Below are 57,671 nucleotides of genomic sequence, written 5' to 3' on the forward strand. Positions count from 1 at the left end.
GCTTAGAAGCTTTCGCGACCAATCTAAATAATGTTGCGAAAAACGGCGACATAGATCCGTTGATTGGTCGAGATAAGGAACTGGAGCGAACTATCCAAGTTCTTTGTCGTAGACGCAAGAATAACCCATTGTTAGTTGGTGAAGCTGGTGTCGGAAAAACGGCTATCGCAGAAGGCCTAGCTTGGCGTATTGTTGAAGGTTTAGTACCAGAAGTTATTCAGGACAGCATAATCTATTCTCTTGATATCGGGTCTTTACTGGCGGGCACCAAATATCGTGGTGATTTTGAGAAACGATTTAAAGGGATACTTAAGCAGCTAGAAAACGAAAAAGATGCCATTCTATTTATAGACGAGATCCACACCATTATTGGTGCTGGTGCGGCGTCAGGTGGTCAAGTGGATGCGGCGAACCTAATTAAGCCACTATTGAGTAGCGGTAAACTGCGTTGTATTGGTTCAACGACCTATCAAGAGTACAGCAGTATTTTCGAAAAAGAACGTGCGCTTTCTCGACGGTTCCAAAAGATAGATGTTATCGAACCATCGTTAGACGATACCACTAAAATTCTGATTGGTCTTAAATCAAAATACGAGGCCCATCATGAAGTGCGCTATACGAATAAAGCGCTTAGAGCCGCGGTTGAGTTGTCAGCAAAGTACATCAATGAACGCCATCTACCAGATAAAGCGATTGATGTGATTGACGAAGCCGGTGCTCGCAGTCGACTGATGCCAGCGAGTCGTCGTAAAAAAACGGTGAGCGTCGCGGATATTGAGTCGATGGTCGCGAAAATGGCTCGCATACCTGAAAAATCTGTCTCATCTTCAGACAAAGACACGTTACAGGAACTCGAGAAACGAATGAAGATGCTCGTGTTTGGTCAAGATCCTGCTATCGGAGTACTTAGTGAAGCGATAAAGCTAACGAGGGCTGGATTAGGTGCAGACAATAAACCTGTCGGTTCGTTCTTATTTGCCGGTCCTACCGGTGTCGGTAAAACAGAAGTTACCTTGCAGCTAGCAAAACTGCTTGGTATAGAACTGCTTCGTTTTGATATGTCTGAGTATGGTGAACGGCATTCTGTCAGCCGATTAATTGGTGCGCCTCCAGGTTATGTAGGTTATGACCAAGGTGGCTTATTAACGGACGCTGTTATAAAGAACCCACATGCCGTAGTGCTGTTGGATGAGATTGAAAAAGCGCATCCAGATATCTTCAACCTGTTATTACAAGTAATGGATAACGGTACCCTGACGGACAATAATGGTCGGAAAGCTGATTTTCGAAATGTCATTCTAGTAATGACCACGAATGCTGGGGTTTCGGAAACAGAGAAGAAATCGATGGGTCTGATTCAACAAGACAATACCACCGATGCAATGGCTGAGATAAAGAAAGTCTTTACGCCAGAGTTTAGAAACCGTTTAGACAGTATTATTTGGTTTAACAGCTTGAGCGAAGACGTTATTCATCAAGTAGTGGATAAGTTTATTGTTGAACTACAGGCGCTCTTAGACGCACGTGGTGTCTCTTTAGAAGTTTCTGAAGATGCAAGGTGCTGGTTAGCAACGAAAGGCTATGATAAGACAATGGGCGCTCGCCCGATGGGACGTGTCATTCAGGATAGACTAAAGAAACCGCTCGCGAATGAACTGTTGTTTGGTTCGTTAGTGAATGGTGGCACAGTAAAAGTCAATCTGACGGATGGTGAGCTGGAGTTTCATTATTTCAACGCACAAGAAGAGCCAGTTCATTAGTTAACGTATGACAGTATGGGTGTGGTGACGCAGTTTGCGTAATTACATCCATCTTGTTCATCGTCAAGGCGGACATATTGATTTAATTTTATGTAATAAAAAACGGAGCATTATGCTCCGTTTTTTTATAGGTACGTAATCGTTGAGCGATTAACGAGCACGGAAAACAATACGTCCTTTCGAAAGGTCGTATGGTGTCATCTCAACAGTTACCTTATCGCCAGTAAGAATACGAATGTAGTTTTTACGCATTTTACCAGAGATATGAGCTGTCACAACGTGACCATTTTCAAGCTCAACACGGAACATAGTGTTAGGCAAAGTATCAAGAACAGTGCCTTGCAATTCAATTACGTCTTCTTTAGCCATTTAATCCTCTTTAGAAATCAGGCGATTATTAACGACGCGATGGTCATTAATTGTATATATAGTAAAGTTGGGCAGTATTCTACCCTTGCCATCGTTGATTTACTAGCTTTTGATGGCGATGAAAACGTACTTTATAATTCATCGCTGGGCATTCGTCTATTTGGTAGCCTAAATATAGCCACTGTTTATTGGTTTGAATGCAATGTTCTATTTGCATCAATACGCCAACAGTACCAAGGGATAGCGGGTAGTCAGGGTCGAAGAAAGTGTAGAAGGCACTAGCACTAAGATGCATGTCATCGGTGACAGCAATAGCGATCAGATTCTTTCCGTCATAAATGTGTAGATACTGGGTATTTAACCAATCACATTGAGAAAACTGAGCGAAAACATCTTTTTGAGGAGGGAACATACTGCCGTTTGTATGCCTTTTGTTGATGTATCGGCTGTATAGCTCGAACCAATTCTCGTCCATCTCGTTCTTCATCTGCCAATTCAGCGTCTGTGCTTTATTTTTCAGTCTTTTTTGGCTTTTAGTGAGCGCTATGTCCGGGATGGATATCCTGATTGCCTGACAAGCATTACAGTTGTCACAATAAGGGGTGTATATTGTATTGCCGCTACGCCTAAAACCATTTGCCAGAAGCATTTCATAATTGTTTTCAGTATGCAGTTCTTCATCCATAGCAACCGCGACTCTTTCCATCCGATCTTCTAGGTAATTGCAGTGATTTTGACTAGACAAGCCAATCTTAATCTGTCGAGCTTCAGCTGGCATTACACTTCTCCATTTACAGCTTATTCGAAGGTGGAATATTGAGCCACTGTGGTTGATAACAAGCGCTATCGAGTCTTTCTGATTTTAAAAGCTCTAGCTTTTCTAAGAACTTGGTACGAGATAACTCAATCGCCCCTAAAGAATGAGTGTGTGGGTTAAGCACTTGGCAGTCGATTAATTCACCGCCATATGAATGGAAGTGTTCGCAGAAGGCCCATAATGCAATTTTTGATGCGTTTGTTTTGGTGCTAAACATTGACTCGCCACAAAACAGTTTGCCAACCTGAATACCATATAATCCACCAATTAGTTCGCGATCTTGCCAAACCTCAACCGAATGGCAGTACCCTGTTGAAGCGAGTTGACTATATGCAACCTGCATTTCTGGGTTCAACCACATTTCGTTTTCATCCCTTAATGAGCCGCATAACTCTATGACTTTCTTCGTGTTTACGTTGATGCTGATGGTGTAGTCCGATTGACGATAAAACTTCCTCAAGCTACGAGAGGGCTTAAAATCACTAGGGACAATAACGGCTCTAGGTGAGGGGCTCCACCAAAGTATAGGCTCATTAGGGCTATACCATGGAAATATGCCATGGTTATAGGCCTCAACTAGTCGTTCGACTTTTAGGTCTCCTCCTAAAGCAAGCAATCCATTGGGCTCCTTCAACGCTTCTTCAGGTGAAGGGAATAAGAGCAAATCTGAGTCTAGTTCTGGCAAATAAATGGTCATGGAGGGGGGTCTATTATCCAACTAGTAATGTGAGTTAATCAATTTCGGCCATTTGTATATCATAAATGAATGATTCGTCATTTTCACTAGCCAACCTAAACAAATTTCGCTAGTCTGCTAACACGAAGAATTTATCGACAATCTATTCAATGGAATCCCTTACGCTACAACCTATTCATCAAGTAAATGGTGAAGTCAACCTCCCTGGTTCAAAAAGTGTCTCAAACCGAGCGTTGCTACTTGCTGCTCTTGCCAAAGGCACGACTTGTCTTACTAATCTGCTGGATAGTGATGATATCCGTCATATGCTCAATGCATTATCACTTTTGGGTGTGCAATATACACTTTCAGATGATAAAACGGTTTGTGAAGTAGAAGGCCTAGGACGGTCATTTCAAAGTAGCAGTGCATTAGAACTCTTTCTCGGTAATGCAGGAACCGCTATGCGTCCACTAGCCGCCGCTTTATGCTTAGGTGAAGGCGACTACGTATTAACTGGCGAACCTCGCATGAAAGAGCGTCCTATAGGACATTTAGTTAATGCATTACGTAGCGCTGGTGCTCAAATTGAGTATCTAGAAAATGAAAACTATCCCCCATTAAAAATCCAAGGAACTGGCTTAAAAGAAGGGAGCGTTTCAATTGATGGCTCAATATCAAGTCAATTCTTAACGGCTTTTTTGATGTCGGCTCCCCTTGCTGAAGGTGAAGTAACCATAAATATTGATGGTGAACTAGTTTCCAAGCCATATATCGATATTACGTTGCACATAATGAAGCAGTTTGGTGTTGATGTTATCAATAAAAATTACGCCCAATTTGTTATTCCTGCGGGGCAAAATTACATCTCACCCGACGAGTTTCTCGTTGAAGGGGATGCTTCCTCTGCTTCGTATTTCTTAGCCGCAGCGGCTATAAAAGGTGGTGAGATTAAGGTCACAGGTATAGGGAAGAACAGCATTCAAGGCGATATTAAATTTGCGGATGCGCTAGAGAAAATGGGTGCGGAAATAGAGTGGGGCGACGATTATGTTATCTCACGTGTTGGTGAGTTAAAAGCGATCGATATGGACTTTAACCACATTCCGGATGCGGCAATGACTATCGCGACAACCGCTCTATTTGCAAAAGGTACCACGGTTATTCGTAATGTTTATAACTGGCGAGTCAAGGAGACCGATCGCTTAGCCGCGATGGCGACAGAACTACGTAAAGTTGGTGCGGAAGTAGAGGAAGGTGAAGATTATATTACCATCACGCCGACCAATAAGCTCAACCATGCTGTAATCGATACCTACGATGATCATAGAATGGCAATGTGCTTTTCTCTCGTTGCATTAAGTGATACGCCAGTTACGATCAATGATCCTGCATGTACATCCAAAACGTTTCCGGACTATTTTAACAAGCTGAAAGGCCTTAGTAGGACACAGTAGATTGATGTATTGTTGCTGAACACTTGAGATTCCCATGAAAGCGGGAATCTCATACCATTTAAAGTGAGTAATGCGAGTTGTATACGCCAACGCGGTGGATATTTTCTCTCAAGTATATAGGTTATTGAAGCGTAAATTCTTTAGATAAGTTAATCGCGAGATATTTGAACATGTTGAAAACAGCAGTAGTATCCGCTGTTGGTAAGCCGTTTTCGTCTAGGAAATATTGGCCTTTAAAGACTAAAACGTCATCCTTTTCTATCACAGAATCTGCGTGCATTCCCTCTATATAGCCATCGCTATCTTGGATTATCTGGTTTGCAATCAATAGAAGATCAAATTCGGAAACAATTTTTTTATCGCTCATAATTATTTTGCCTAGGTAAAAATTGATTTTTTGACAGTTTATGCATTCAAAGATCAAAATCAACGCTTAAATTACCTTTAATCTTAGTTAAACCATAAAGAAACTGTGAGCTGCGACATAAATCCTTCGTTTTATAAGGGAAATAAATTTGTAGCTGATTACTATGTGCGTCGTCTAGTTTGGAGCGTCGAATTATTGTCTATAAGTCGACCAGATAGAATTAAAATGAAAAATATTTGTTGATCTTCTGGCGCTCTCGCTCAATAGTAAAAATAGAAACTTAAATTTTGGTATAGGTTTTGATAGTGAATATTAACGCTATCAATCGAATTATAGCCATCGCAATGATTGAGGATGTCAGAGTCTATTATGGGTAAATCACTTGTTATAGTGGAGTCACCTGCCAAGGCAAAAACCATCAACAAATATCTTGGTAAAGACTTTATTGTTAAGTCGAGTGTCGGTCATGTAAGAGACCTTCCTACGGCAGGCCAGAGTAGTGGCCAAAAAGCGGCGGCGATTTCGACGAAAGGTATGAGCCCGGAAGATAAAGCTCGTATTAAGAATGAGAAAGAGCGTAAATCACTAATTAAAAAAATGGGCATTGACCCATTTAATGACTGGGAAGCCAACTATCAAGTGCTACCTGGTAAAGAAAAAGTGGTAGCCGAATTACAGAAATTAGCGAAAGACGCAGATACCGTCTATCTCGCAACCGATTTAGACCGCGAAGGGGAAGCCATCGCTTGGCACCTTCGTGAGATCATCGGTGGCGATGAAAAGCGATATAAGCGAGTTGTTTTTAACGAAATCACTAAAAATGCAATCCAACAAGCTTTTGAAACTCCTGGCGAGTTAAGCATGGATGGCGTTAACGCACAGCAAGCGCGTCGCTTTATGGACCGTGTCGTTGGCTTTATGGTTTCTCCGCTACTTTGGAAAAAAGTGGCGAGAGGACTATCTGCTGGCCGTGTCCAATCCGTTGCTGTTAAGCTACTGGTAGAACGTGAACGCGAAATCAATGCGTTTATACCTGAAGAGTTTTGGGATATCCACGCGAATACCAAAACGGCAGATAAAACCGATTTCCGTTTGATGGTTGCACAAAGAAGCGGTTCAAATTTTAGGCCAAGTGCAGAAGCGGAAGCGATGTCTGCCGTTGCTACCCTTGATAACGCAAGTTATGAAGTGTGTAAACGTGAAGATAGACCCACTCAAAGCAAGCCATCGGCACCTTATATTACTTCAACGCTGCAACAAGCCGCGAGTACCCGTATGGGGTATGGAGTTAAGAAGACCATGATGTTAGCTCAGCGACTTTATGAAGCGGGCTATATCACCTATATGCGTACGGACTCTACCAATCTAAGCGCGGAAGCGGTAGAGACACTTCGTGGCTATATCTCGTCTGAGTTTGGTGATAAATATCTGCCAGATGCCGCCATTCGTTATGGGAGTAAAGCGGGTGCGCAAGAAGCGCACGAAGCTATTCGACCATCAAGCGTAGAAGTTAAGGCGGATGATCTGCAAGGTATGGAAGCAGATGCGGTCAAGCTTTACTCACTTATCTGGAATCAGTTTGTTTCTTGCCAGATGACACCAGCGAAATACGATTCTACTACCGTAAGTGTTAAGGCTGCTGAATTCACCCTAAAAGCGAAAGGTCGTATCCTTAAGTTTGATGGTTGGACTCGCGTTCAAAGACCAATGGGAAAAAATGAAGACCAAATATTACCGGCAGTTCAAGTCGGGGATAAATTGGATCTGCAAGACCTAGAACCTAAACAACACTTTACTAAACCGCCTGCGCGATTCACTGAAGCGGCGTTGGTTAAAGAGTTAGAAAAGCGTGGCATAGGCCGCCCATCTACTTACGCGTCGATTATATCTACGATTCAAGATCGTGGTTATGTGAAAGTGGCTCAGCGTCGTTTCTATGCTGAGAAGATGGGAGAGATTGTTACTGACCGTCTTGATGGCAGTTTTGATGACCTTATGAACTACGACTTTACCGCTCGTATGGAACAGAAACTTGATCAAGTTGCTGAGGGTGAGACGAATTGGAAAGGCGTATTAGATAACTTCTTTAGCGATTTTTCAAGCCATCTTAAGAAAGCGGAACTGGATGAAGACGATGGCGGTATGAAGCCCAACCACATCGTAGAGACAGATATTGAATGTCCGACCTGTAGCCGTACTATGGGAATTCGTACTGCGTCAACAGGTGTGTTCCTAGGTTGTTCTGGTTATGCACTGCCACCAAAAGAACGTTGTAAGACAACGATTAATTTGGGTGATGAAGAAGGCATTATTAATGTCTTGGAAGAAGACGTTGAAACGGCGGCTTTGCGAGCGAAGAAACGTTGCCCAATTTGTGAAACGGCAATGGACGCTTATTTGATCGATGATACGCGTAAGCTTCATGTTTGTGGTAATAATCCGAACTGCGAAGGCTATGTAATCGAAAAAGGGGAGTTTAAGCTGAAAGGCTATGATGGCCCTATTGTTGAGTGTGATAAATGTAGCTCTGATATGGTCCTCAAAAATGGTCGATTTGGTAAGTATATGGGTTGTACTAGCGAGGAGTGTAAGAATACTCGTAAGATCCTTAGGAATGGTGATGTCGCGCCCCCTAAAGAAGACCCAGTACATCTTCCAGAATTACCGTGTGAAAACTCAGATGCTTACTTTGTATTGCGTGATGGCGCTTCTGGCCTATTTATGGCAGCAAGTAATTTCCCTAAATCTCGTGAAACCCGTGCGCCACTGGTAGAGGAATTGGTTCTTTATAAAGATAGAATTTCGCCAAAATTCCAATATCTTACCACCGCACCTGTTGCTGACCCAGACGGACGTCCGACTGTTGTTCGATTCAGCCGTAAGGCGAAAGAAAACTATGTTCGTACCGAAGTGGATGGTAAACCTTCTGGATGGACGGGTTTATACATTGATGGTAAATGGGAAATCACAGATAAGCGGAAAAAATCGAAGGCATAAACTGTCTATTTGATACTAAGAGGCGGCCGAAAGGGCGCCTTTTTTATTGCCGATAAAATAGCAAATACTTGATATTAAGCGAGGTAAGTTTGTGATCAATATGGATGTCGGCCCCAATATGAGTATTGGCAAAATACCACCCCTTGTTTCTCGATCTTAGATTGTCCTATCGAACGTCCTATTATCAAGCCCAAATTGGATTTAAACGAGACTTCAATTCAGGGTTGTAGTATATCTAACGCGTAGAAATGCGATTTTCACGTGTGCGAATAAATCAATGTCATCGTAATTATTTATCTAAAGTGGTTTTAGAATGAAACAATTGAACATTTGGTATGTAGTCTCTGAAGCAGAAGGTTTGGTTAAGAGTGGTGGTTTAGCCGATGTGGCAAAAGCGTTGCCCAAGGCCCTCAAAACGCTTGGACATGATGTAGCTATAGTCATTCCTTGTTACAGCCTCCTGCCTGATTATGATAGCGCCGAGGTTGTTTTATCGACAGAATTAGAATGTTGGCCACGGATTGCCTACAAGGTAAAAAGAATGGACCTTGATGGAGTCCCTGTTTACGCCATTGATTGTCCACATTATTTTGACAGATCACAGCTCTATGCCGAAAATAATCAAGCCTATAGTGACAATGCGGAAAGATTTGCTTTTTTCTCTTCTGCTTCTTTGGACTGCTTACCCAAGTTGGGCATTCAACCCAATATAATACATTGCAATGATTGGCATACCGGTTTGGTGCCACTCTTGATTAAAACTCGATACGGACATGATCGCTATTTTAATAATGTGCGCAGCGTACTGACCGTACATAACGCGCTATTTCAAGGGGTCTACTCCTACAACGAACTGAACATTATTCCCGAGCTTAAACTTGATGGTATGGAGCACATTAGGTACAACCATCACCATGTGGGGTTACTTAGGGCGGGCCTAGCATTTGCAGACAAGATTAACGCAGTGAGTCCAAATTACGCCAAGGAGTTGTTAACGCCACTAGGTTCTCATGGGCTGCATATGGACTTTAATCAGCGGTCACAAGACTTGATTGGTATACTCAATGGTTGCGATTATGATACATGGAACCCAAGCACAGACCAATGTATTCCACTCCAGTACTGTTCGACCCTAGCAAGTTTAAAAAAAGGTAAGGCTGCAGCAAAAGAGTGTTTGCAACATGAAAACGGCCTTGAACATAGAAACGTAGCTATGTTTGGTATGGTGTGCCGTCTATCGCATCAAAAAGGATTTGATTATCTTCTTCCTATCTTAGAGTGTTTTTTGCGCAACGATGTTCAACTTGTATTTATGGGGACGGGCGATGCCAACATCGCCGCTCGATTAAGAGGGATATCAGACAAGTATCCAGATAAATTTGTTTTTATTCAACAATACAGTGAAAGGCTGGCTCATTTGATTGAGGCTGGATCCGATTTTTTTCTTATGCCGTCTGAATTTGAGGCATGTGGTTTGAACCAAATTTATAGCATGGCTTACGGTACATTACCTATTGTGCGTGAAGTTGGTGGATTGAAAGATACGGTAATTGATTGTGATGAAAACCCAGATAGTGCGACGGGGTTTGTATTTAAGCAACCAGATGCACAGACATTATTGGTAACAATGCAACGCGCATTGATTTTTTATCTCCAGTCTCCTAAACAGATGAAGCAGGTGCAGATTAGAGGCATGAAAAGCGACTTCAACTGGCGACATTCAGCTAAAGAGTACCTCAAGATGTATGCTTCCGCGTTTTGAGGATAATGCAAGATAGAGTGAATTCGGTGAACAGATATTCAACTTTAGTAGCAAATTAAATAAATTTATACAATTCCATGCAAATAACCGCTAATCTTATATTTAGCAGATGTGATAAGCTGAATAGCTTGTTAAAGTTTCCATAAACTAAACGGACTGTAAGTTACGCCCTATGTCAGAAGCACTTTTATTCCATAAGACCTACACACACCCCACCAGTTCGGAGTGGGTTGTTTTTGTGCATGGTGCTGGCGGCAGCTCTTCTATCTGGTTTAAGCAGATCAAGGCATATAAAGCGCATTTCAATTTGTTGCTTGTCGATTTAAGAGGACACGGTCGATCCAATAATTTATTGAAAGGCTTCATCACCAATCAGTATACATTTAAAGACGTCACGCTCGATATTTTGACAGTATTGGATCATCTTAAGATACAATCAGCTCACTTTGTTGGCATGTCTTTGGGTACTATCATTGTTCGAAATATTGCAGAGTTGGCCTCTGATAGAGTGAGGTCAATGGTGTTAGGTGGAGCGGTAACTCGTTTGAATATTCGTTCCCAAATATTGGTGAAGCTTGGCGACATAAGTAAACACATTGTTCCGTATATGTGGTTATATGGCCTGTTTGCCTATATAGTCATGCCGCAGAGAAGTCAGAAAGAATCACGCCATATATTCGTACGCGAAGCCAAAAAGCTCTGCCAAAAAGAGTTTAAACGCTGGGTTAGGCTCACCTCCGAGGTGAACCCTATGATGCGTTATTTCCGAGATAAAGATTTGGTCATTCCAACACTCTATTTAATGGGAGATAAAGACTATATGTTTATCACTCCAGTAAAAGAGATGGTCGCGAGACATAGTGAAAGTACACTACTTGAAATATTAGATTGTGGTCACGTATGTAACGTAGAAAAACCAGATGAATTTAACGCCAAATCGATAGATTTTATTCACCAACAAATAAAGTAACTGTCTACTCACGTTTGTTATTGATGACTGCAATTCCAACAAAGTCCAAATTGGCCTTCGTTTACTTCACCACATCCAGTACAAATCCAATCCACAAGATTTTCTTGCTGGTGCTGATAATCTGAGATCAACTGCTTTACGGTTTCAACTTTATTCGGCTGTAGCAACCACACATACGGGTCAGTATCTTCAGTTAGCGGCAGTTCACCTTTGAGGCCGAAGATACCTTCTCCGCGCACCTCTGCACGAATAGAGTGCTGTTGTAAAAGCCCACAGATAATATGAGCTTCGGTAGGATTGGATGCGCAAAACACTTTCATAGGTTAAACCGCGTCGTTTGGACGTAGTTTGGCCATAACCCATTTTGTAATCACTGGAAATAGACCTAACAGAACAAACGAAGCCAATACACTAGGAGATACAATACCAGAAAGGCTATCAATATTGGCTAATTGGGTACCGGCGTTTAGGTACACCATGGTACCTGGCAGCATGCCAAGTTGGCTTACTAGGTAAAACCTTACTGTTGATATAGGTGTTAGTCCCATCAACAAGTTGATAAGAAAGAAGGGAAATACAGGGATCAATCTTAATGAAAATAGATAGAATGCCCCATCTTTTTCAATGCCTTGATTTAAGGTATTAAGTTTTGTACCAAATTTAGTTTGTACCCAGTCTCTAAGCAGATATCGGCTGCTCAAAAAAGCTAACGTCGCCCCTATAGTGCTCGCAAATGATACGAGGAATATGCTGGTAACAAAACCAAACAATGCCGCTCCTAACAAGGTAACCACCGCTGCCCCAGGGATAGAAAAAGCCGTTACCGCAACATAAGTAAAGAAGTAGATTAAAGCCGCTGTCGCAAAGTTGTTCTCAATGTATTCAGCAAGTAGCGCTTGTTGCTGTTTGGCGTTTTCTAACGTGAAATACTGACCGAACTGAGTAGCAAGTATAATAATCGTAGCAACCAAGACTAGGCCAATAATAATTTTTTTGTTCATTTAGACAATTCCAATAAAATGATATTACTTATTATGACAGGCTAAGTTAGGAAAAACTTTCATATAGACGTAAAAAAACCGCTAAGCGTCGCTTAGCGGTTTTTTAATTATAGAAGTTACAAAAATGACGACGATTTATTGTAGTGAATCGATGAGTTCGCTTCTGCGTGCTTGAGAAATAACAGACCAATGCTCGCCATTTAAAGCGCCTTCAAGCGCCCACAGTAATTCGATATTAAGTTGGTCTTCTTGAGATGCCTGAATAGCTTTGAAAGCTTGTACAGAGCCCATCGTTCTCAATGCGGTAACCGAATTAATCCCCGCCTTTTTTAGCATGCGTTCTGTACCTAAACGAAGATTAGGCAGGTCTTTTAGGCGAGTGGGTTTTTCTTCCGCGTTCGATTCTTTCTCTTTATGAGCAGCTTTTAAAGCAAGCTCTGCTATTTTGAGTATCTGATCGCTATTATCCCAGTGTGAATTTGGGAGAGCAAAATACTTGGTAACAACAGGGAATCCACGTTTCTTGTATACATAAGGTTGGTAGTTTGCTTGCTTAAACTGTTTTTCAAGAGATTCGCAACAGCGAATATGAAGTGAATCATTAACGACGAGAGCAAACATGACGTCATCAACAAAGATGCCAAATCCGCCGAACATCGAGCGAGATTTTATCTTGCCAAATAATTCAAACAGTTTTAATGAGTTTTTAAGTACTGGTTTGTCCATTTTTATAAATCTCAGGTTAAAAATTGCATCAACCAATTCAGAACCGAGAAATTAACAAATATTTTAATTGAGATGTCAGAGGAAAGTTAGAACTCATGACTAATTTGTTAACCGGTCTTCGGTAACCCCGCTACCTTTTCAATTCTGCCAAATTGGCAAAATTAACGTGAGGCCGGAAGCTTTGCGTCCCAACTTTTCAATTGGTTTGCCCTGATCGTGACTCTATTAATATAGGTAAAGTTTGAACAAAGATCACCAATAGAATTTTCTAGTGTGATATTGGTCTCAATTATTTAGTGTAATTATGCATTTGTAGTCAATACTTAGTCAAGTCATGCTAAGTGTTTAAAATTAAACATTAATTTTTGATGTTTTTTACGCTTTCACGAACCATTAACTCCGGATGCATTTCGAAAATACGCCTTTCATGTTCTTTGTCTTTAATTCTGCTCAATAAGATTTCGAATGCGGTTTTGCCGACGCGTCGCTTCGGTTGATGAATTGTCGTTAATGGAGGTGAAAAATATTCTGCTAAATCAATGTTATCGTAACCGATAATAGAGATATCCTCAGGTATACGTATCCCATTCTGCTGAAGTCTACTCATCATGCCGAGGGCCATAGTGTCGTTAAAGCAGAAAATAGCAGTTGGTTTTTTATCCATAGCCAAAATTTTATCTGCTGTTTCGACGGCAGTATCACATTCAAAGTTGCCTTCAAACACGTTAGCTTCATTAAACGTAATGTTGCTTTCTGCCAACGCTCTTTTATACCCGTCGAGTCGCTCAATACACAGTGTCTTATCTAAATGGCCACTCAAGCAAACGATATCAGTATGACCGTTATCAATAAGAAACTTCGTCGCTAGGTAACCCCCTTCCTCGGAGTTATCGATGATCTTGTCTTTTGATTGCTCTGATAACGATTCACCTTGTCCCCAGTCCATGAATACTTTTGGAATGTCAGCGTGAGAGTCGAGCATCTGCTGAAGTTCATGGGTTAGGTCAGAACACATGACAAAAATACCGTCAACGCGTTTTTCTGCGAGCATGCGTATATAATCGCGTTGCTTTTCGTAGATACCACCAGTATTACAAAGCACGAGAGTATAGCCTTGGCGATAACAATAGCTCTCGACACCGTTAATCACTTCTGCAAGAAATGGGTTGGTGGATTGAGTAACGAGCATACCGATGGTTTTTGTGGTATTGCATTTTAGACTACGAGCAACGGCACTGGGGGCATAATTCAACTCTTTTACCGCTTCGTTAACCCTTTGTTGAGTTGTTTCTGCAACAAAGCGAGTTTTGTTAATAACGTGAGACACAGTGGTTGTGGATACACCGGCTATGCGGGCGACATCTTTAATCGTTGCCATTATGGTTGTCCTATTCTGCGAAGGCTGAGCTTTTAGTGCGTATTATATCATACAGACATTGAAAGCGATTTCGTCAGCTAATGTCGAGAAAGCACAAAAGCCGCTATTAAACATAGCGGCTATCAGTAATCTTTACTCGTAAGTATGGGAACAATTTTATAGGCAAATAGCTCTGTAAACAATGATAGAAATTTGGTATTAAGACCTAGTACTCAGATTTAATACTTAGTATCCACATTTACTAAGGCTTATTCGCCAGTCAAGTAGATGCAATCTAGTTGACAGAAGCTAACAAGTAGCTCAGTAATGCTGCCATAGAAACCAAAGTCATCTAATTTGGCACATTTTTCGCTAAACTGTGGGATCCAGCTCATCAAATAAGTTTCTATAAAATCTTTTTGTTCGATCAATGCATCGTTTATGTGCTGGAGTTTTTCTAACTCGTTGGAACGAATGATCATATTACCCAAAAAATCGAGTTCAATGGCAACGTGATCTGCGGGCTCGTTAAAGCTTTCCTTTACATCAATACCTTTGCTTTGCATCAACGCTTCCATCTCTCTAGCGGGTTTATCGTTGAGCAATTTCGCTTTACCAATGTACATAGATGCATAGGGAAGTGCACCAGCCGAATCAGTGGTTAAGAATAGTTCACAATAATCAGCGGCCAGCTCTAAATGCGCATCTTCTCTATCTTGTAAGCGGTTGAGAGCGTCGATGAGTTTGTTTACAGGTGCTTTTAAGTTTTCGTTCTCTCCCAGTCCGGTTAAAAAAGAACGGATTTCATGAGATTGATATGTTTCAATTTCTTCTGGTGTTAGTTCACGCGCAAACAGGCTTGAGAGCCACCAGTATATTTCAGCTCGTTTCTCGTTAAATGCTTTTGTCTCTTCCATCACGATATTTCCTAAACTAATGAGGTCTCTATTAGTGTAAGCAAAAAATGTGAATAGAACTAATCCAAAATATGAATAAATATGACAGGAAATGTAAGGAAATTAACCCAAAGTCAATAAGTTGCCTTTAATCAATAAAGTGACAAATTTTGCACGTTTTTCAAAACTATTGCTAGAATTGTTAATAGATATGAATAAGATGATTATCAATCAAACAAGATATAAGCGGCGATTATGAGCAGTCATGTATTAGTTGTAGAAGATGATGTTGTCACTAGAAGTAAACTTGTCGGTTACTTTCAAAAAGAAGGTTATCAAGTTAGTGAAGCAGAAGATGGTCAGCAAATGCGTGGGATACTCGCTGAAAAAGAGATTGATCTCATCATGTTAGATGTCAACCTTCCGGGCGAAGATGGACTTATGTTAACGAGAGAGCTGCGTAGCCAGTCTACTATCGGTATCATTCTGGTTACTGGTCGAACCGATAGCATTGATAAAATCGTAGGGCTCGAAATGGGAGCGGATGACTATGTGACCAAACCGTTTGAATTGAGAGAGCTTCTTGTTAGGGTCAAAAATCTTCTTTGGCGAATCTCGCTGGTAAATCAAATCCCAGAAGATAAAGAGCTTGTGGATATCTCTGGAAATACGGTTTATTTTGGTGATTGGGTATTTGATATTCAGCGTAGAGCCTTATGTAAAGATGGTGAACCAGTGAAGCTAACTAAAGCTGAATATGAATTATTGGTTGCGCTAACGACGCATACTAATAAGGTGCTGAGTCGCGAGAGAATACTGAGCCTAATTAGTCATCGAGTCGATGCACCCAACGACAGAACGATTGATGTGTTAATAAGACGTTTACGTTCGAAGATGGAATATGATCCTAAGAATCCTCAAATATTCGTAACGGTGCATGGAGAGGGTTACATGTTTGCCGGCGAGTAAAATAAACTGAATGATTAAAATGCAAAAAAGCCGAGGAATATCCTCGGCTTTTTTATTCTGGTTGGGTAACCTTCAATTCCGTTTCTTCCGTAGTGAGAAGTGTATCTCGTACGTATGTCCACCAAAGGCCTAATTGTTCATGCCAATAGCGTTCAGTTTGCTCTAGATAGGCTGATTGGGGTGTGTATTTTTGCCAATATTGTTCAATATTCGATTGAGCCAAATAGTTAGTTGGTGCCGGCGTTGGATTCAGACCCGCGGAATTAAATTCCATAAGCGCTCTTTTCATATGGCTCGCAGAGGTGACCAAGACCAGTTTGCTTTGATTTACAAAAGCGGCGGCTTGCCTTGCCTCTTCCCACGTATCTTTTGCGGTTTCGAGAAGAATAATATCGGGTTTTGCGACACCAAGTGCTAACGCGACTCGTGCCATCATTTTTGCATGGCTGAATTCAGTACCTCCGGCGTAACCAGACAGTATTAATTTTGACCCTGGATACATTCGGATAATTCGAATCCCTTCAGTTAATCGCATCAACGCGGTCCGACTTAGTTCTGAAGTCGGCGGAATTTGATCATCTACAACATGGCCAGCGCCTAATACCATCACATAATCGATGTTTTCATCCACTGGTAAAAAAGCGGTAATCTCTCTTTCCATTGGCATCAATAGACGAGTAGAAATAGGTTGGAAAGAAACGAGAAAAATGCCAGCCAACGATAAAAACACAAATAGTACGCCAAACTTGTGTCTCTGGGTAAACATAATAAATAGCAAACCGATGAACCCGATAATTAATAGAGCGGGTAAGGGCATTGCTAGAGAAGAAACTATCTTTTTCAGCTCAAACATACTTAATTAGTCCGAAAAACCATCACTTAGAAGTAAAAAAGCAGCATACCCCTTTATTCTTATTATTCCTATGACAGAATAGCTGGCTCATTTAAAAAATGATGTTCCAATCATAAAAATGGAAAGTATTGAGTGTGAAAATGATGGCATAGCGCAAATATCTCAACGGTTAGCGGGGCTACGCCATCGATTCTTATTGTGTGATATCTCTTCAGAGATGTACAACTTAGGGAAGCAAGACATTGTCAAAAACGGCTTACTTGGACACTATTCGTTAATTCATTCTCCGGTTCAAAATAGATAAGAGAAGGCGAAATAGTTTGTCTACACATTTAAGCGTAACAATTAATAGGAACAACGATGAGTGAAATAACTCAAGCGCTTTCACAGCAGCCGATAGAAGAATTGGTTAGTTGGGTGAAAAAACATGACTTCTCATTGAATCTCTCTAGCGAACGGCTGGCATTTCTGATCTCAATCGCCGTTTTAGGGGATACAAAATTTGATGATGAGTTGGGTGAAGGAGAGTTGCATGATGCGTTCAAGATCGTCACTCAGTTATTTGAGAGTACCGGTGACGCAACCAGTTTCAGGGCAAACAACGCGATAAATGAATTAGTGACTCAAAAGCTAATCAGCCGTTTCACCAGTGAAAGTACGGATGGCTCAAGTATCTATAGGCTCTCATCTTTAGCCGTTGGTATTACAGATTATTACCTCAGGCATCGTCAGTTTTCAGAGCTTAAGCTCTCTATTCAGTTAGCGATGGTTTCCGATGAGATGGAGAAAGCGATGTCGGCCGCTCTTGAAGGTGGTGATATCGCCTATTGGCACAAGAAAGTGTATGGGGTACTGAAATACTCGGTTGGCGAAATATTCGATCAAATAGATCTAAATCAACGGGTAATGGATGATCAGCAACAAGAAGTTAAGCAGCAAATCGCTGAGTTATTAAATAAAGATTGGCAGGAAGCCATCAGTAATTGTGAATCACTACTGTCCGCCACCTCGAATACATTGCGAGAGTTACAAGACACGTTACAAACCGTAGGCGATGAGCTGCAAACTCGAATTCTTGATATTCAAGAGCAAATACGCGGTGAAGAAGCGTTAGAGTTCGTGGACCAAATTTTGTTTAGTTTGCAGGTAAAACTAGACCGAATTGTAAGTTGGGGTCAACAGGCGATCGACCTCTGGATAGGGTACGACAGGCATGTGCACAAGTTTATTCGCACGGCAATAGACATGGATAAAAACCGGGCATTCAGCCAAAGGCTTCGCGAATCAGTTAAGGGCTACTTTGATGCGCCTTGGTACCTCACTTATGCTGATGCAGAAAAACTGACCGATCTTCGAGATGAAGCAATGGTTTTAAGGGACGATGAGGTCACAGGTCATCTTCCCATGGAAGTTGAATACGAAGAGCTGCAACAAGTGAACGACGAGTTAACTACGCAGGTAACGTCGATGTTGGCGTTACATAAAGAGCAGGGTAAGGCGATAGAGCTTGGTTCGGTGTTGAAAAATTATCTCGCACAACACCCGCAAACTCATCATTTTGATCTCGCTCGAATTGTGATTGATCAAGCCGTTAGGCTTGGATATTCCGAATCTGACTATCAGGCTATTCAGCCAGATTGGCAATCTATTAACGATTTTGGCGCAAAGGTACAAGCAAATGTCATCAATAAATACTGACGAATATATGCCAGACAAACTGGTAAAGGCGATAGCCAATCCACTGTTTCCGGCTTTAGACAGCATGCTAAGAGCAGGCCGACACATATCAACCGATGATATGGATAATCACGCACTACTTTCTGACTTTGAAACGGAATTAGCGCTGTTTTATCAAAGATATAATACTGAACTGGTTAAGGCACCAGAAGGATTTTTCTATTTGCGACCGCGCTCAACGGCTTTGATCGGTCGCAGTGTCCTGTCAGAACTCGACATGCTCGTGGGGAAGGTGCTTTGTTTTCTTTACCTTAGCCCTGAGCGTTTGGCCCATGAAGGTATTTTCACTAATCAGGAATTATATGAAGAGTTGCTAGCATTAGCGGATGAGCAGAAATTAATGCGTATCGTTACTCACCGCTCTACAGGATCGGATCTTGATAAAGAGAAGTTATTTGAGAAAGTGAGAACCTCGTTAAGACGTTTAAAGCGGCTTGGTATGGTTATCGCGATAGGAGAGGATGGAAAATTTCGCATCAGTGAGGCGGTGTTCCGTTTTGGAGCTGATGTTCGTTTAGGGGACGAATTGAAAGAAGCTCAATTGAGATTGATACGTGATGGAGAGGCGGTGATAGCTCAACAATTCGGTAACGAACCCTCAGAAATCCAACGACAGAATGATAACCATGAACGCGGCGAAGAAATAGAGGACGAAGCATGATTGAAAGAGGTAAATATCAATCACTCACGATGATTAACTGGAATGGTTTTTTTGCTCGTACTTTTGATATCGATGATTTGGTTACAACACTATCTGGTGGTAACGGCGCAGGGAAATCGACGGCTATGGCGGCATTCATTACCGCACTTATACCCGATCAAACCTTGTTGCATTTCAGAAACACCACCGAGGCAGGTAGCTCTCAAGCGTCAAGAGACAAAGGGTTATTCGGTAAGTTACAACCTGGAGTCTGCTATGCGGCATTGGATGTCATTAATTCAAGAAAGCAACGCGTCCTTTTTGGCGTTAGGTTGCAACAAGTCGCCGGCCGAGACAAAAAAGTTGATATTAAACCGTTTGTTATTCAAGGGCTGCCAAGCCAAATGAAACCGACTGACGTGTTGATTGAAGCGTTATCTAACAATAGTGCTCGCGTCAGAAATATCAACGAACTTAAACAAGTGGTTGGTGAGACAGAAGGAGTCTTGTTTAAGGGGTTCAATTCAGTCGCCGATTATCATTCGCAGATGTTTGAGTTTGGAGTGTTGCCGAAAAAACTGAGAAACAGTAGTGACCGTTCAAAATTCTACCGGTTGATTGAAGCTTCCCTATACGGGGGGATCTCTAGTGCGATCACGCGTTCGTTAAGGGATTATTTATTGCCACAAAATGGCGGGGTTAAAAAAGCGTTTCAAGATATGGAATCGGCGCTGCGTGAAAACCGAATCACACTCGATGCAATTAAAGCGACGCAGATTGACCGGGACTTATTTAAGCATCTGCTCACTGAGTCCACTAATTATGTTGCCTCTGACTACATGCGTCATACGAACGATCGAAAAAATCGACTCGATAAAGCGCTTTCACTGCGTAGTGAGCTGTTCAGTTCACGGCGTCAACTAACAGAGCAGCATCAACTGCTCAATTCTATTCAAAAAGAGTTAGAACGCCTAACAGAGCAGGAACTCGCTCTTGAATTAGACCACCAAGCCGCATCCGATCATCTTCAATTAGTCCAGAATGCATTGAGACAGAAAGAGAAAATTGAACGTTACATCGATGACTTAGCCGCGTTAAACGAGCGGTTAGAAGAACAGATGATGGTGGTGGAAGAGTCGCAAGAATGCGTTTTGCATCACGATGAACAAGCGACATTAGCAGAGCAAGAAGTCGATAGTTTACAGATGCAGTTGGCAGACTACCAGCAAGCACTCGATGTGCAACAAACACGTGCGTTGCAATATCAACAAGCAGTGGAGTCTTTGCAACAAGCGCGCGTGGTATTCAAAGACCCAACGCTTTGTCTTGAAGATATTACGCCTTTATCAGCAAAGCTTAAGCAGCAAGAACAAGAGCAGACGCAAACTTTGTTGGCGCTTAAACATAAATTCGATATTTCGTCGGCAGCGGCTGAACAGTTTGAAGAGGGTTTAAGTTTGGTGCAAAGCATTTATGTTGATGCAGAGAGACCGAACGTATTGGAGTATGCAAAACAAGCGATAACGACACTAAAAGATGGGGAGTTATTGCTGGCGAATGAGTCGCAGTGGAAGTCTCAATTTAAGGAGATCGAGCGCGAACTCAACCAACAGAAGCAAGCATTAGATCTCGCCGAGAGATATAAGAACACCAGTCAGTTCGACCTCAATGACGAGAGTGATGTAAGTCAAGAATATCTGCATCATCAGGCATTGATTGAGGAGATAGAGCGTTCAGTAGAGCTTGGCCGAGACCAACGAATTCAGCTTACTCAACAGGTACAAAGCTTTCAGTTAGCCTTAAAGCAACTAGAAGCTCGCGCTCCCGCATGGATAGAGGCAAACAATGCGCTTGAACAGCTGGGTACACAGACTGAAGAGCCGTTGAATAGCCGCCAAGCGGTTATGTCTCATATGCAAAGAGTGTTGGAATCAGAAAAGCAGACTAACCAAGAGAAAGAGCGATTAGCTATACGTCGGGATCAGCTAAATCAGCAAATAGAACAGCTTGCCTCATCGGGGGGAGCAAACGACGCACGATTAAAAGACGTTGCTGTAACTTTGGGCGGTGTCCTGCTATCAGAAATATATGACGACATTACTCTGGAGGATGCGCCGTATTTTAGTGCCATGTATGGCCCAGCCCGTCATGCTGTTGTTGTTTCAGATTTGAGTGGTGTGAAAGAAAAACTGAATCAAATGACTGACTGCCCAGAAGATGTTTATGTCATAGAGGGCAATGTTGACGCGTTTGATGACAGTACATTCGACGCAAGTGAGTTGGAAGGTGCTGTGTGCGTTCAATACAATGAAAGGCAATTACGGTATTCTCGTTTTCCACAGATACCTCTATTTGGCCGAGCGGCACGCGAGCAAAGGCTAGATATCTTGCGTAAAGAGCGAGACGACGTTCTTGAATTGCACTCTATAGCGGCGTTTGATTCGCAAAAAATCCTACGTTTGTACCAAAGATTTAGCCAGTTTGTGTCGATTTATATTCAAGATGCGTTTGAGACGGACCCTGAAAAAGAGATGCAAAAGATTAGGGCTAGGCTAGCAGAGACTCAGCGTGAGTTAAGCGGCGTAGAGTCGGCGACTAAGCAACAGCAGTCTCGGTTGCTCCTAAGTAAACAAGCGATTAATTTACTGGATAAAATCCTGCCTGTTATCGGTTATTTAGCTGACGATTCAACCATAGAGGACAGACGTTCAGAGGTGGCGCGACAATTGGATAACGTGTCGGAAAGTAAGGTATTTATTCGCCGACATAAATCCAGTATCAACGTGCTTGAAGGGTATCTTTCGGCATTGGCGAATGACCCCGAACAGTCTGTCTCAATTGAATTGGAATACAAGCAGGTTGATCAAAACCTACAAGCATTGAAACGTAATCAATTTGCTCTAGCCGATCTAAAAGAGCGCCGCACCTATTTCGCTTACAAAGATTCTGTCTCAATGTTAGCTAAAAGCAGTGAGCTAAGTGAACAGCTAAAACAGAAACTGCTTGAAGCTGAGTCGCTCCGAGTAAGTTATAGGGCGTCGCTAAAGCTGGCAAATCATGAATTTAATCAGACAAATCAGATATTAGTATCACTTAAAAGCGCTTACCAAGCCAAATCTGAGACCGTTCAAGAATTTAAAGACGAGTTGCAAGAATTCGGAGTTAGCACTTCTGAAGGCTCAGAAGATCGTGCTCGTAGCCGTAAAGAATCGCTGTTCGATCAACTGCATTCTAGCCGAAACCGCCGGAGTGAGCATTCGCGTACTATTACCGCGACTGAATTAGAAATGAAATCGGTAGCACAAACGCTGAAACGTTCAGAAAAAGAATATAAAGAGATTCGAAATATCGCAGTATTGGCGAAATCAAGTTGGTGTGAGGTGCTACGCCTTGCGAAACAACATGACGTAGAAAGACGTCTCTATCGCCGTGAACTCGCATATTTAAGTGCAAGGGAACTGCGTTCCATGTCCGACAAGTCTTTGGGAGCACTTCGTTTAGCGGTTGCTGATAATGAGGAGCTTCGTGACACATTAAGGGCCTCGGAAGAAAATGCGTACCCTGAACGCAAAGTGCTGTTTTACATTGCTGTTTATCAGCACCTCAAACAGCGTATCCGACAAGATATTATTCGCACTGATGACCCGGTCGAAGCGATAGAAGAGATGGAAGTCGAGTTAGCAAGATTGAGTGAGGAGCTGACGTTACGTGAAAATCGTTTAGCGATCAGTTCCGATTCTGCAGCATCGATAATCAAGAAAACAATCCAACGAGAACAAAACCGTATTCGACTGCTAAACCAAGGTTTATCGAATATTAACTTTGGTCAGGTGAAGGGAGTTCGCTTGAACGTCAATATTCGTGAAAGTCACGAGACACTTTTAAAAGGATTGGCTCATCAACAGGATACGCACAGAGACCTATTTGAAACCTCTCGTTTTACCTTTTCAGAAGCGATGGCTAAGTTGTTTCATCGTGTGAACCCGCATATCGATATGGGGCAGCGCTCTCCTCAAATATTGGGAGAAGAGCTACTCGATTATCGCAACTACCTCGAACTAAACGTGGAAGTGAATCGAGGAACAGATGGTTGGTTACAAGCCGAATCGGGTGCGCTTTCTACTGGTGAAGCAATCGGAACTGGTCAGTCGATATTGTTGATGGTGGTTCAAAGCTGGGAAGAAGAGTCTCGTCGATTGCGTAGCAAAGATATCGTACCATGCCGTTTACTCTTCTTAGATGAAGCCGCTCGACTAGACAGCAAATCGATTAATACATTATTTGAGCTATGTGATCGCTTAGATATGCAGTTACTTATCGCAGCACCGGAGAATATCAGTCCTGAGCAAGGGACGACTTATAAACTCGTTCGAAAGATATTCAAAGACCACGAACATGTGCATGTTGTAGGACTGAAAGGGTTTAGTAAGAAGAATGACCTCAACCAAGATGTGCAAGGAAAATTATTGGAAAATTAGTTCGCACAAATAAATTGTACAAAAGAACGAATCTCAAATAATGAGATTCGTTCTTTTCTCCCCAATCAATCAATTCAACGAGTAAATATAAACATAGTTAATAACCTGTAACGCCCTTAACCGTAAAAATAATATTAGGCATTATCAAATAAATATTTTTATAGTTTTGCTATGTTGTAATTCCTCAGACTAATTAGAATCAACCCTATTGTAGGGTGAAGTTTTTACTTGGTATTTATTTATAACCTTGTCTGAAAATCAACGACACGACGATTATATTTTAACCTGCTATTTATGGTTATATTAATTATTCGTTCGGCTCCAGTCTGCATACATATTAACCCTGTTTAGTGTTTATTGTTGGAGCCTTATTATGAGCGGCGGAATTAAATGTTTTTTGTGTAGTATTATTATTTTATTAGGAGGGTGTAATGACGGTGATGTCATCGTTGATGATGATATCGCGGGTGAAGTGGACACAGGTGTAGGTGAAACGGAAAATGACAGTGACGATCTGGTTGTTCCCGACCCGAGTGTTTCGTATCTGATCCCTTCAGAATCTATTCTACGAACTGAATTGATCGCGCGCGAGCTAAGAGATGGCATGGACTTAGATGATGTATCGGTTTCTTATGATAACAATTTTCAGTTTCTGCTATCTAATAACACACCCCGGACGCTTGTTCATCCTGTGGTGCAAATGGGTGACGTGTTTTATACCATTGAAAAAACGGTTGAGGCATTTTCAACTATTACCGTAAGAAGTCCCGTATCTATTAGCGATGCGGCAATATTATTTTATGAAGAGACCCCTTTTTTTAGAGTGAAAATCAATTCATTTAATACCAATACGAATGATGATACAACATTAGATGCAACCGCAGTTCAGATAGAAAGTTTTACTAAAGAGATCGTTGGTTACCGGGTGGTCAATAACTATTTTTCTTATGTAAATCATGCTACTACTTTCTTACTGAAGAGAGCTGGGTTATTACCTGCGTTATCAACGAAAGAGAATAGAATTTCAAATAAGAGTTATGATTGTGGTTTCGACCATTCAACGCCAATGTTACGCTATTCGGATAGTGACTCAGCGACAGAAAAACTGTTCAGTTTACTAAATCATAAGCCTAACTCACATTATGAGGCTCGTTATGTTGATGGGTTAGTTTATGGGATGGCGACGGTCGGAAATGGTTGGCTAAGTGTGGTTGATAAAGTGCTATATAAAAAAGGGCAGATTACGCCCAATGACATTTATTTACATGAGAAACATCATAATCATGGTTTTAATCATAGTGGTGGAATGACCTACGGTTGGCCAGATAAATCGGAAGCCTATATTAGGAAGGCCGACTACTCTTTTTTTGAAAACCCAGGGCTACTTGCTACGCCGTTGGTGACAAAACAGAACGCTCGATTATTACCTGATGGTACTGTACAAATTGATATTCGCTGGTTTCATAAAGACAAAGATAAAGAACAAACGCTCAATAATTTCTTATTTATTAGTGGAAACAAAATGGTCATTAATGAAATAGGATATGTAAATCAAGATGGTTCGACAACATCCGTTGATTTTGATAACCAATTTGATAACCAGTTGATTACAATTTCAGAAGATAAAATTCATATTAAAACCACACATTTCGATGAGATTAATAGCCTTGAAATGCCTATTGGTTTGTATATAAACGCTAGTCGTCCGTTGGAATCGAAATATGAATTACTAATGTTGGCAGGTGATGATGACAAAGTTCATGGTAATTTGAAAATCGACCTATCTTTTCTTGGGGTTGAAGATGAAGATGGTAAACGTGTAGTGTTTATTGAAAGAGAAGGTCAAAAAACAGAAGAAGGAAAATACGTTGATGAGGAACAGTTGTATTTACCTGAGGAAGCGAAATTATACTGTGAGAGTAAAGGGCTTGAATTAGGAATTCTTGATGCATATAAAAGCTCGGCATTAATGAGTTTTCAACATAAGTATTTGCCTTATAGCTCAATGGTTGGAATCTCTCCAGAGAAGGGCACTCCAGTTGCGATATTAAGTACGTCAAGTTACAAACCAAATGCGAGTAACTACACAGATAAAGGCTCTCTCATCGTTTGTGCAAAACCAGATTAAACGTAGTGACGCAATAAAAAGCCAATCGCAATCATAGGGTTGGCTTTTTATTTGTTATTTTTTCATTAACTTAGCAAGATCAGCAAACGGGTTGTGTGTTGCACTTTCGTGCTCATCTTGTCCTGGTTTAATCTCAGTACCATATTGGTCATGGTCGGTATATTTCGAATGCTCATGATCATGACAGTAAATACACAGTAACTCCCAATTGCTACCGTCATTAGGGTTATTGGTATGATCATGGTCTTTGTGGTGGACCGTTAGCTCCCGCAGATTTGAATATACAAACTCGCGAGCACAATTTCCGCATACCCATGGATACATTTTCAATGCTCTATCGCGGTAATCACTTTCTTTGCGAGCATATGCTGCGCTACTACCATATAAATCTGACGCCATGTGAACTCCTAACTTTTTGCCACCTAAAAATCTGCCTTAGCGTAACACAATACGAGCCAAATATATAAAAGCAAAAAGCGCATTTAGACGATGCATGCTAATATAAAAAGCGTGTATCTATTAATGAAAAAATATCATGACAGCAACCAGTTACCTCAATAAATTGAATCAAGAATATCTTGCTATCCATAAAGAGAAAGAAGACTTTTTTTGGGAAACGTACATGGGAATCAGCGATGACCATGAAGGATCGACAAAAGCGCAAACTCAATGGACTCAATACCTAAGTAATCCACTGAAGATTAATGAGTTAAAAGCACAAATAGACGTAGCCAATAGTATAAAAGACCCTGAAGAAAAACGACAAACCATCGTTGGTCTGTCTGGATGGCTTGCAATGTTTCAGGCGCATTGTATCGAGTCGCGAGAAGCGCAACAATTAAAAGATAAATTGATTCAATTTGAAGCTGATCTATTTGAGAAAAAACAGAACCATATTATGCATTACACCGATGAGAAAGGTGTGAGACTTGAAGGTTCGCTCCCGACGATAGGGGCAGTCATTCGTACTCATGATAATGAGAAAGTAAGAGAGTCGGCGCATAATGCTCTTCTCGACTTAGAGCAATGGTTACTCGAAAATGGGCTTTTGGAATTGGTGAAACTGAGAAACCAGTTTGCTCGTTCATTGGGATACAAGACATTTTTTGACTATTCGATTGAGAAAACAGAACAAATGACCACGGTGCAACTGTTTTCTATTTTAGATGATTTCGAAGAGCAAACTCAGAAAGGCCATTTAGGCAGCTTAACAAATCTAGTTAATGAGAAAGGTGTTCAAGCCCTATCAGCGCATAACTTTGTGTTCTCTTTTGCTGGTGACGCGATGAGAGACCTAGATCAGTACGTTCCTTTTTCTCAATCTCTGCGACGTTGGATTGAATCGTTCGGTCGCTTAAATATTGATTATTCTGGCGCGGAGCTTACGCTTGATTTGTTGGATAGAAAGGGCAAGTATCCAAATGGTTTCTGTCATGGTCCTATTCCTTCGTTTTATGACCAAGGAGATTGGGTAGCGGCAAAGGTTAATTTTACGAGTAACGCTAAGCCAGACCAAATGGGCAGTGGGTACGATGGTATCAATACGCTTTTCCATGAAGGCGGCCATGCCGCGCATTTTGCCAATGTAAAAATGAATGCACCTTGTTTTTCTCAAGAATTTGCACCTACCTCAATGGCCTATGCTGAAACACAATCGATGTTTTGTGATAGCCTACTCACAGATGGAGATTGGTTAAAACAGTATGCACGAAATGCAAATGGTGAGTCGGTTACTCAAGAAGTTATAAAGGGCATGATAGATAGTAAGCAACCATTCAAGGCCTACGAAGAACGAAGTATTTTGGTGGTGCCTTATTTTGAACGGGATTTATATCTATTAAGTGATGATGAATTGTCGCCAGAGCAGGTGACTAAGCTAGCGCGTAAATCTGAGAAAAAGATACTTGGTTTAGAATGCAGTCCTAGGCCACTTATGGCAATTCCGCACCTTCTTTCTGATGAGTCAGCTTGTGCCTATCAAGGTTATTTACTGGCACATATGGCGGTCTATCAAACGCGGGCGTATTTTACGGAAAAATTTGGCTATTTAACCGATAATCCTAACATCGGTCCGTTAATGGCGAAGCATTATTGGGCGGCAGGAAACAGTGTCTCTCACACACAATCGATACAAGCTTTAACAGGGGAAGGCTTCAATGCGAAATATCTCGCTGATGAGTGTAACTTGACTTCGGATGAAGCCTGGCGAATAGAGCAAGATAAAATAGCTGCTCTTGCATCGCGTAAACGCACGGCGATAACCCCCCTCAATGCGAAGATAAAGATTGTCGATGGGTCAACAATACTAGCATTGAATGAACGGTCGGATGACGCGATGTGCGAAGCGTTTGAGGAGTATATAGAGCAGGTGTACAGCAATTGAATATTACCGGTTGCCGTCTTCAATTTGTCTAGTTGAACGGTTATCCCTCTGAGAATAACCATTAACATTGGAATATCGTCCCCACTTTGGTGGGGACGATATTGAAAGCGATAAACTCACCAACTTAACAGTGGCTTAAGCCATCGACAACCTTCTCATATTGAAACTGAAAACCTAATTGGACAATTTTCTCTGCACTGATTCTTTTTGCAGGTATGTTGTTCAATTCAGGCATCTGCAATTCTTCGTCGCTGTTGAGTATCGCTTGTTTGTAAAACTCGTATTTTGTCACGGTATTAGGCGATGTAATATTAACGACTTGATTGGTGATATTGCTTAAGCTAAATATCACCGCATTGATGACGTCTTCTAAGTGCACCATATTGACGGGTGCGACGTTACTAATACTGGTCATTTTACTGACAAAGCGAGCGGGGTGACGATTTGGGCCGAATAATCCCGAGCATCGCAATATCACATAGTCTATCCCTGAATCGATTAACGATTGCTCGGCAGTCAGCATGGTGCATGCATTCTCAGAGAATAGGTCATTATTTTCTGCTAATGACAAATAGGCGTCATGTTCAAACATCGTTTGGTTAGCATTAGAGTAAGCCGATGTGGAGCTGATCATAACGATTTTCTTCACTCCGGCTTTTAACGCGCTATTAACCAAGGCCTGCCATCGATTGACATACGCTTTTCCTTGACCTTTTTTGAATCCAGGAGGGAAAGCGCCGACAAGGGTTTGTACGTTACGAGATTGCAATTGGTTTATGATCAGTGGGTTTGCTACCGAGCATTCAGAATCTAAGTTCAGCGCAAAGCAGGGAAGGGATAATTTTTCCAGTTCTTTGAGCCTTTCTGATGTAGTCCTTGTGCCGAAAACGGATTGTCCTTCAGAATGTAGACGTTGTGTTAGCGGAAGGCCAAGCCAACCTGCTCCAACGATAGCAATGTTAGTCATCAACCGCTCTCAATTACACGGAAAGGATACGCAATACTTTGTCAGCATGCTCAGCCACTTCAATACCTTCGTTCGTCAAATAACCACCGTCTGACATGGTACATAGATTTTTGGTATATAAACGTTTCACTGCTGCTTGTAGTTCTTCTGATGCGTCATTGTGAACTTTGATACCTTTTGCTGCGCTGCTTATATCGAACTGAAGAAGTAGATTAAGTTCGGTGATGTTTTCTTCTGTATATTTCATGTTTAATTCCTTAACAATTTATCTTTATCTGCCATCAACATTAAATTGCATTGCGCTTCGGAACAAGAATCTGTGCAAAGAACTGTTAGCTATGATGGAAATGGTTAGTTTTAGAGCAATATACAGCGTTATTGTAGGGAAAGCACCTGCCTTAGGATATAGCTAAAAACAATAAAGAACATCACCTTTATAGCTGGAATGAAGCCCCATATAAAATAAATTTGGCGAAGCTATAATTCGGCTTGAAATGTGAGCTAGATCATAGGAATATCCGCGTATTATTTGAGTAACCCAGAGAACATTGAAATGAATATGAATCAATTTGATTCATTATTACCGCCTCAAATGGCAGAAAAAGCGGCAGAAGCGGGGGTTGGGAAAGCAACGAAAGACCCAATGAAATCTTTTTTATTGGCAATTACTGCTGGTATCCATATTGGTATTGCATTTGTTTTTTACACCACGGTTACCACAGGTACTGAATCAGTTCCGTATGGATACAGCCATTTCATTGGTGGGTTGGCATTCAGCCTCGGTCTCATACTTGTTATTATCACTGGTGGAGAGTTATTCACCAGTTCTGTACTTACATTAGTAGCGCACGCAAGTGGTAAGATTACTTGGCGTAGTTTGATATCTAATTGGTGTGTGGTTTATTCAGGCAACCTCATCGGTGCACTTGGTTTAGTGGCAATCATGTTGGTGGCTAAACAGTATACCTTTGACCATGGAGCTGTCGGTATTAACGCAATGAAAATTGCGCAACATAAACTTCACCATGGTTTTTTCCAAGCGATTGCACTAGGGATAATGTGCAATGTACTCGTGTGTGTAGCGGTGTGGATGACGTTTAGTGGCCGAAGCCTTACTGATAAAATTATGGTGACCGTGTTACCGGTTGCCATGTTTGTGTCATCGGGATTTGAACACTGTATTGCGAACATGTTTCAAGTACCGATGGCGATAGGTATAAAGATGTTTGCTAACCCTGAATTTTGGCAGGCTGCAGGCACAACTGCGGCAGAATTTTCTGATTTAACCTTAACCAATTTTATAATCAATAATCTGATACCTGTCACCATAGGAAACATTATTGGTGGAGGAATTTTTGTTGGTATGGGGTATTGGTTGATCTATCTACGAGATTAACAACTAACCAGTATTTTGATTTATCTGCAAGGCCAGCATGAGAATGCTGGCCTTTTTATGTCAAATGGGTATAAAAAAATAACCAATAGAACTCAATCATACAAGTGTTTATCCACAATATCTGTGGATAAAATGTGAAACACTAATGAGAATGAGCTTTTCATAAGCGCAAGCTATTTTTAAAGAAATTTCACCCTCACCCTACCTTCTTTAGTAAGGGTCTTTTTTAAGCTCAATTGAAGCGTAATTGTTATTGAAATGGACATCATGACAAAGATAGCGATCAAAATTATCATCTGGTATTTGATGGCAATCATTGGGCTAGTGCCGCCTAATATTTGCCCTGTCATCATACCCGGAAGTGTAACGACCCCAGTTGTCGCCATAGAGGCAAGGATTGGTGCTAGGGATTTTTGCATCGCGACACGAACAAAAGGGATAGACGCGTACTGTGGTGAGGCACCTAGAGAGATAGCCGCTTCGTATTCAGATTTACGTTGTTCAAATGCATCATACAGATTTTGCAGTGCGACGATATTCCCACTCAAACTATTGCCAAGTAGCATTCCAGACAGAGGGATAATGTATTGGGCACTATATAAAGGCGTTGGTTGAATGATGGCGAAAGTTAGAATAAAAAGTAGGGGGGTCAACCCTATCAATAAACCCGTTAAAACCGGTAAAAATAACAGCCTTACAGGTAGCTTAGCTTTCGTGATTATCGCGTTACTTCCGATAACGACCATGACGCTTAACCATAATAAATTGAGTAATAGGTTATTGGTCTGAAATACGAATTCTAAATAGATGCCTACTAATACAAGTTGGACGGCCATTCTAATGGTGGCGGTTACCATATCCTTCATCAATTCCAGTTGATACCGATGATTAATATACAAAGGTACAAGAAGCACAAGAGAGAAGAGCGAAAGCTGTATCCAAGAAATATCTAAGGCTGTCTGCATGGCTGTTTTTATCAAATAGGAGGTGATGATTAGCATACCGCATTTTGAAATCAACGGTGGTTATTTACTGTATATTCTTGTAGTAACTTTACAAATTGATAACATTTCAAACATCAAAATAGGCGGACTCAAACCTTTATATTACCGCCAATATCTATCGATATTAAGTAAAAACCAACAAATAATAATGAATTTTCACTCGAGTTAATCCCCTTCTATCGCAAAATAAACCGATATTATTTTTACATATCCGTTTACATCTATTCACATAAAATATTAATAAAACACATCTTCGTTTTACATCAAAAAAGCCGCGAATAACTTGGTGTACAAGGCCTAAGGTTATTGAAGCAAACATTTTAATGGGATTAAAATTTATAATAACAAATGAATTGTTGTTCGATAATCTCGGACATTGATTGGCTGATATTAGTTACATAGCGAGTAAATGTATGAAAAATGTTAACAAAAGCATGGATGGCGAAACCAGATCTCTGGAGTGGAAGTCTTTTCTTATTATATCCGTGGTTCTGTTTCCTGTTTTAAGCGTTGCCCTAGTCGGCGGTTACGGATTTTTAATTTGGTTTATGCAAGTCTTTTTCATGGGGCCTCCGGGCATTCACGGTTAATACTTTTCTCCTTTTAAACACTCAATTTTTAGAGAACCAAATATGATTGCCTTAATTAAAAAACTTTGGACAACCATGACGCGACCAGCGTTGCATATTAGCTTGGGCGTGTTAACGCTAGGCGGCTTTATCGCCGGTGTAATTTTTTGGGGTGGATTCAATACTGCGCTCGAAGCAACCAATACTGAAGAGTTCTGCATCAGTTGCCACACGATGGAGGAAAATGTGTACAAGGAGCTTCAAGAAACCGTTCACTGGAAAAATAACTCTGGTGTACGTGCAACCTGTCCAGATTGCCATGTTCCTCACGAGTGGACAGACAAGATTGCGCGCAAAATGCAGGCATCTAAAGAAGTCTTCGCTCAGGTATTTGGTAATTATGACGAGCCTGGCGTATTTGAAGAGCGTCGTAAAGCACTGGCACAGCATGAGTGGGACAGATTCTCAGCGAATGGCTCTCTAGAGTGTAAAAACTGCCATAACTATGACTCGATGGATTTCGACTCAATGTCCCCGGCTGCGCAAACACAGATGAAATTAGCGGCAGAAAAAGATCAAAGTTGCATTGATTGCCATAAAGGTATTGCACACAAATTGCCAGAAGGTATGAATGGCGCCGGCGATATGATGGAAGCATTGGAAGAAATCGCAACCGAGACCAACTATGACATTGGCCAAAGTATTACTACGATAAGACATCTGGCGCTCTTTGAAGATTCGTCAATGACCGTTGATGCTGGAAAAATAATGCCCGCATCGAGCGCGACTATCGTCGCTCAAGAGGGGGATGCGATTCAAATACAAATAGAAGGCTGGCGTAAAGCTCGCGGATTTGCGCGCGTAATCCAAGAGGAATTTGGTATGAATATTGGTGTTGCTTCATTGACGAAGGCGGCGGCAAAAAATAAGAAAATCATCAAGAAACATGAAAAGAAAGTGGATGATCTAACGGGTCTGCCTTGGCAACGAGTCACGGCGAAACTCTGGATGAAGAAAGAAACCGCAATCAATAGCATTGATCCAATTTGGGAAAAAGCCAAAGTCGCGTATCAATCAAACTGCTCTACTTGTCATTCGCAACCAGAAGAGGGTCACTTCGATACGAATACTTGGCCTGGCATGTTCAACGGGATGCTGGCATTCGTAAATTTCGATACGGATACCGAAGCCCTCATCTTAAAATATTTACAAAAACACTCTTCAGATTTCTCTGAAGATAGCCATTAAGCTTTAAGGAGTAACCCTATGACTATAACAAGAAGAAGCTTTCTTAAGGGTGCAGCAGCAACGAGCGCTGTATCTGTAATTGGTCCTAGTTTGTTAATGTCAGCAAAAGCAAGCGCTGCGGATGCTGGTACATGGAAAACAACTGGGTCACACTGGGGCGCATTTCGCGCACTAGTACAAGACGGTAAAGTGCAAGAGATCAAGCCACTTGAGCTAGACAAGCACCCAACCGAAATGCTCAACGGCATAAAAGGGATCATTTATAGCCCTTCACGTGTACGTTACCCAATGATACGTCTAGATTGGCTTAAGAAACACAAATATGCAGCCGATACACGTGGTAACAACCGTTTTGTTCGTGTTAGCTGGGATGAGGCTATCGACCACTTCTACAATGAGTTAGAACGCGTTCAGAAAGACTACGGCCCTTGGGCTCTTCATGCTGGTCAAACTGGTTGGCGTCAAACGGGTCAGGTTCACTCTTCTGGTAACCACATGCAACGCGCGGTTGCAATGCATGGCAACTTTATTAAGAAAGTCGGTGACTACTCGACAGGGGCTGGCCAAACTATCCTACCTTATGTTTTAGGTTCAACAGAGGTATACGCTCAAGGTACCTCTTGGTCAGAGATCTTAGAGAACAGTGACAACATTATTCTTTGGGCGAACGATCCAGTTAAGAATCTTCAAGTTGGTTGGAACTGTGAAACTCACGAGTCATTTGAGTATCTCGATCAACTGAAAGAAAAAGTAGCGAAAGGTGATATTAACCTTATATCGGTTGACCCAGTTAAGAACAAATCACAACGTTTCTTCAACAATGACCACATGTATATTCATCCGCAAACAGATGTTCCATTTATGTTAGCGCTTGCACATACTTTGTATAAAGAAGAGCTCTACGATGAAGACTTTGTCGACACGTACTGCTTAGGCTTTGAAGAGTTCATTGCTTATGTAAACGGTGAAACAAAAGATAAAGTAGAAAAAACGCCAGAATGGGCGGCGGAAATATGTGGCATCAGTGCAGACAAGATTCGTGAGTTCGCACGTATGTTGACAAATGGTCGGACCCAGCTTCTATTTGGTTGGTCAATCCAACGTCAGCAACACGGTGAGCAACCGTATTGGATGGGCGCTGTTTTAGCCGCAATGCTTGGTCAAGTTGGTCTGCCTGGTGGTGGTGTTTCTTATGGTCACCATTACAGTTCTATTGGTGTTCCTTCAACTGAATTTGCAAGTCCGGGTAGCTTCCCTCGTAACCCAGAACAAGGCACAAAGCCAAAATGGGACAATAACGATTTTAATGGCTACAGCAATGTCATTCCGGTTGCTCGTTGGATTGATTGCTTGACCGATCCGGGCAAAGAGATTCGCCACAATGGTAATATGGTTAAACTTCCGGGTTACAAGATGATGGTTATCTCCGGTTGCAACCCATGGCATCACCATCAAGACCGTAACAATATGAAGAAAGCGTTCCAAAATCTTCAAACAGTTGTAACGGTAGATTTTGCGTGGACAGCAAGTTGTCGTTTCTCCGATATCGTTCTTCCCGCTTGTACGCAATGGGAACGTAATGATTTAGATGGATACGGTTCATATTCTAAGCGTGGGTTAGTCGCCATGCATAAATTGGTTGAGCCACTATTCGAATCGAAATCTGATTTCGATATTATGACTGAGCTGACCAAACGCTTTGGTCGTGATAAAGAATATACTCGCGGCATGAATGAGATGCAGTGGGTGCAACATCTATATAGCGAATGTCGTAAGGCGAATACGGGTAAATTTGAGCTGCCTGAATTTGATGCGTTCTGGGAAAAAGGGTATTTCGATGCGGGCAAAGGTAAACCTTGGGTTCGCCATGCGGCATTCCGTGATGACCCTGAAACCAATGCGTTAGGTACGCCTTCCGGTTTCTTAGAAATTTCTAGTCGTAAGATTGGTCGTTTTGGTTATGAAGAGTGTCAAGAACACCCAATGTGGTTTGAGAAAAGTGAACGTTCACATGGTGGTCCGGGCTCAGATAAACACCCGTACTGGTTACAGTCTTGTCACCCTGATAAGCGTCTTCACTCACAAATGTGTGAGTCTGAGGAGATAAGATCAACCTACGCAGTTAATGGTCGAGAGCCTATCTACCTCAATCCTGAAGATGCAAAAGCGAAAGGCATCAAAGACGGTGATATGGTAAGGGTATTTAACGAGCGTGGTCAGCTTCTTGCTGGTGCTGTGTTGATGGACTCTTATGCTCAAGGCGTGGTTCGTATCGAAGAGGGTGCATGGTATGGTCCTGCTAACGAAAAGGTGGGTTCTATCGATACCTATGGCGATCCAAATACGTTGACTCAAGATATTCCTGCATCAGAATTGTCTCAAGCGACGTCAGCGAACACATGTTTGGTTGATTTTGAGAAGTTTGTAGGTGAGTTACCACCAGTAACCTCGTTTGGCGGTCCGATCGAGATGAAAGCGTAAATAAGTCATTCATTGTTTAAGTGACATGAAAATGCCGACCTTTTATAGGTCGGCATTTTTTATATGAATGTGTGGTTTCATAATCAAAGTGTTTATTGATTGATATAGGCTCTAAAGCGCGCCTTGGTTTCCGGTGTCGCTTTGTCATACCAAAAATGGAGCATTTCTTCGGCGGTGTCCGCGCTCGATGAGTGAGACGATGGTGGCGACGACGGTGTTATCTCTACAACGGCTCCAGTCGCGATGGCTGTGGCTGTACCGACGGCAATCATTGGGGAGCTTGAGGTGTGGTTAGTCACTGAGGCATTGTTATTCGAAATCGAAGCTGGTCCACCTGAAGCGTTGTAATCTTGTGTTTCCTTTACGTAGTCTCGACCGATCTGCATGCCGTCAATTCGTAGGCTATCCTCGGTTTTTTCAATAACTTGTTGGTTATCGGTATCGATAAGAGCCCAGGTGACATCATCGATGTTTTTTTCCGCTTCTGTGGCATTTCTGAATTCCGGGAACACGAAGGTGAGTTTGGTATTAATTGCGGTGAATTTTACGATAATAACCGGTGTATCAACGCGCGTATAGTTGTCACCTCTGGTATAGGTATAACTGTATCTAAAGGCAATTTGGTTTTCCCCGTCAGGCAGTGTTGCTGTCTGTTTGGACGAAAAGAGGCTGCTGTTTACCTTTGCTTTCGCTCCATTTATAACCAACAAATCTAGGTTCGAGTCTGCTATCAATTCAATAGTAGAAAATGCAGGTAAACTTACACAACTCATTAACGCGGATAGAATAATGGCTATATGTTTCATTTGGTCTGTTTTCCAATGGTTTAGGGTCGACGGATATACACGTAATATCGTTAATAATAGTCATAATACCGCGTGCTTGTTTCACCTGAAGTAGAATTTGTATAAAATGAGTAACAAGTAGTAAGAATTATTTACAATCAACCCAATGACAAATTCTAAAAATCAGGTAAAGTATTCGTCATTAAAGGAAGGTCAAATAAGACTTTAATCCTCATTTATAAACTTGTATAGGATATAACATGATTCAAGTTGTCGGTCATAAGAACCCAGATAGTGATAGCATTTGTAGTGCATTAGTTGCCACCGAATTACTAAGAGCTCGTGGGCTAGAAGCAAACCCAATTCGCTTAGGTGAACTCAATCGCGAAACTCAATACATTCTTGAGCAAGCAGGAGTAGAAGCACCAGAATTGCGTACAAGTGTAGCGGGAGAAAAAGTATGGCTGGTCGATTACACGGATGTTTCTCAAGCACCAGACGACATCAATGAAGCCGAGATTATAGGCATTGTTGACCATCATCGTTTAGGTGATGTTATGACGATAAACCCGTTGGAAGCTTGGATTTGGCCAGTAGGTTGTACCTGTACTATCTTATATAACCTTCTAAAAATGGAAGAAGTAACGATTACTCGTGAAATGGCAACGCTCATGATGTCAGCAATCTTGTCTGATACTGTGGGTTTCGCTTCACCAACCTGTACTCAGAAAGACAAAGACGCGGTTGAGGCTCTTGCCGTATACGCAGAAGTGACAAATTTAGATACATTTATTAAAAACCTATTGATAGCAAAAACAGATATCAAAGGCCTTAATGCATCTCAATTGGTTGAAAAAGATCTTAAAGCGTATCCGTTTTTAGGCAAAAATGTCGTTGTTGGTCAGATTGAACTAGCAACACTCGAGCAAGTCGACGGTATGATTACTGCAATTGAAGATGACCTTCAACGTCGTTGCGATGAAGAAGGTTTGTCATTTGCAGCGGTAATGCTTACCGACATCACTTCAGCTACGACTCGCTTATTATTCAAAGGTGAATGGGCGGATAAGCTGGTTAAGCATGAAAAAGATGGCATGCTCATGATGGAAAACACGTTGAGTCGTAAGAAGCAAGGTTGGCCTTGGCTTCAGAACGAGCTTTTATAACGGCGTTAATAAAAAGCGATGTAAAGGCGAGGGTGTAAACCTTCGCTTTTTTTGATCGTAAACCCTAAAAATATCTAAGGTATGTATGACTGATAAACGTGATAGCGGTAAGTTGAAAGAGATAAACAGTATGGACGCTGATCAGCGAATGAAATATTGCATTAAAGAGATCGCTTCTAGTCGTTGCGTGTGGATTCTTAGAGATGAACACGGATGTGTCATGCTAAATACAGATGATGAAGATTGTGTACCTGTATGGCCAAATGAAGAGTTTGCGACAGAATGGGCGACCGGTGAATGGGAACATTGTACTGCTGAAAGTATTTCTATCAACAAGTGGCATAGCCGTTGGACGCGTGGATTAGAAGACGATGAGTTGGCTATTGTTGTCTTCCCTAATATCAATGAAGAAGGCGTTGTGCTTTATCCGGATGAGTTTGATTCAGAACTGAAAAAACAAGCCCAGAAACTAGATAGAAAATAATACCAAAGAGCATTTTATTTCTTAGCTCTACAACTCAAATGAAAGAAGTTGTAGAGTTAATCTGGTTCTCGTTCCCCTTCGCATTATAGAAGGGGTTTCAATGGTCCAACTATGCTGTGTTACGAACATCTCTTATAGTTCGGGGCTTTATAGAAGTGACTTTCAACTAACCGTTGAGTAACCGGATGTTCTGGACGAGTTAAAACCTGACTACTTTCACCATATTCCACCACATCCCCTTCGTGCATCACCATTACTTTATCAGTGATGTGTTTGATAATGCCAATATGCTGTGATGCATAAACAAATGAAACCCCCATCTCATCTTGAAGCTCGAGAAAAAGGTTGATGATTTGAGAGCGCATAGCCATATCTAAACCATTTAGTGCTTCATCAGCGATAATAATGGAAGGTTGTAAGATTAAGGCTCGGGCAAGGCATACGCGTTGTTTTTGCCCGGCGGCCAACATCTGAGGATAGAAATAAGCGTGCTCTGGGAGCAATCCAACACGTACCAAGGTATTCTTGACTCGGCTCATGCGTGCCTCTGGTGACATCTCCGTGTTACGTCGTAGCGGTCCTTCTAGAATTCTGCCAATTTGAATCCTTGGATTGAGAGAGCTATTAGGATCTTGAAATATCATACGGATAAGTTTACAGCGTGTAGAGTAGTCCCCATGTTCTAGCTTATCACCATTGACTCTAATCTCACCACTCGTTGGTTCGCAAACCCCTGCCAGCATCTTGGCTAGAGTGGACTTGCCAGAACCATTTTGACCAATTAGTCCGAGGGTTTGTCCTGCTTCTAAGGTAAAGCTTAACGGCTTTACCGATTGTTGAATTTTTTTTGAAAATAACCCAGAACGCGTGACAAATTGCTTGGACAGACCATTAACCTCAAGAAGGGATTCGTTCATTATTTGGTCTCCGTATTAAGCGGGAAATGGCATGAGTATTTATGGCCCTTTATTTTTCTAGAGTACGGAATCTCGACACACTGCCTCTGTGCATACGGACAACGTGGGCCGAGTCGGCAACCAATAGGAAGATGCTGGAGTGCAGGAATAGAGCCCGGTAAAGATTGAAGTTTCTGCTTGTGAGGTATCCAGTTACTAAAGTCCGGCATCGCTTTCAATAGTGCAATGGTATAGGGGTGCTTTGGTGCTTTGAGGATCTGTTCGGTAGCGGCGGATTCGACAGATTGTCCACAGTACATTACTGTGATTCGAGTTGCCCACTGCGTTATTGTCGTCAAGTCGTGTCCAATGAGCAATATGGTCGTGTTGTGCACCTGATTCATACGACTCAGTAAGCGCAATATTTGCGATTGAGTAATGGGGTCTAAATCATTGGTTGGTTCATCGGCGATCAACAGTCGAGGCTTCGCCGCAATAGCCATCGCTATCATGACCTTCTGGCATTCTCCATCGGTAAGCTCATAGGGGTAGCTACTCATAACACGCTTGTGATCCTTGATACCCACTTTATGAAGCAAAGCTGTTGCCTGCTTCTTACGCCATTTCAAGCGCTGCCACCATCGACCCTGAAAGGTTTTGGAAGGGATAGATTCGGCGAGTTGGCTACCCACGGCTTCTGATGGGTCAAGACAGGTAGAGGGTTCTTGAAAGATCATCGCGACATCTTTGGCAATGACCTTACGCCGTTCCTTTGGCGTCAATTGTAGCAAGTCGACGTCACCAAATCGCATTCGGTCAGCGCTTACACGCCAATTGTCTTTGCAGATACCGACGATAGCTTTCGCGACTAAACTTTTTCCGGAACCTGATTCACCGACTAAACCGCGTATATCCCCTTCTTGGATTGTAAGACTCATTCTATCCACAGCCTTGACGAGCCCGTGCGGTGTTTCAATTTCTATAGTTAGGTGCCTAAAATCAAGTAATGGCATTATTCAACCCCTGCATTTAACGCTTGTCGAATGCCTTCGCCAACCAAATTAATGACGATAACTGTAAACATAATTGCGAGTCCCGGTAGTGTTACCGTCCAAGGCGCTAGATAGATCAACTCGACAGAGTCCCCTAATATTGCGCCCCACTCCGTACTAGGAGCTTGGGCACCTAACCCCAAAAACCCGAGGGCAGTGATATCCATAATGGCCAGTGTCAGCGCCATCGTTACTTCTGCGGCGATGATGGCAAGGATATTTGGAAAGACAGAATTGAGTAATAAATATAAGTCATTGGCACCATCAAGGCGAGCCGCCATGATGTAATCTTTTTCAAGCTCAGCGTGAATCGCAGTGTAGATGGAACGGATAAATCTAGGAATCAATGCCAAACCAATCGCGAGCATAATATTGAACTCACCAAACCCTAAAAAGGCCACGAATATAATGGCTAATAAAAGTGAAGGGATGGACATGACGGTATCAAGCAGATGGTTCAGGGTACTGGACAGTAAGCCACGAGTCATACCAGCCAAAATACCGATACTGCTACCAATTAGGCCAGCAATGATTGTCACTAGAATTGAAGCACCAAATGTATACTGAGAGCCCGTCAATATTCGGGAAAGTATGTCTCGTCCCAAATCATCGGTACCTAAGAAGTATTCAATACTGCCTTCTGTCGCCCAAGAGGGAGGGACAAGTAAATGTCCTGTTTGGAGGTTTGGATCATGTGGAGCAATCCACTGTGCCGTGATTGTAATTAACACCACTAGGATAAGGCACCACATTCCAAACATCGCTAAACTATTGCTTCGATAGCTTTTAGCAAAGCGTTCAAACTGAGTGGGAATATGCTCTTCTTGATAGATGCTATTGGTTAACATACCACTCTTTCCTTACCAATGGGTTTGATAGCGTACCAAGTAAATCAGACAATATATTGGCAGATAATACAAAGGAAGCGACCACCATTACACCCGCTTGAATGGAAGCGTAGTCTTGATTGGCTAGTGCGTTTAGCAACCACCTACCAATCCCCGGCCAGTTAAAAATCGACTCTGTTATAATGGCAAACGTAATCATACTAGAGAGCTGAACACCGAGTGTTGGAAAAATGGGAGGTAGTGCATTTCTAAAAACGTGTTCGGTGATAATTTCACGTTTCGACAAACCTTTAATTCTTGCCGCGCGAATGTAGTTTTGCGTCATTACTTCCGCAACAGAGGCGCGCATTATTTGCACAATTTGCGTGGTTGGTGCGAGTGCGAGTACCAAACACGGTAACACCAGATGTTCCAATACGCTTTGTAACGCTTCCGCCTTGTAATGATGGTCAGATAAGAAGGCATCTATTATGGCAAACCCGGTGACATGCTTGATCTCATATAACAGGTCATATCGACCTGAGACGGGAAGTAACCCCAGATCTAATGAGAAGAACATAATCAACAAAAGGGCGACCCAAAACAGAGGCGCAGAGTAGCCAGACATGGAAGTAAATGAGATTATCGTATCGATCATTTTGCCTTGTCGCATTCCGGCAATGGTCCCAAAAGGGATACCGATAAAAAGCGCGAGCATAAAGGAGATAAATACAAGTTCCAATGTAGCAGGAAATACCACCACGATATCGTCAATGATAGGATAACCTTGCTTATTTAGGCCGAAGTTGAGATTCCACAGCTCCTGAACATAGTGCGACCATCCTTGCAGATAACTCAAGTGAGCCCAGGGTGATTCTGCGTCTAAGCGAAGAATACTGAAACCAACAAAGGTCAGCATAATTAAGGTTATCGCAAAGAGATTAAAGCGACGAATAGTATAACGAAACATCTACTTGACTCTCCTTACTTTGTGAAAGCTCTGAGAACTGAATGGGCTGGAACCAAATCCAGTTAACGATTGGTGATAAGCTAAAAACTGAGCACCATGAGCAAGTGGAATGACAGGCATTTCTTCATTCATCATATATTGCGCTTCTTTGTATAAGTTTAGTCTGTATCTCTCTTGATTGGTCTCTTTTGCCAAATCTAATAAAAAATCAAAGTCTGGATTACACCACATCGACACATTTAATCCTGATTCCTCTGCACGACACGACAACAGCGGACGTAAGAAATTATCGGGGTCACCAGTACTGGCGTTCCATCCAGTGAGAATCAAATCAATGTCAGTATGTTCTGCCAGTTCCGTACGGTTAAAGCGGTCACTGGTGAAAAGTTTCAACTCAATCCCTATGTCAGCATAATTGGCCTGGATCAGCTCTGCTGTTTTTCTCGGGCTCGGATTATATGGGCTTGCTTCTAACGGGACCCACATTGAAAGCTGAAGACCTTGTAAGTAGCCGGCTTCTCTAAGCAACCCGACCGCGTAATTTTTATCGTATCTTATCTGCATCGCGTCTTTTTGATACGCCCAAGAGCTGGGTGGTAATAATGAATAAGCTTGTTCACCCGTTCCAAAATAAACAGCATCTAAGATGCTCTTTCGGTTAATAGACAAACTCAACGCCTTTCTTACTCTCGGATCACTGAGTGCAGGATGGTCGGTATTAATGGCGATAAACGAGACGTTCATGGATGGCTTGGCCTCTAGTATCAAATCATCATGTTGCTTGATAATAGGGATCTGACTAGAAAGCGGCGTATAGAGAACATCACATTCTCTGCGCAATAGCTTCGCAAGAGGGCCTGTTCCACGAGATGATATATCAAATACTACTTGCTCAAGTTCTGGTTCACCTTGCCAGTACTGTTTGTGCTTTTTAAGTCGAACGAGATCACCGACTTGATACTCGGCCAAATAAAATGGGCCCGTACCGACAGGGAATTCATCGATAAGGTTTTTTTCGTCTTTGATCTCTAGTTGCTGCGCATATTCACGGGAAAGAATAACGGAGTGAGTAGTCGATATATTAGACAGAAAGGTATTGTCTGCTTTTGTTAAAGTAAATCTTACCGTTAGAGGGTCTATGGCTTCAACACTCTTAACGAGATTACTGAAGCCAATGCTTTCGAACCATGGGTAGCTTGCATTGCCAACAAAATGAAATGAATGGTTTGGAGCGATTAATCGGTTAAAACTGAACACGACATCAGAGGCGTCTAGGGTTCTTGTCGGGGTGAACCAATCCGTATGCTGAAATTCGACACTGTCTTTGAGCTTGAACGTATATTCTGTTCCGTCATCGTTGATATGCCAAGAAGAGGCAATGTTGGCCTTCGGCTTTAGAGTGACAGGATCTAACGTTAATAACGAATCGTAGATTTGTGGGCTTAGCGAGTCAGCGGTAATACCACCTTCAACGAGTTGTGGGTTGAAGGAGTTTAGTGCGCTATGTCCACAAGAGACAAAACCATGTTTGCGAATTTCGTCGTGATCAATACTGTCGCTACACCCAACCAATAATCCTATACTGAAGAATCCTGCGGTGAACTTTAAAAATGCTTTCATAGAAAGAGCTATCATTGATTGAGAACGGGCAAACAAAAGATGCCGAAAGATCTGCATAATTTAACACCTTTTCTTTAGGCAGACCAATTCTTTAGGGTACGTAAATAACAAACCGGAAAAATTTGGACCGGTTATTTCGCTAGAATGAGATGAGATTAGTTTTTATCATTAATTTTAACGCATTCTATTCAGCAGGACGGTCATTTGACTGACCAACCATGTTGTACTTCCTCAGCATACCGCGCAGCTGATGGTAACTAAGATTGAGCAGTTCAGCCGCGGTACGTTGGTTGTGTTTAGCTTTGTCCATAACGTGGTTGAGTAACTGTATATCTTGTTGTTCTTGCCATTCTTTATAATCAATGGGCACATTGTAATCAATGGACTCGGGAAGCAGAGTTTGTCGGTTAGGCGTTGGTTTGTCCTGTTCAGTATCGTTGTTAATGGTCGTATTTTCACTTACCCATTCACATTTGAAGGGGTCAAGAACAAGGTCATCAATAGGTAATTCAGACTTACCGTGCTGATAGACCGCGCGTTCAATGACATTCTTTAATTCACGAACATTCCCCGGCCAAGAATACTCGGACATTATACGGAATACATTATCGGTAAAACCAACGAAGAGCGAAAGCGACAACTCACGACACATTCTCATGGCGTAATGCTGAGCAAGTAATGGGATATCTTCTTGGCGTTCTCGTAGCGGAGGAAGATGAACAACATCGAAGGCGAGTCGATCCAACAAGTCAGCTCTAAAGGTCTCATTTTTTGCCATCTTAGGCAGATTTGCGTTGGTAGCACATACGAGTCTGACATTGGCATTAAGTGTTTTGTTGCCCCCAACCCTTTCATATTGACCGTATTCAATTACACGCAACAGTTTCTCTTGTACCGAAAGCGGTGAGGTTGCCAACTCATCTAAGAATAAGGTCCCTCCTTCTGCACGTTCAAAGCGGCCTTGATGCCGACCTTTTGAACCCGTAAATGCTCCGGCTTCATGACCGAAGAGTTCTGTATCTATTAGCCCTTCGCTGAGGCTTGAGCAATTGAGCATCACTAACGGTTGGTCCCACCGTTTTGAAAGATAATGGAGTCGTTGAGCGATCAGCTCTTTACCTGTTCCTCTTTCTCCAATGATTAGAACCGGTCTCTCGATGGGGGCAAGGCGCGATACTTTGTCTAAAACGGACAAAAAAAGTGGTGATTCTCCAATCAGGGTTTGCTGTTCCATACATCTCTCACAGTTGAGTGGTTTTTTTTACCAATAGTTGGTTTAATTCATCATAGCACAATGACCCTAAAAACCAACTTACGCACAAGTTATTGTAATTATTAGTAAAAAATAGTGGCATAGATATTGAATTGTAACTCGTAAACCTAGAGTCATTTGTGAACGACAATCAGGTTAAGGTTAACTACTGTTATTATTAAGGAGACATATCATGGGTATTTTTTCGCGTTTCGCTGATATCATCAATTCCAATGTGAGTTCACTTTTGGACAAAGCTGAAGATCCTGAAAAGATGATTAGGCTCATTTTACAAGAGATGGAAGATACGTTAGTTGAGGTTCGTACAAATTCCGCAAAAGCTATTGCGGACAAAAAAGAACTTTTTCGTCGTGTTAATTCCATGGAATCGCACATTGAAGAGTGGCAAAACAAAGCCACATTAGCGTTAACAAAAAGTCGAGAAGATCTTGCTAGAGCGGCATTGATAGAGAAACAAAAGCTCATTGAAATTGTTAAAAGCTTGCATCATGAGCAAACCTTAGTTGAAGATACAATTGATAAGTTAACGGGCGAAATTAGTAAGCTAGAGACAAAAATCAATGAAACTCGCGCCAAGCAACAAGCTCTTGTGATTCGTCGTGAAGCCGCGGGAAGTCGTAGAGATGTGCAGAAACATCTTCATACTAGTCGCACAAATGAAGCTTTTTCAAAGTTTGAGCAGTACGAGCGTAAGATTGATCAACTTGAAGCTGAAGCCGATACCTATGAAATGTCGGGTAAAGCGAAGTCTCTTGATCAGGAGTTTGCTGAACTGCAAGCCACTGATGAGATAGAAAAAGAGCTACAAAAATTAAAAGAACAGATGAATAAAGACTAATAATTAGGAGTAATGTATATGACAGCGGCCATTGTTACCGGACCTATTATAGTATTTTTGATTTTTGTCGCGCCGCTTTGGTTGTTTCTACACTATCGCGGTAAGAGAAAGTCAGAACATGGCTTAACAACGGAAGATTACGAGCGTTTAGAGTCTTTAACGTCTAAAGCAGAATCATTGCAAAAAAGGGTCGATACGTTAGAGAGGATCTTGGATTCTGAGTCACCAAGTTGGAGGCAGAATAATGAGAGATAGGCAACTTTATCGTGACCCCGTCAACGCTAAGTTATCAGGTGTTTGTGCTGGTATTGCAAACTACTTTGGTGTAGAGACCTGGTTGGTTAGAATCTTGGTGGTGTCTGCCGCGTTATTGGGTGGAAGTTTTTTAGTTGTTGTCGCCTATGTCGCGTTTACTTTGATGTTGGAAAAGCAGCCATATGAGTATCAAGAGAACATCAAAACAAAACAGGATCACAAAATCAAGGATAAGGCTTGGCAGGCTGGGCAAACGCCTGAAAACCTGCTTAATAATATTGAGAATGAGTTAGGACGAGTGGATAACGGGGTGAGATCAATGGAAGCCTATGTTACGTCCGAATCATTTAAAGTTAATCGAGAATTCAGCAAACTGTAATAATAAAGGTGATCTCGACTAGAATCACACTTAATTATCAGTGAGTTATGATTCAAATCACTGGCAAATTCCCTTTTCATCATCTATGTTAATAGTTAGCGCTGTAAAGCTATTACATGGATGATGTTTTATGTTTAAACCCCAAGTTTTTTCACTGTTATTTTTTGCGGTTCTGCTTGTTGGATGTAAAGAGCAGCCTCCCGTTCCCGAGCCAGAATCTCGACCAGCTAAATTGTTTGCCGTTTCTGTTGGTAATAATGATCTGAGTCGTACTTTTCCTGCAATAGCCCAAGCCGGTGATAAAGCCGTCCTTGCTTTCCGTGTACCGGGTCAGCTTGAACTACTTAATGTCAATGCTGGTGATCTTGTGAAACGTGGCGATATACTCGCAGCGCTTAATCCTGATGAGTATAAACTGCTCCAAAAACAGGCCCGAGCTAATTTTGAACTGGCTAATGTTCAATATAAACGGATGAAAAAACTACGCAAGGATCAAGTCGTTTCAGAGCAAGACTATGACCGAGCTCTTGCCAACTATAAATCTGCAAACGCGTCCCTTGACCAAGCTTCCTCAAATCTAAGCTACACTGGATTAGTCGCCCCGTATGACGGCACAGTCTCTATTGTTAACATAGAAAATTACGAATACATTAACGCCGGTCAGGCGGTGATGAATGTACAAACAACGGCTGTCCTAAAAATTGAATTTCAGCTTCCGGGCTATTTGCTAAACCGATTTCGCGGTGGAATGAATAAAAAAGCGACCATGACCTTTGACTCTTTTCCACAAGAGTCATTTTCTGTTCAGTTACTCGAGATAGACACCGAAGCCGATTCAAAAACAAATAGCTATAAAACGACCATGATGATGGATAAACCCGATGATGTTGGGGCGCTTCCAGGAATGTCAGGGCAGTTAAGGGTTTCTATTCCTAAAGTTGATACAACAGAGGTTCCCAAAAGCGCGTTGTTTTCAGAAAACGACAAACAGTATGTATGGAGAGTCACTGAAGAAGGATTAACAGAAAAAGTGGAATTAACTTTAAGTGAAGGTGGCAAGGTTCAGTCGGGATTGTCTGATGGTGATTTGGTGGTTATTTCTGGAGTAGCAGGTATTGAAGAAGGAATAAAAGTCAGAGAGTGGGTTAAGGAGAGAGGACTGTAATATGAAAACAATCATTTATATCATAGTGTTAAGTTCTCTTGTTGCGATGGCAGGTTGTGGTAAAAAACCAGCCGACGTTGAAAAAGAGATCCCACGAGTTCGTATTTTAGATCTCTCAAAGCAGTCTGATGCGGTTTACGATGGCCGTATGTTCTTCCCTGCTATCGCGGCGGCCGCTGACCGTTCTCATCTCAGCTTTCGACTTTCTGGAGAGGTAATCAAACTTGATGTCAATGAAGGAGACCTAGTTAGTAAAGGACAGGTGCTCGCTGAGATTGACCCCAATGATTTTAAGCTAGAAGTAGAAAACAAAAGAGCGTCATTCAATGTGGCGGATAGTCAATATCGACGCTCAGCACCGTTAGTGAAAAAAGGGTTGCTCGCACAATCACAGTTCGATGAACTCGCTGCTCAACGCATGATAGCAAAAGCTGAATATGATTTGGCGACACTTAGACTCTCCTTTACCCAACTGAAAGCCCCTTTCGATGGAATTATATCGCGCGTTAATGTTGAGAAATTTGAAAATATTCAAGCAGGCCAACAGATAGTCAATATCCATAATCCAGCCTTTGTCGATATTGTTATTCAGGTAGCAGATAAACTGTTCGCTAATTCACCTCAAATGGAGGAGTTTGGATCAGTTGAAGCAGATGTTAAAGTCGCTAATGGGCTCATTTACTCAGCGAAGCTGAAGGAATATACCACTGAACAAGATCAAGACACGGCAACCTATAACGTTACCCTAACCATGCCTATGCCTAAGGAAATATTGATCTTAGATGGTATGGCTGTAGAGGTTGCACCGAAGAAAGGCCATGTAGGCGATATACAAACCGTTGCTTTGTCGATACCGATAGAAGCGATATTTAATCCAGATGGGGACACGCTAGATAGGGCGAACAAGTTTGTTTGGGTATTACAACCAGATAATACAGTTAAGCGCACCAAAGTCATGACAGGACGAGTGAGCTATAAGGAAATTCAAGTGTTGGATGGATTAACAGCTGAAGACAAGATAGTTATTGCCGGCATAACACGCTTGCGTGATGGATTAAAAGTAGAACCAAGCATGCAGGAGGCAAACTAATGAGCGATCAAAAAAATGCTCCCATATTAGATGCTGAAACACCTGCGGAAGAGAAGGGCATCGCAGCCTACTTTATCAAGAATAAAGTAATTAGTTGGATGCTTTCGCTGATATTCTTGATTGGCGGTACATCGGCCTTTTTTGACTTAGGTCGACTTGAAGACCCTGCATTTACGATCAAAGACGCCATGGTAGTGACAAGTTATCCCGGTGCAACACCGGTCCAGGTCGAAGAAGAAGTGACCTACCCAATAGAGAAGGCGATACAACAGCTTATCTATGTTGATGAGGTTAACTCAATCTCCAGTCGAGGCTTGTCTCAGATAACCGTGACCATGAAAAATAACTATGGCCCTGATGATCTGCCACAAATATGGGACGAATTAAGGCGAAAGGTTAACGATCTAGCGCCAACTCTACCACCAGGGGTGTATACCCCGCAGGTTATCGATGATTTTGGTGATGTGTACGGAATATTACTGGCTATCTCCGGTGAAGGATACAGTTATAAAGAGCTTTTGGATTATGTAGATTACCTGCGACGTGACCTAGAGTTAATCGATGGAATTGGCAAAATCAGCGTATCAGGCGAGCAACAAGAGCAGGTTTTCATTGAAATATCGATGAAGCGATTAAGTAGCTTGGGTATTGCGCCATCCACGATATTTAATTTGCTTGATACTCAGAATACAGTGAGCGATGCGGGCGGCGTGCGTATTGGTGAAGAGTACATCCGAATTCAACCGACCGGCGAATTTAAAGACGTTTCTCAACTGGGCGACTTAATCTTAACCGAAGGTGGAGCGCAAGGACTTATCTTCCTAAAAGATGTGGCAACGATCAAACGAGGGTATGTCGAGGTCCCCTCTAATATCATTAACTTTAATGGCAGACTTTCTCTTAACATGGGTGTGTCGTTTAACTCAGGGGTCAATGTTGTTGAAGTAGGTAAGCGATTTGATAGACGACTGGCAGAGCTCAAATTTCAACAGCCTATTGGTATCGATATTTCTGAGATATATAGCCAACCAAAAGAAGTAGATAAATCGGTCAGTGGATTTGTTATTAGCTTAGCTCAAGCGGTTGGTATCGTTATCGTTGTTTTGCTTTTCTTTATGGGGCTGAGATCTGGCCTTCTCATTGGTTTGATACTGTTGGTGACAGTATTAGGTACCTTTATCTTTATGCAGTATATGGGCATCGAACTGCAACGTATTTCACTTGGTGCTTTGGTTATCGCACTGGGAATGTTAGTAGATAACGCCATCGTGGTGGTAGAAGGAATACTGATCGGAACCAAGCAAGGACGAACGAGGTTGCAGGCTGCTACTGATATTGTAACGCAAACAATTTGGCCACTATTTGGTGCAACCGTTATTGCCGTTACAGCATTTGCGCCAATCGGTTTGTCTGACGATGCAACCGGTGAATATTGCGGCACACTATTCACAGTACTGCTCATCTCGCTCATGTTGAGCTGGTTTACTGCCATCTCTTTGACCCCTTTCTTTGCTGATCTATTTTTCAAGGAAACCTCATCTGATAGCAAAGATGATGAAGGTTCGGACCCATACAACGGAATGATTTTCGTTGTTTATCGAAACTTCTTAGAGTTTTGTATGAAACGGGCATGGACGACCGTCATTGTGTTGGTAGTGATGCTAATGGTAAGCATTTATGGATTTACCAAAGTAAAACAGTCGTTCTTTCCATCGTCCACTACACCAATGTTTATGGTTGATGTATGGATGCCAGAAGGAACCGATATTCGAGCGACAAATACCAAGTTACAGGTATTGCAAGGTTGGCTATCAGAGCAAGATGGTGTCGAGCACGTTACGACGACAGCCGGTAAAGGGTTGCAACGGTTTATGCTTACCTATTCACCAGAAAAGAGTTACTCCGCTTATGGTGAGATTGCTACACGCGTTACATCCGCTGAGGCGATGGACCCGTTAATGGCTAAGTTCCGCTCTCATATTCAACTTAACTTCCCAGAGATAAACTATAAGTTGAAGAAAATTGAGCTAGGGCCAGGTGGTGGCGCGAAGATAGAAGCTCGTCTGGTGGGTTCTGATCCGACAATATTGAGGACTTTGGCTACGCAGGTTATGGATCTTATGTACGCCGATAACGGAACGACGAACATAAGACATGATTGGCGTGAAAGGACGAAGGTACTGGAACCTATATTTAATGAAAGTCAGGCTAGACGTTACGGCATCACAAAATCGGATGTAGATGAATTTCTAAGCATGTCATTTTCTGGGAAAAGCGTTGGGGTTTATCGTGATGGCACAACATTAATGCCAATTGTTGCTCGGCTACCTGAAGATGAGAGAGAGAACATAAATAACATTGAAAGTATGAAGATATGGAGTCCAGGTTTAAGCGAATATATACCACTACAACAGGTCACTCTTGGGTATGAAACTCGCTGGGAAGATCCGCTTATCATTCGTAAAAATCGTAAACGTATGCTGACTATTTTTGCCGACCCAGATTTACTTGGTGACGAGACGGCGGCGACGTTACAGAAGCGGCTAATGACGCAGATTGACGCAATAGAGATGCCTTCTGGATATTCATTGGAATGGGGGGGAGAGTATGAATCTTCGGCTGATGCTCAAGAGTCCTTATTTACTACGATGCCACTAGGCTATCTCTTTATGTTCTTGGTTACGGTGTTCTTGTTTAACTCTGTTAAAGAACCTTTGATTGTTTGGTTTACGGTGCCTTTGGCCATTATTGGCGTCTCTACAGGCCTGTTGTTGCTTGATACTCCGTTTGGTTTCATGGCCCTACTCGGATTTCTGAGTTTGTCTGGCATGCTGTTGAAGAATGGTATTGTGTTGCTCGATCAAATCAATATTGAGATGACGTCTGGAAAAGAACCTTATCTAGCGGTAGTAGATGCGGCATTGAGTCGTGTTCGACCCGTTTGTATGGCGGCAATCACGACTATTTTAGGCATGGTGCCACTTCTACCGGATAGTTTCTTTAAACCAATGGCAGTGACAATTATGTTTGGCTTAGGATTCGCGACCATATTGACCTTAATCGTTGTGCCAGTGCTCTATCGTATTCTGCATAAAATACAGATAGTTACCATAGAAGATTCAAAAGAGTAATTCAACTTCAATAGGGCGCTTTGTTTTTATATTGGAACAGAGCGCAATCAAGGATATCGATGAACAGATGCAAGTGGGCTGATGAAACCAAACAAGATTACGTTGAATACCATGATAGCGAATGGGGAGTACCCATCTATGAAGATAACGTATTCTTTGAGTTTCTGGTTCTGGAATCAGCACAAGCGGGGCTAAGTTGGTACACCATTCTAAAAAGGCGAGATGGCTATAGAAATGCATTTGCTAATTTTGACCCAATAAAAGTGTCTCAGTTTGATGGTGCGATGGTTGAAGTGCTATTGCAGGACAGTCGGATAATCCGAAATAGAGCAAAGATAGAGGCGGCTATAAATAACGCACAGCGATTTCTTGAGATTCAAAAGGAGTTTGGCAGCTTCAGTGATTATGTTTGGGCGTTTGTAGGTCATCAACCGATCTCTAATCGAACGGCTGGTGACTCTCCTCCTGCGACGACATCTGAATCGGATCGGCTATTCAAAGATTTGAAGAAGCGAGGGTTTAAGTTTTTAGGCAGCACAACGGTTTACGCGTTTATGCAAGCGACGGGCTTAGTCGACGATCATGATATAGATTGTTTTAAGAGAAAAACCTAACACTGGTTGCGTACAGGTTACTTTTTATTATCAAAAGTGGCCATTTTTGTCTTTCTAGAACTAAAATCTAAGGGGGATGTGATTAATTTGTAAATACGTAAGTATTTTCATATGGATTAACGGAACGCTTTGTTAGGTGCTGGGTTATGAACTCGTTAAAAGAAACTAAACAGTCTGTTCATTCACGCTCTGGACATATTGATTCTTTGCGTCAGGAACTAAAAGACATTCATCAACGTATTTTGGCTGAGATACCTGATGTAGCTCGAATAGCGATAGTATCTTATGATCCTAAGAGTACACAATTATATACCTATGCCGAAAGCAGCATGGGGTTGAATAACTTCACAAACTACTCCTTCCCATTAAACTCTTGCCCTAAGTTAAAAGTATGTGCGGAGCAAAGGTGCACACGTATTGTTGATGATTTACCGGGGACGATCGACGGTGAGAACAAACATTCTGAATGGTTGCTACAGCAAGGCTATAACTCTTCTTATACCGTTCCTATTTACAATGGACAAAATTTTATTGGCTTCATATTTTTCGACTCTTATCGAAAAGCCGTCTTTACTGACGAAATTCAACAAAATTTGGCTCCGTTTTGTGATCTTATTAACTTTGCGGTTAACACAGAGTATTCATTACTCAATGCGATTCTTACATCAGCAGAGATAACGAAAGCGCTTTCTGCTGGCTATAAAAATGAATCGAAACAACATATGGAAAGGATGAGCCGCTATGCGCATCTTATTGCCAAAGGGGTGGCTGATATCTATCATCTTGATGATGAATTGATAGAGAGCGTACATATTTTTTCTCGCCTACATGATATTGGCAAGTCAGCGTTATCCATTGAGATATTACTTAAACCTTCGTCTTTGGCCGTCGATGAGCGTGAGAAAATGAGGGATTACATTTCCAGTGGGGTTAAGGAAGTAGACAAAATTATCGAGAATCTAGGTTTTCCATCACACCGTTGTATTGAGGTACTTAAGAGTATTGTCTCTTGTCATCAGGAATTCTTAGATGGGACGGGTTACCCGAATGGATTGTCTGATGTAGAGATAGCCGTCCCAGCTCGTATAGTTACTGTGGCGAATGTTTTTGATGCATTGACCAGTCATCGCCCGTATAAACAGGCCTGCTCAGTCTCAGCCGCACTATTAGAGCTCGAAAAAATGGTATATAGTGGAAAACTCGATGGGCATTGTGTAAATGCACTGAGGGAACATCAAGATTACCTAGCTGATATCATCAGGCGATATCCGGAATCTGATCCAAGTTTATAAGCAGTGCCAGTATCAACAATATCGCTGTATTTGTCGGTTAGCCGCTAATCATAACTTGTACGTGTGCTTTTTCGACATAGAGCAAACTAATTGTTGTGAAAATTGATTACCCTATAAAATTGATGAATAACAATGAGTTTCATATCCGTTTATGTTTAGAAGTCTATTAATACTATGAGTAGTGAACCAACCAAAGTCACCGACCTTAAAAAATTCCTCCAGTTTGGCATGAAACTTTCTTCGGTAATTAACTTTGGGCCGACTAATCAGTATACCTTTACGGGTACTTTTATTGGTCTTAAAGAGCATAATTACCTTATTTTTGAGCTTAGTACCAAAGCAACAGAAGATCTTGTCACTAGGAATATAAACGGTTCGGAGATTGTTCTTAGGGGCGTAACCAATACAGATGAAGGTCACGTTATTGCCTTTCGATCTCGTATTTTAGGCGTCAAGATGATGGGGTCCTCATGGCTGATATTTTTGTCGTATCCAAATAAGTTTGAAACCAAACCCATCCGAGCGACAAAACGCTATAAAGTGAATATTGGTGCAACGGTTCAGATCTGTGGTCAAGAGTACAAAGCCCAGCTTTTAGATATTTCAGTGGCCGGTTGTGGGTTGCTCATAAAACAAAGAATTATTGTCAAGCCGGGTCAAGAAGTCATTGTAGTCCCTGATCTTAAGAATATTCCTAAACATTATCCTAAAGCTTATGTTGTTAATTCACGCGTACAATCTGACAGTACGATAGTTGGGGTTGAATTAGTAGAAGATCTAGATTGGAGTGATGAGTTGAGGCTAGAGATACTGCAGTTGGTGGTATGATCTAAGTGGTGCTGCTGGTTAAATAGAAGTCGAGTATTATTGACTCGACTTCTATAGAGATAACGAATTCAGACGATGAGTTCTGGCTAATCAAGAGAGCGCTTGTTGGTATCTTTCTAAGCCTTTATCAAGGTCATCGATCAACTCATCGACGTTCTCTAACCCAATATGCAAACGTACTAGCGTTCCTTTGAAATTAGGATTGGCTACGGTTCGTAAACTATTAAATGAGCCTGGCTCATTAGCAAGAATCAGGCTTTCAAACCCACCCCATGAATACCCCATACTAAAATGTGTCATACCATCGAGTAACTCGGTGGTCGCTTTAGAATCTGCTGTTTTAAGGATAAAAGAGAACAGGCCATTACAACCAGTAAAATCGCGTTTATAAAACGCATGTCCCGGGCAAGTTTCTAATGCAGGATGACGAACATGATCGACGAGCGGATGCTTGGCTAACCAATTTGCTACCTTAATGCTGTTTTCTTCGTGTTGGCGTAATCTCACGTCAAGTGTTCTTAACCCTCGAAGCGCGAGGTATGCATCGTCGGGTGAGACACATTGACCCATGAGATAACTTTGTTCACGCAGTTGGTCCCAACATTTCTGATTCGACACCGCGGTACCAATCATAACGTCTGAATGACCTACGATATATTTCGTTGCTGCTTGTACCGAAATATCTACCCCGAAATCAAAGGGGGAAAAGTTAACACCGGCACCCCAGGTATTATCAAGGATGGTGATCATGTCAGTTTCTTTGGCTATTTTTGTCAGGGTTGGAACATCTTGCACTTCCATGGTGACGGAACCTGGAGACTCAAGGAACAATATTTTGGTATTGGCTCTAATGAGTTCGCGGATGCCATCGCCTATCATAGGATCATAATAGGTCGTCTCAACCCCCATTTTTTTTAGTATTACATCGCAAAAGTTTCGGGTAGGTTCATAACACGTATCGACCATCAGAATATGGTCACCTGTTTCTACGAAGCAGAGAATCGCGTTAGAAATTGCCGCTGTACCACAAGGATAAAGTGCACAACCAGCACCACCTTCAATTTGATTCATCGCATCTTGAAATGCAAAATGTGTATTGGTACCACGACGACCATAAAATAGGGTTTTATTTGCCCGGTCTTTCGTTGCTTGAATTTTTTGTGCAACGGTTTCAAAAACAACGGTTGAAGCACGTTGGACGGGCGGATTGACCACACCGTTTGTCCATTTTTTATTTCGACCAGCAGTGACCAGTTTGGTTTGTTTGTGTTCGGACATCCCATTTCCCTACATGATGTTTTAATCTGATTTGGTTAATTTAAAACATGATAGGAGATATTAAGCAACTGAAATTCGCTGCAGAAGAGTGTGAAACGGTTATAACAATGGGCTAAACAGGTAGAAAACACGTTCGAGAAAGCGATATCGCATACTTCTTCCATTCCATTGTGCTTTATCAACTCTGGTTGACAAGGCTTTATAAGATTCCAATAGTTCAACCATCTCCAATGTAAAATCTCGATTATCTACGGCGAGCGTGAGCTCAAAATTAAGCCATAAACTGCGCATATCAATATTGACTGTACCGACCAAACAGTAAAGACCATCAACAACGACCGATTTGGTGTGCAACAGTCCTCCATCAAATTCATATATCTTTACGCCAGCATCAAGCAGTTCGTCGTAGTAGGCACGAGAAGCCCACTGAACCATAATAGAATCGTTGTTCTTAGGGATGATGAGTTCCACGGTTACACCTCGTTGGGCGGTCATGCGAAACTCTTCTAATAATTCATCACTAGGGACAAAATAAGGTGTTGTTATACTGACGGATTTCGTTGCCTGGTTTATCGCTAGGGTAAGTACTTGTTGTATTAGGTTTTCTGGCATTCCAGGTCCGGATGGTACCACTTGGATTGGTAGAGCTTTGTCTTCGCTTGCAATAATACATTCTGGCAAGGTAGGCAGTTGTCTATCACCGGTTTCAACCTCCCAGTCCCATGCGTGAATAGCAGATAGAACATTAACCGTTGGTCCAGTAATACGAACCATCACATCTACCCATTGACCAACGCCTGCATTCTGTTTGAAAAAAGCAGGATCGACCATATTCATAGAACCGGTATAGGCGACATCATCATCGATCACGATAATCTTTCGGTGTTGTCGTAGATCAAGGCGTCTTAAAAAAAGACGCCAAGGGCTGACACCGAGTGCTTGAATCACCCGGATACCTTCTTGCTCCATCATTTGTATCCAATGACTCTTGAAGAAGCGATAACTGCCAGCGGAGTCGAGTAAGATTTGTATTTCTACGCCCCTTTTTGCCGCTCGAATTAAAGCACTGCTTACCGCATCGACTAAACCGCCGTTGTGCCAAATGTAAAAAACGGCGCGGATGTGGTGGTTAGAGTTATCGATGTCTTTGATGATGGAACGGAGTATCTCATTCGGATAACGTTGGAGTGATAAGGTATTGCCGCATAGTGCTGGAATACTCATGCGGTGGTTACATAAGTCATCTATCTTCGTGATCTGTGGGCTCATCAGCTCAGGTAAATGAGCTTGACAGTCGTGTAACTGATCGAACCATTCTCCATAGGGCGTAAACATCTGTTTGGCTCTCTCCGCCCGCTTTTTTCCTAGGTTTAGTTCGCCAAAAAGAAAATAACAGATTATGCCAAATACAGGGATGATATAGATAATCATCAACCAAGCTAAAGAAACGCTCACCGCTCGTCTTTTCAGTACGACGCGCAGCGTGACACCGGCTACAAGAACCCAGTAAAAGCCAATACTTACAAGTGTCATTATGTGATAAAACTTTTCCATCTAACCTCGTTGAAAAGAAGAATAGTTAACAAATTGATAATAAAGCCTTTTAAAAATTATTGTCGAGCTTAATTGTTAATCAGTGTCACAGGCTTGTTTTTTAATGCGTAGTCATCCTTCTAACAGACAGAATAGTACAAGCTAATAGGAGTTTAGTTGAGTATGC

Annotated in this window: 49 protein-coding genes, 1 pseudogene and 1 riboswitch (1 of these 51 cut by a window edge); of the genes and pseudogenes, 27 read left to right on the forward strand and 23 right to left on the reverse strand. The window is 41.9% G+C overall.

The window, feature by feature from the left end; translation table 11 throughout:
- On the forward strand, positions 1–1,760 hold the 3' portion of the coding sequence (clpA, locus tag L3V77_RS06565) for an ATP-dependent Clp protease ATP-binding subunit ClpA (RefSeq protein WP_275136286.1). Its footprint begins 511 nt before the window's first position; only the last 1,760 of its 2,271 coding nucleotides appear in the window; the start codon falls outside the window, past its left edge; its stop codon occupies positions 1,758–1,760.
- A gap of 150 nt (positions 1,761–1,910) precedes the next feature.
- On the opposite strand, the gene infA is transcribed toward clpA, so the two are convergent.
- The 3 genes from infA to aat all read right to left on the reverse strand — a co-directional run bounded on the left by infA (position 1,911) and on the right by aat (position 3,643).
- A complete protein-coding gene (gene infA, locus L3V77_RS06570; protein WP_005600159.1) occupies positions 1,911–2,129 on the reverse strand; it encodes a translation initiation factor IF-1 in 219 nt (72 codons plus the stop codon).
- Between the two features lie 79 nt (positions 2,130–2,208).
- Positions 2,209–2,907, reverse strand: a complete 699-nt coding sequence (locus L3V77_RS06575; protein ID WP_275136287.1) for an arginyltransferase — start codon at positions 2,905–2,907, stop codon at positions 2,209–2,211.
- Positions 2,908–2,920: 13 nt separating this feature from the next.
- A complete protein-coding gene (gene aat / locus L3V77_RS06580) occupies positions 2,921–3,643 on the reverse strand; it encodes a leucyl/phenylalanyl-tRNA--protein transferase (RefSeq protein WP_275136288.1) in 723 nt (240 codons plus the stop codon).
- A 149-nt stretch (positions 3,644–3,792) separates the two neighbouring features.
- On the opposite strand from aat, the gene aroA reads away from it, so the two are divergent.
- Positions 3,793–5,079 (forward strand): 3-phosphoshikimate 1-carboxyvinyltransferase, encoded by a 1,287-nt coding sequence (aroA, locus tag L3V77_RS06585; RefSeq protein WP_275136289.1) that lies wholly within the window; start codon positions 3,793–3,795, stop codon positions 5,077–5,079.
- 121 nt (positions 5,080–5,200) lie between these two features.
- Here aroA and L3V77_RS06590 read toward each other — a convergent pair whose 3' ends face one another.
- The gene (locus tag L3V77_RS06590; protein ID WP_275136290.1) at positions 5,201–5,446 is read right to left on the reverse strand and encodes a DUF2498 family protein; all 246 of its coding nucleotides are present in this window, start codon (positions 5,444–5,446) and stop codon (positions 5,201–5,203) included.
- 369 nt (positions 5,447–5,815) lie between these two features.
- Between L3V77_RS06590 and topA the strand changes: the two genes are divergently transcribed.
- The 3 genes from topA to L3V77_RS06605 all read left to right on the forward strand — a co-directional run bounded on the left by topA (position 5,816) and on the right by L3V77_RS06605 (position 11,175).
- Positions 5,816–8,443: a type I DNA topoisomerase gene (gene topA, locus L3V77_RS06595; protein ID WP_275136708.1), complete on the forward strand. Its 2,628-nt coding sequence runs from the start codon at positions 5,816–5,818 to the stop codon at positions 8,441–8,443.
- A 313-nt stretch (positions 8,444–8,756) separates the two neighbouring features.
- Complete coding sequence (gene glgA, locus L3V77_RS06600; RefSeq protein ID WP_275136291.1) at positions 8,757–10,205, forward strand: glycogen synthase GlgA; 1,449 nt, start codon at positions 8,757–8,759, stop codon at positions 10,203–10,205.
- A 172-nt stretch (positions 10,206–10,377) separates the two neighbouring features.
- A complete protein-coding gene (locus L3V77_RS06605) occupies positions 10,378–11,175 on the forward strand; it encodes an alpha/beta hydrolase (protein WP_275136292.1) in 798 nt (265 codons plus the stop codon).
- Positions 11,176–11,192: 17 nt separating this feature from the next.
- On the opposite strand, the gene L3V77_RS06610 is transcribed toward L3V77_RS06605, so the two are convergent.
- The 5 genes from L3V77_RS06610 to torD form a co-directional block, all read right to left on the reverse strand.
- The gene (locus L3V77_RS06610; protein ID WP_275136293.1) at positions 11,193–11,495 is read right to left on the reverse strand and encodes a DUF2007 domain-containing protein; all 303 of its coding nucleotides are present in this window, start codon (positions 11,493–11,495) and stop codon (positions 11,193–11,195) included.
- 3 nt (positions 11,496–11,498) lie between these two features.
- On the reverse strand, positions 11,499–12,176 hold the full coding sequence (locus L3V77_RS06615) for a TVP38/TMEM64 family protein (RefSeq protein ID WP_275136294.1): 678 nt from the start codon (positions 12,174–12,176) through the stop codon (positions 11,499–11,501).
- Positions 12,177–12,311: 135 nt separating this feature from the next.
- Entirely contained in the window at positions 12,312–12,902 is a 591-nt protein-coding gene (locus L3V77_RS06620; protein ID WP_275136295.1) for a TfoX/Sxy family DNA transformation protein, read from the reverse strand.
- Positions 12,903–13,019: 117 nt separating this feature from the next.
- Positions 13,020–13,122, reverse strand: a riboswitch (cyclic di-GMP riboswitch).
- A gap of 138 nt (positions 13,123–13,260) precedes the next feature.
- Complete coding sequence (locus L3V77_RS06625; RefSeq protein ID WP_275136296.1) at positions 13,261–14,280, reverse strand: substrate-binding domain-containing protein; 1,020 nt, start codon at positions 14,278–14,280, stop codon at positions 13,261–13,263.
- A 248-nt stretch (positions 14,281–14,528) separates the two neighbouring features.
- Positions 14,529–15,176 (reverse strand): molecular chaperone TorD, encoded by a 648-nt coding sequence (gene torD, locus L3V77_RS06630; protein ID WP_275136297.1) that lies wholly within the window; start codon positions 15,174–15,176, stop codon positions 14,529–14,531.
- Between the two features lie 234 nt (positions 15,177–15,410).
- Between torD and torR the strand changes: the two genes are divergently transcribed.
- The gene (gene torR / locus L3V77_RS06635) at positions 15,411–16,124 is read left to right on the forward strand and encodes a two-component system response regulator TorR (RefSeq protein ID WP_195702957.1); all 714 of its coding nucleotides are present in this window, start codon (positions 15,411–15,413) and stop codon (positions 16,122–16,124) included.
- Positions 16,125–16,176: 52 nt separating this feature from the next.
- Here torR and elyC read toward each other — a convergent pair whose 3' ends face one another.
- Positions 16,177–16,977: an envelope biogenesis factor ElyC gene (gene elyC / locus L3V77_RS06640; RefSeq protein WP_275136298.1), complete on the reverse strand. Its 801-nt coding sequence runs from the start codon at positions 16,975–16,977 to the stop codon at positions 16,177–16,179.
- Between the two features lie 145 nt (positions 16,978–17,122).
- On the opposite strand from elyC, the pseudogene L3V77_RS06645 reads away from it, so the two are divergent.
- From L3V77_RS06645 to L3V77_RS06665, 5 genes and pseudogenes are all read left to right on the forward strand, one after another.
- Positions 17,123–17,275 (forward strand): annotated as a pseudogene (locus L3V77_RS06645) (tRNA uridine 5-oxyacetic acid(34) methyltransferase CmoM); the annotation flags it as partial.
- Positions 17,276–17,337: 62 nt separating this feature from the next.
- The gene (mukF, locus tag L3V77_RS06650; protein WP_275136299.1) at positions 17,338–18,675 is read left to right on the forward strand and encodes a chromosome partition protein MukF; all 1,338 of its coding nucleotides are present in this window, start codon (positions 17,338–17,340) and stop codon (positions 18,673–18,675) included.
- Complete coding sequence (gene mukE / locus L3V77_RS06655; protein WP_275136300.1) at positions 18,656–19,375, forward strand: chromosome partition protein MukE; 720 nt, start codon at positions 18,656–18,658, stop codon at positions 19,373–19,375. The genes mukF and mukE overlap by 20 nt, the downstream gene beginning before the upstream one ends.
- A complete protein-coding gene (mukB, locus tag L3V77_RS06660) occupies positions 19,372–23,832 on the forward strand; it encodes a chromosome partition protein MukB (RefSeq protein WP_275136301.1) in 4,461 nt (1,486 codons plus the stop codon). Before mukE ends, mukB begins: the two co-directional genes overlap by 4 nt.
- Before the next feature lie 373 nt (positions 23,833–24,205).
- The gene (locus L3V77_RS06665) at positions 24,206–25,960 is read left to right on the forward strand and encodes a hypothetical protein (protein WP_275136302.1); all 1,755 of its coding nucleotides are present in this window, start codon (positions 24,206–24,208) and stop codon (positions 25,958–25,960) included.
- A 54-nt stretch (positions 25,961–26,014) separates the two neighbouring features.
- Here the strand turns inward: L3V77_RS06665 and L3V77_RS06670 are convergent, their stop codons facing one another.
- Positions 26,015–26,359, reverse strand: coding sequence for a YajD family HNH nuclease (locus tag L3V77_RS06670; RefSeq protein ID WP_275136303.1), 345 nt, complete (start codon positions 26,357–26,359; stop codon positions 26,015–26,017).
- 136 nt (positions 26,360–26,495) lie between these two features.
- On the opposite strand from L3V77_RS06670, the gene L3V77_RS06675 reads away from it, so the two are divergent.
- Entirely contained in the window at positions 26,496–28,343 is a 1,848-nt protein-coding gene (locus L3V77_RS06675) for a M3 family metallopeptidase (RefSeq protein ID WP_275136304.1), read from the forward strand.
- 124 nt (positions 28,344–28,467) lie between these two features.
- On the opposite strand, the gene L3V77_RS06680 is transcribed toward L3V77_RS06675, so the two are convergent.
- Together L3V77_RS06680 and L3V77_RS06685 are read right to left on the reverse strand one after the other, a co-directional pair.
- Positions 28,468–29,310, reverse strand: a complete 843-nt coding sequence (locus L3V77_RS06680; RefSeq protein ID WP_275136305.1) for an NAD-dependent epimerase/dehydratase family protein — start codon at positions 29,308–29,310, stop codon at positions 28,468–28,470.
- Positions 29,311–29,323: 13 nt separating this feature from the next.
- A complete protein-coding gene (locus tag L3V77_RS06685) occupies positions 29,324–29,557 on the reverse strand; it encodes a TIGR02647 family protein (RefSeq protein WP_275136306.1) in 234 nt (77 codons plus the stop codon).
- A gap of 306 nt (positions 29,558–29,863) precedes the next feature.
- Here L3V77_RS06685 and focA point away from each other — a divergent pair, with 306 nt between their 5' ends.
- Complete coding sequence (gene focA, locus L3V77_RS06690) at positions 29,864–30,706, forward strand: formate transporter FocA (protein WP_275136307.1); 843 nt, start codon at positions 29,864–29,866, stop codon at positions 30,704–30,706.
- Positions 30,707–30,885: 179 nt separating this feature from the next.
- Here focA and L3V77_RS06695 read toward each other — a convergent pair whose 3' ends face one another.
- Complete coding sequence (locus L3V77_RS06695; RefSeq protein ID WP_275136308.1) at positions 30,886–31,671, reverse strand: ABC transporter permease; 786 nt, start codon at positions 31,669–31,671, stop codon at positions 30,886–30,888.
- Between the two features lie 452 nt (positions 31,672–32,123).
- Here L3V77_RS06695 and torE point away from each other — a divergent pair, with 452 nt between their 5' ends.
- Genes torE through torA form a run of 3 tightly spaced genes read left to right on the forward strand, consistent with a single transcriptional unit; the run spans position 32,124 to position 36,008 of the window.
- Positions 32,124–32,300 carry a trimethylamine N-oxide reductase system protein TorE gene (gene torE, locus L3V77_RS06700; protein WP_195702968.1) on the forward strand — a complete coding sequence of 59 codons (177 nt, stop codon included), beginning with the start codon at positions 32,124–32,126 and terminating at the stop codon, positions 32,298–32,300.
- A gap of 42 nt (positions 32,301–32,342) precedes the next feature.
- Complete coding sequence (gene torC, locus L3V77_RS06705) at positions 32,343–33,527, forward strand: pentaheme c-type cytochrome TorC (RefSeq protein ID WP_275136309.1); 1,185 nt, start codon at positions 32,343–32,345, stop codon at positions 33,525–33,527.
- Positions 33,528–33,545: 18 nt separating this feature from the next.
- The gene (gene torA, locus L3V77_RS06710; RefSeq protein ID WP_275136310.1) at positions 33,546–36,008 is read left to right on the forward strand and encodes a trimethylamine-N-oxide reductase TorA; all 2,463 of its coding nucleotides are present in this window, start codon (positions 33,546–33,548) and stop codon (positions 36,006–36,008) included.
- A gap of 92 nt (positions 36,009–36,100) precedes the next feature.
- On the opposite strand, the gene L3V77_RS06715 is transcribed toward torA, so the two are convergent.
- Complete coding sequence (locus tag L3V77_RS06715; RefSeq protein ID WP_275136311.1) at positions 36,101–36,814, reverse strand: DUF2057 family protein; 714 nt, start codon at positions 36,812–36,814, stop codon at positions 36,101–36,103.
- Positions 36,815–37,053: 239 nt separating this feature from the next.
- Between L3V77_RS06715 and L3V77_RS06720 the strand changes: the two genes are divergently transcribed.
- Both L3V77_RS06720 and L3V77_RS06725 read left to right on the forward strand, forming a co-directional pair.
- Positions 37,054–37,959, forward strand: a complete 906-nt coding sequence (locus L3V77_RS06720; protein ID WP_275136312.1) for a manganese-dependent inorganic pyrophosphatase — start codon at positions 37,054–37,056, stop codon at positions 37,957–37,959.
- 85 nt (positions 37,960–38,044) lie between these two features.
- Entirely contained in the window at positions 38,045–38,443 is a 399-nt protein-coding gene (locus tag L3V77_RS06725) for a DUF2750 domain-containing protein (RefSeq protein WP_275136313.1), read from the forward strand.
- A gap of 119 nt (positions 38,444–38,562) precedes the next feature.
- Here the strand turns inward: L3V77_RS06725 and L3V77_RS06730 are convergent, their stop codons facing one another.
- The 6 genes from L3V77_RS06730 to pspF all read right to left on the reverse strand — a co-directional run bounded on the left by L3V77_RS06730 (position 38,563) and on the right by pspF (position 45,042).
- Positions 38,563–39,360: an ATP-binding cassette domain-containing protein gene (locus L3V77_RS06730; protein WP_275136314.1), complete on the reverse strand. Its 798-nt coding sequence runs from the start codon at positions 39,358–39,360 to the stop codon at positions 38,563–38,565.
- Positions 39,360–40,352, reverse strand: coding sequence for an oligopeptide/dipeptide ABC transporter ATP-binding protein (locus tag L3V77_RS06735; RefSeq protein WP_275136315.1), 993 nt, complete (start codon positions 40,350–40,352; stop codon positions 39,360–39,362). The genes L3V77_RS06730 and L3V77_RS06735 overlap by 1 nt, the downstream gene beginning before the upstream one ends.
- Positions 40,352–41,239 carry an ABC transporter permease subunit gene (locus L3V77_RS06740; protein WP_275136316.1) on the reverse strand — a complete coding sequence of 296 codons (888 nt, stop codon included), beginning with the start codon at positions 41,237–41,239 and terminating at the stop codon, positions 40,352–40,354. Before L3V77_RS06740 ends, L3V77_RS06735 begins: the two co-directional genes overlap by 1 nt.
- Positions 41,226–42,188 carry an ABC transporter permease subunit gene (locus L3V77_RS06745; RefSeq protein WP_275136317.1) on the reverse strand — a complete coding sequence of 321 codons (963 nt, stop codon included), beginning with the start codon at positions 42,186–42,188 and terminating at the stop codon, positions 41,226–41,228. Before L3V77_RS06745 ends, L3V77_RS06740 begins: the two co-directional genes overlap by 14 nt.
- Complete coding sequence (locus tag L3V77_RS06750; protein ID WP_275136709.1) at positions 42,189–43,808, reverse strand: ABC transporter substrate-binding protein; 1,620 nt, start codon at positions 43,806–43,808, stop codon at positions 42,189–42,191.
- A 184-nt stretch (positions 43,809–43,992) separates the two neighbouring features.
- Positions 43,993–45,042, reverse strand: a complete 1,050-nt coding sequence (gene pspF, locus L3V77_RS06755) for a phage shock protein operon transcriptional activator (protein ID WP_275136318.1) — start codon at positions 45,040–45,042, stop codon at positions 43,993–43,995.
- 211 nt (positions 45,043–45,253) lie between these two features.
- On the opposite strand from pspF, the gene pspA reads away from it, so the two are divergent.
- From pspA to L3V77_RS06800, 9 genes are all read left to right on the forward strand, one after another.
- Complete coding sequence (gene pspA, locus L3V77_RS06760) at positions 45,254–45,919, forward strand: phage shock protein PspA (RefSeq protein ID WP_275136319.1); 666 nt, start codon at positions 45,254–45,256, stop codon at positions 45,917–45,919.
- Positions 45,920–45,937: 18 nt separating this feature from the next.
- A complete protein-coding gene (pspB, locus tag L3V77_RS06765) occupies positions 45,938–46,174 on the forward strand; it encodes an envelope stress response membrane protein PspB (protein WP_195702980.1) in 237 nt (78 codons plus the stop codon).
- Positions 46,164–46,553, forward strand: a complete 390-nt coding sequence (gene pspC / locus L3V77_RS06770; RefSeq protein WP_275136320.1) for an envelope stress response membrane protein PspC — start codon at positions 46,164–46,166, stop codon at positions 46,551–46,553. The genes pspB and pspC overlap by 11 nt, the downstream gene beginning before the upstream one ends.
- A gap of 130 nt (positions 46,554–46,683) precedes the next feature.
- Positions 46,684–47,718, forward strand: coding sequence for an efflux RND transporter periplasmic adaptor subunit (locus L3V77_RS06775; protein ID WP_275136321.1), 1,035 nt, complete (start codon positions 46,684–46,686; stop codon positions 47,716–47,718).
- Position 47,719: 1 nt separating this feature from the next.
- Positions 47,720–48,808: an efflux RND transporter periplasmic adaptor subunit gene (locus L3V77_RS06780; protein ID WP_275136322.1), complete on the forward strand. Its 1,089-nt coding sequence runs from the start codon at positions 47,720–47,722 to the stop codon at positions 48,806–48,808.
- Positions 48,808–51,939, forward strand: coding sequence for an efflux RND transporter permease subunit (locus tag L3V77_RS06785; RefSeq protein ID WP_275136323.1), 3,132 nt, complete (start codon positions 48,808–48,810; stop codon positions 51,937–51,939). The genes L3V77_RS06780 and L3V77_RS06785 overlap by 1 nt, the downstream gene beginning before the upstream one ends.
- A gap of 59 nt (positions 51,940–51,998) precedes the next feature.
- Entirely contained in the window at positions 51,999–52,553 is a 555-nt protein-coding gene (locus tag L3V77_RS06790; protein ID WP_275136324.1) for a DNA-3-methyladenine glycosylase I, read from the forward strand.
- A gap of 146 nt (positions 52,554–52,699) precedes the next feature.
- Complete coding sequence (locus L3V77_RS06795) at positions 52,700–53,845, forward strand: HD domain-containing phosphohydrolase (RefSeq protein ID WP_275136325.1); 1,146 nt, start codon at positions 52,700–52,702, stop codon at positions 53,843–53,845.
- Positions 53,846–54,019: 174 nt separating this feature from the next.
- The gene (locus L3V77_RS06800) at positions 54,020–54,673 is read left to right on the forward strand and encodes a PilZ domain-containing protein (RefSeq protein ID WP_275136326.1); all 654 of its coding nucleotides are present in this window, start codon (positions 54,020–54,022) and stop codon (positions 54,671–54,673) included.
- 90 nt (positions 54,674–54,763) lie between these two features.
- Here the strand turns inward: L3V77_RS06800 and L3V77_RS06805 are convergent, their stop codons facing one another.
- Together L3V77_RS06805 and cls are read right to left on the reverse strand one after the other, a co-directional pair.
- Positions 54,764–55,951, reverse strand: coding sequence for a cystathionine beta-lyase (locus L3V77_RS06805; protein WP_275136327.1), 1,188 nt, complete (start codon positions 55,949–55,951; stop codon positions 54,764–54,766).
- A 99-nt stretch (positions 55,952–56,050) separates the two neighbouring features.
- A complete protein-coding gene (gene cls / locus L3V77_RS06810) occupies positions 56,051–57,505 on the reverse strand; it encodes a cardiolipin synthase (RefSeq protein ID WP_275136328.1) in 1,455 nt (484 codons plus the stop codon).
- Positions 57,506–57,671: the final 166 nt, after the last annotated feature.

The organism is Vibrio sp. DW001, assembly GCF_029016285.1.
Taxonomy (GTDB): domain Bacteria; phylum Pseudomonadota; class Gammaproteobacteria; order Enterobacterales; family Vibrionaceae; genus Vibrio.

Bases quoted from the DNA above. Each gene is read 5' to 3' on its own strand.
- infA (WP_005600159.1), bottom strand. From the start codon at position 2,129: ATGGCTAAAGAAGACGTAATTGAATTGCAAGGCACTGTTCTTGATACT.
- L3V77_RS06575 (WP_275136287.1), bottom strand. From the start codon at position 2,907: ATGCCAGCTGAAGCTCGACAGATTAAGATTGGCTTGTCTAGTCAAAAT.
- aat (WP_275136288.1), bottom strand. From the start codon at position 3,643: ATGACCATTTATTTGCCAGAACTAGACTCAGATTTGCTCTTATTCCCT.
- aroA (WP_275136289.1), top strand. From the start codon at position 3,793: ATGGAATCCCTTACGCTACAACCTATTCATCAAGTAAATGGTGAAGTC.
- L3V77_RS06590 (WP_275136290.1), bottom strand. From the start codon at position 5,446: ATGAGCGATAAAAAAATTGTTTCCGAATTTGATCTTCTATTGATTGCA.
- topA (WP_275136708.1), top strand. From the start codon at position 5,816: ATGGGTAAATCACTTGTTATAGTGGAGTCACCTGCCAAGGCAAAAACC.
- glgA (WP_275136291.1), top strand. From the start codon at position 8,757: ATGAAACAATTGAACATTTGGTATGTAGTCTCTGAAGCAGAAGGTTTG.
- L3V77_RS06605 (WP_275136292.1), top strand. From the start codon at position 10,378: ATGTCAGAAGCACTTTTATTCCATAAGACCTACACACACCCCACCAGT.
- L3V77_RS06610 (WP_275136293.1), bottom strand. From the start codon at position 11,495: ATGAAAGTGTTTTGCGCATCCAATCCTACCGAAGCTCATATTATCTGT.
- L3V77_RS06615 (WP_275136294.1), bottom strand. From the start codon at position 12,176: ATGAACAAAAAAATTATTATTGGCCTAGTCTTGGTTGCTACGATTATT.
- L3V77_RS06620 (WP_275136295.1), bottom strand. From the start codon at position 12,902: ATGGACAAACCAGTACTTAAAAACTCATTAAAACTGTTTGAATTATTT.
- L3V77_RS06625 (WP_275136296.1), bottom strand. From the start codon at position 14,280: ATGGCAACGATTAAAGATGTCGCCCGCATAGCCGGTGTATCCACAACC.
- torD (WP_275136297.1), bottom strand. From the start codon at position 15,176: ATGGAAGAGACAAAAGCATTTAACGAGAAACGAGCTGAAATATACTGG.
- torR (WP_195702957.1), top strand. From the start codon at position 15,411: ATGAGCAGTCATGTATTAGTTGTAGAAGATGATGTTGTCACTAGAAGT.
- elyC (WP_275136298.1), bottom strand. From the start codon at position 16,977: ATGTTTGAGCTGAAAAAGATAGTTTCTTCTCTAGCAATGCCCTTACCC.
- mukF (WP_275136299.1), top strand. From the start codon at position 17,338: ATGAGTGAAATAACTCAAGCGCTTTCACAGCAGCCGATAGAAGAATTG.
- mukE (WP_275136300.1), top strand. From the start codon at position 18,656: ATGTCATCAATAAATACTGACGAATATATGCCAGACAAACTGGTAAAG.
- mukB (WP_275136301.1), top strand. From the start codon at position 19,372: ATGATTGAAAGAGGTAAATATCAATCACTCACGATGATTAACTGGAAT.
- L3V77_RS06665 (WP_275136302.1), top strand. From the start codon at position 24,206: ATGAGCGGCGGAATTAAATGTTTTTTGTGTAGTATTATTATTTTATTA.
- L3V77_RS06670 (WP_275136303.1), bottom strand. From the start codon at position 26,359: ATGGCGTCAGATTTATATGGTAGTAGCGCAGCATATGCTCGCAAAGAA.
- L3V77_RS06675 (WP_275136304.1), top strand. From the start codon at position 26,496: ATGACAGCAACCAGTTACCTCAATAAATTGAATCAAGAATATCTTGCT.
- L3V77_RS06680 (WP_275136305.1), bottom strand. From the start codon at position 29,310: ATGACTAACATTGCTATCGTTGGAGCAGGTTGGCTTGGCCTTCCGCTA.
- L3V77_RS06685 (WP_275136306.1), bottom strand. From the start codon at position 29,557: ATGAAATATACAGAAGAAAACATCACCGAACTTAATCTACTTCTTCAG.
- focA (WP_275136307.1), top strand. From the start codon at position 29,864: ATGAATATGAATCAATTTGATTCATTATTACCGCCTCAAATGGCAGAA.
- L3V77_RS06695 (WP_275136308.1), bottom strand. From the start codon at position 31,671: ATGCAGACAGCCTTAGATATTTCTTGGATACAGCTTTCGCTCTTCTCT.
- torE (WP_195702968.1), top strand. From the start codon at position 32,124: ATGAAAAATGTTAACAAAAGCATGGATGGCGAAACCAGATCTCTGGAG.
- torC (WP_275136309.1), top strand. From the start codon at position 32,343: ATGATTGCCTTAATTAAAAAACTTTGGACAACCATGACGCGACCAGCG.
- torA (WP_275136310.1), top strand. From the start codon at position 33,546: ATGACTATAACAAGAAGAAGCTTTCTTAAGGGTGCAGCAGCAACGAGC.
- L3V77_RS06715 (WP_275136311.1), bottom strand. From the start codon at position 36,814: ATGAAACATATAGCCATTATTCTATCCGCGTTAATGAGTTGTGTAAGT.
- L3V77_RS06720 (WP_275136312.1), top strand. From the start codon at position 37,054: ATGATTCAAGTTGTCGGTCATAAGAACCCAGATAGTGATAGCATTTGT.
- L3V77_RS06725 (WP_275136313.1), top strand. From the start codon at position 38,045: ATGACTGATAAACGTGATAGCGGTAAGTTGAAAGAGATAAACAGTATG.
- L3V77_RS06730 (WP_275136314.1), bottom strand. From the start codon at position 39,360: ATGAACGAATCCCTTCTTGAGGTTAATGGTCTGTCCAAGCAATTTGTC.
- L3V77_RS06735 (WP_275136315.1), bottom strand. From the start codon at position 40,352: ATGCCATTACTTGATTTTAGGCACCTAACTATAGAAATTGAAACACCG.
- L3V77_RS06740 (WP_275136316.1), bottom strand. From the start codon at position 41,239: ATGTTAACCAATAGCATCTATCAAGAAGAGCATATTCCCACTCAGTTT.
- L3V77_RS06745 (WP_275136317.1), bottom strand. From the start codon at position 42,188: ATGTTTCGTTATACTATTCGTCGCTTTAATCTCTTTGCGATAACCTTA.
- L3V77_RS06750 (WP_275136709.1), bottom strand. From the start codon at position 43,808: ATGAAAGCATTTTTAAAGTTCACCGCAGGATTCTTCAGTATAGGATTA.
- pspF (WP_275136318.1), bottom strand. From the start codon at position 45,042: ATGGAACAGCAAACCCTGATTGGAGAATCACCACTTTTTTTGTCCGTT.
- pspA (WP_275136319.1), top strand. From the start codon at position 45,254: ATGGGTATTTTTTCGCGTTTCGCTGATATCATCAATTCCAATGTGAGT.
- pspB (WP_195702980.1), top strand. From the start codon at position 45,938: ATGACAGCGGCCATTGTTACCGGACCTATTATAGTATTTTTGATTTTT.
- pspC (WP_275136320.1), top strand. From the start codon at position 46,164: ATGAGAGATAGGCAACTTTATCGTGACCCCGTCAACGCTAAGTTATCA.
- L3V77_RS06775 (WP_275136321.1), top strand. From the start codon at position 46,684: ATGTTTAAACCCCAAGTTTTTTCACTGTTATTTTTTGCGGTTCTGCTT.
- L3V77_RS06780 (WP_275136322.1), top strand. From the start codon at position 47,720: ATGAAAACAATCATTTATATCATAGTGTTAAGTTCTCTTGTTGCGATG.
- L3V77_RS06785 (WP_275136323.1), top strand. From the start codon at position 48,808: ATGAGCGATCAAAAAAATGCTCCCATATTAGATGCTGAAACACCTGCG.
- L3V77_RS06790 (WP_275136324.1), top strand. From the start codon at position 51,999: ATGAACAGATGCAAGTGGGCTGATGAAACCAAACAAGATTACGTTGAA.
- L3V77_RS06795 (WP_275136325.1), top strand. From the start codon at position 52,700: ATGAACTCGTTAAAAGAAACTAAACAGTCTGTTCATTCACGCTCTGGA.
- L3V77_RS06800 (WP_275136326.1), top strand. From the start codon at position 54,020: ATGAGTAGTGAACCAACCAAAGTCACCGACCTTAAAAAATTCCTCCAG.
- L3V77_RS06805 (WP_275136327.1), bottom strand. From the start codon at position 55,951: ATGTCCGAACACAAACAAACCAAACTGGTCACTGCTGGTCGAAATAAA.
- cls (WP_275136328.1), bottom strand. From the start codon at position 57,505: ATGGAAAAGTTTTATCACATAATGACACTTGTAAGTATTGGCTTTTAC.